Origin of the sequence: Kitasatospora sp. SolWspMP-SS2h (genome assembly GCF_003259315.1) — a bacterium.
Classification (GTDB): Bacteria; Actinomycetota; Actinomycetes; order Streptomycetales; family Streptomycetaceae; genus Kitasatospora; species Kitasatospora fiedleri.
Genome location: NZ_QLLT01000015.1, coordinates 1 through 56,785 on the forward strand (window position 1 = coordinate 1; position 56,785 = coordinate 56,785).

Here is a 56,785-nt window from a genome sequence, read left to right on the forward strand (position 1 = left end):
GTGACGCCTTCCTGGATGCGGGCGCCGGCGCCGTCGTTGAGCGAGACCAGGGGGGCGCCGGCCGCGATGGCCATGTCCATGATCTTGTGGATCTTCTGGGCGTGGGCTTCGCCGAGGGCGCCGCCGAAGATCCGGAAGTCGTGGGCGTAGGTGAAGACGGTGCGGCCGTGGACGGTGCCCCAGCCGACGATCACGCCGTCGGTGTGCGGTTTGCGGGCTTCCAGGCCGAAGCCCTGGGCGCGGTGCCGGCGCAGCGGCTCCACCTCGTGGAAGGAGCCCTCGTCCAGCAGCAGCTCGATCCGCTCGCGGGCGGTCAGCTTGCCCTTGGCGTGCTGGGCCTCGGTGGCCTTCTCGCTCGGGCCGCGGCGGACCTGCTCGCGCAGCTCGTGCAGTTCGGCGACCCGACTACGGGCATCGGCCGTGGCCTCGCCGCCGACCGGCGCATCGTGCAGGACCGTCATTTCGAACCACTCCAAGCTCGCGTGGGGCAGCGAACACCTCTACTGCTACGACAGTACGAGCCAGTGCGCCCGGCTTTCGGCGTCGAATCCGTACAAGGTCGGGAGCCGATCGCTGTACAGGCCCGACAGAAGGGGGCGCACGGGCCTCCCGCCGGACCGCCCGGGACGGGTACCGGGGCCGGTCCGGGGGCGGGGGTGGCCGGAGGGTCGAGGAGGGTCGAACCGGCAGGTCAGCGGGGGGATCGGGACCGCGCGAAGGCCGCCGGTCCGCCGCGCGCCGACAGGGGCGCACGGGGGCCGGCGGCCGGGTGCTCGGGCTCCGGATCAAGTCCGGATGGTAGGGATGCGCCAAAAGACGGGATCAGGGCCTGGGGCGGTCGCCGTCCTCGGGCCGGTCCTCGCCCCGGCGCAGCTCCTCCTCGCGGCGGCGCAGGTCCGCCTCCCACTGCCTGAGCATGTCCTCGTGCCGCTCGTTGCCCCGTCCCAGCGAGGCCAGGAACTCCGGGTCGTCGTCCGGGGCGAGCGGACGCCCGGCGCTCCCGTACGAGCGGGACCCGGCGGCCGGGCCGGACGGCCGGGACGCCCGGCGGCGGGCGCGGTCGCGGCCGGCCACCAGCCAGGCGATCGAGCCGACCAGCGGGAAGAGCAGCACGACGATCACCCACACCACCTTCGGCAGGTGGCGGACCTCGTCCTCGGGGGTGGTCAGGCAGTCGATGAACGCCCAGACCCACAGGGCCAGCAGCGCGACCACGGGCACGACTCTCAGCACAGCGCAGAACTCCGGAGCAGGTTCGGACAGGACCCTCGGCGGGCCCAGGGTAGCCCGTGCCCGATACTGACAGGTATGGCATACGACGATCTCCGTTCCTTCCTCCGGGCGCTGGAGCGGGAAGGCGACCTGAAACGGATCAAGGCCGAGGTCGACCCCCACCTGGAGGTCGGCGAGATCGTCGACCGGGTGCAGAAGGCCAAGGGCCCCGCGCTGCTCTTCGAGAACGTCAAGGGCTCGGCGATGCCGCTGGCCATGAACGTCTTCGGCACCGAGCGGCGGCTGTCCAAGGCGCTCGGCCTGAAGTCGCCCGACGACATCGCCGAGAAGATCGGCGGCCTGCTCAGGCCCGAGCTGCCGCAGGGCTTCACCGGCTTCCGGGAGGCGTTCGGCAAGCTCGCCTCGATGGCGCACGTCCCGCCGCGGAACGTGAAGTCCGCCGACGCGCCCGTCCACGAGGTGGTGCTCACCGGCGAGGACGTCGACCTGGAGGCGCTGCCCGCGCTGTTCACCTGGCCGCTGGACGGCGGCTCCTTCTTCAACCTCGGCCTCACCCACACCAAGGACCCGGACTCCGGCGTCCGCAACCTCGGCCTGTACCGGCTCCAGCGGCACGACCGGCGCACCATCGGCATGCACTGGCAGATCCACAAGGACAGCCGCAACCACGCCGCGGTGGCCGCCCGGCGCGGCGAGAAGCTGCCGGTGGCGATCGCCTTCGGCTGCCCGCCCGCGGTCACCTACGCCGCCACCGCGCCGCTGCCCGGCGACATCGACGAGTACCTGTTCGCCGGGTTCGTCGCGGGGGAGCGGGTCCGGATGGTCGACTGCAAGACCGTCCCGCTCCAGGTCCCGGCCGACGCCGAGGTGGTGCTGGAGGGCTGGCTGGAGCCCGGCGAGCTGCTCCCCGAGGGCCCGTTCGGCGACCACACCGGCTTCTACACCCCGCAGGAGCCGTTCCCGGCGCTGACCATCGACTGCGTGACGATGCGCCGCCGCCCGGTCCTGCAGTCCATCGTGGTCGGCCGGCCGCCCACCGAGGACGGGCCGCTCGGCAAGTTCACCGAGCGCTTCTTCCTGCCGCTGCTCAAGGTGATCATCCCGGACATCGTCGACTACGACCTGCCCGAGGCCGGCGGCTTCCACAACTGCGTGATCGTCTCGATCGACAAGAAGTACCCGAAGCACGCGCAGAAGGTCATGCACGCCATCTGGGGCGCCCACATGATGTCGCTCACCAAGCTGATCGTCGTGGTGGACGCCGACTGCGACGTCCACGACTACCAGGAGGTCGCCTGGCGGGCCCTGGGCAACGTCGACTACAGCCGGGACCTCTCGGTCGTCGAGGGCCCGGTCGACCACCTCGACCACGCCTCCTACCAGCAGTTCTGGGGCGGCAAGGCAGGCATCGACGCCACCCGCAAGCTCCCCGAGGAGGGCTACACCCGCGACGGCGGCTGGCCCGAGATGGTCGCCTCCGACCCGGAGACCGCCGCCCGGGTCACCCGCCGCTGGAAGGAGTACGGGCTGTGAGAACCGATAGCCTGCCGGACGTGACCGAGACGCAGGAAGCCCTTCCCCGTGCCCGCGGGGGTCAGCCGGAGTACGCACTGTGACCACCGCCGAAGTCTTCGAGGCCCCGCCGAGCCGGACCAGGGCCTTCCTGCGCCTGGTCGCCATCGAGCACTCGGTCTTCGCGCTGCCCTTCGCCTACATCGCCGCGCTGACCGCGATGTTCCTCGCCGACCGGTCGGTGCACTGGGGCGAACTGCTGCTGGTCACCGTCTGCATGGTCGGCCTGCGCACCTTCGCGATGGCCGCCAACCGGATCATCGACCGCGAGATCGACGCCCGGAACCCGCGCACCGCGGGCCGCGAACTCGTCACCGGCGCGGTCTCGCTGCGCACCGCGTACATCGGCTCGGCGATCGCCCTGGTGGTCTTCCTCGGCTCGGCCGCGCTGCTCAACCCGCTCTGCCTGCTGCTGGCGCCGGTCGCCGTCGTCCCGATGGTGGTCTACCCGTACGGCAAGCGGTTCACCGACTTCCCGCAGGCGATCCTGGGCCTGGCCCAGGCGATGGGCCCGATCGGCGCCTGGCTGGCCGTCACCGGCAGCTGGTCCTGGGAGGCGGCGGTGCTCGGCCTCGCGGTCGGCATCTGGATCGGCGGCTTCGACCTGATCTACGCCTGCCAGGACGTCGCGGCCGACCGCGGCACGGGCGTCCGCTCCGTCCCGGCCCGCTTCGGCGTCCCCGCCGCGATCACCGGCGCCCGGGTCTGCCACGCCCTCACCACCGCCCTGCTGGCCTGGTACGCGGTGCTGACCGACGCGGGCGCGTTCTTCTGGTGCGGACTCGCGGTGGTGGCCGGCGCGTTCGTCTACGAGCACACCATCGTCAAGCCGCACGACCTGTCCCGGCTGAACCGGGCGTTCTTCTCCACCAACGGCTTCGTGGGCATCTCGCTGTTCGTCTTCGCGCTGATCGACCTGGTCAGCCGCGGCCTGACGGTCTGACCGCCGTACCGGCAGGGGCGCGCGGAGGCACTCCGCGCGCCCCTGCCGTGCGTCCGGGCACATCCGCCGGCCGGGCCCCGGGGCGCGTCCCCGGGGCGGCGGGCACGCGCGTCCCCGCGACGCCCGCCCCCTGCTCCGCCCCACCCTCCCCGCCCGCTGCCTCCCCGGCGGCGGCCTCGACCGCTGCTGAGCCGGACGGAGCGGAGAACGGGGCACAGGGGTCCGGGGAGCGGCGGGTCCGGGTCGCCCCGAACTCCCTTGCGGGTACGCCCCCGTGCGGCAGCGCCCCGGTTCTCGTCACCGTGCCGGCCCGCCGCCTGACGGCCCGTCGGGGCCGCCCCCGTCCGCGCGGACGCCGCCTCCGCCGGACGAACCGCCGCCCGCCGCGCCGATGCGCCATGCTGGGGAGCGCAGGTCACCACGAGCGGAACGGGGAACACGATGATCGGCACACTGCAGTGCGTGGTGCTGGACTGCCACTACCCGGCGGGCCTGGCCCAGTTCTACGCCGCCCTGCTCGGCGGCGAGGCCGACCGGCCCGACCCGCGCTGGTCGCTGGACGAGGACTGGTCCACCGTGCACCTGCCCGACGGCCGGGTGCTGGCCTTCCAGCGGGTCGAGGACTACCGCCCGCCGATCTGGCCCGACCCCGCCCACCCGCAGCAGCTGCACCTCGACATCGAGGTCGACGACCTCGCCGCCGCCGAGGCCGGGGCGGTCGCCCTCGGCGCCGAGGCCAAGGACCGGCACGAGCGCTGGACGGTCTGCACCGACCCGGCCGGCCACCCGTTCTGCCTGGTCGCCCGCCACCCGTCCTGAGCCCGCCGCCCGTCCCGGGGCCGCCGGCCGCGCGGCCCCGGCACCCGCGCGGCCCCGGCACCCGCGCGGCCCCGGCACCCGCGCGGCCCCGGCACCCGCGCGGCCCCGGCACTGACCCAGGCCCCGCCCCGCGCGGGCCGTCACACCAGCGCGAGCGCGTCCCCGATCCGCAGCGGGCCCGGCCGCGACACCGTGGCCAGCGCGGCCAGCTCGGTGTCCCGCTCGTGCGCGATGGTCTTCAGGATCTCCGGCGCGTGCGGCAGCCCGGGCTGGGCCGCCCCGACCATCGCGCACCGCACGCTGGCCCGGACGAACACCAGCCCCGCCCCGCCCTCCACCCGGCCCTCCCGGCCGAACCACTTGTCCTCGCTGAACGGCGGCGTCCCCGGCGGGGTGCGCAGCAGCACGTTCGGCCGGAACCGGCGCTCGTCCACCACCGCCGAGGGCACCGCCCGCGCGACCCAGTCCAGGGTGGCGGTGGTCAGCACGCTCACCGGCAGCTCGTCGAAGTGCGACACCGTGTCCTCGCGGGCCAGCGCCACGTCCTCCTGCTCCAGGTAGGCGCGCAGGAAGGCGTCCGGGTCGGGCACCGCCATCCCCAGCGGGTCGAACAGCTCCGGGCCGTCGATCCGCGGGCCCAGCCGGGCGCGCAGCCGCAGCAGGCCGTCCATCCGCCGGAAGCGCCGGGTGTTCTTCCCCGACCCGAACTTCCCGGCCCCGTCGCGCACCGCGTACAGCCGGTCGCCGACCAGGCCGCGCTCCTCGACCTCGACGGAGTCGAGCAGTTCGCCGCCCGCGGACTTCACGGGGTAGCGCCACAGGCGCTCGACCACACCGACGATCTCAGACATGGCGGGAGCCTAGCGGGGCGCTCCCGGGATGGTCTAGACCAAGTCCCGGAAGCGGGTGCCCCGTTGGCGTCCCGCTCACCCGATCCGGGCCACCGCCCGCACCGGCGCCCCGTCCGCCGCCGTCAGCCGCAGCGGGAACAGCGACACCTCCACCGGCCGGCCGGCCTCCTGCGCCGCCAGCAGCGCCGACAGGTCCGTCAGGTTCTCCGCGATCACCCCGCCGCCCTCCGGCCCCAGCAGCACCCGGTGCGCCACCAGCGTCGCCTGCTCCGGCTCCGGGTCGTGCTCGTCCGCCAACTCGGCCAGCAGGCTCGCTATCTCCGGGTCCAGCGGCCCCGGGTCCGGCGTCGGGTCCACCGACAGCGCGTCGATCCCCACCGTCCGGACCCCCGCCGCGACGATGGCCTCCGCCGCCTCCCGGGCCAGGTACGGGTGCGCGAAGTACCGGTCCGTCCCCCAGTACCGCGGCCACCCCGTCGCCAGCAGCAGCACCGTCCCCGGCCCCGAGACCGCGAGCGCCGGCGCGAGGTGCTCCGCCGTCACCACCGCCCGGGCCGACAGCCCGCGCAGGTCCACCACCACCGCGGGCCCGGTGAACAGCTCCAGCGGCAGCCCGTCCAGGGTCGGCCACCGCACGTCCAGGTGGTAGGGCGCGTCCACGTGCGTCCCGGTCTGCGACCCCAGGTGCACCGCCAGCACGTTCACCCCCTCGTCCGCCACCGTCAACGCCGCCCGCAACTCGACGCCCGGGTCCCCCGGGTACACCGGCATCCCGGACACCACCGGATGCGTCAGGTCCACCAACTCCGCTGCCATGCGGCCATTCTGACCCGAAAACCCGCCGACCGGCGGCTCCCCGGGGGCGGCGGGCCCGCGCCGCCGCCGAGCCGGGACGGGAACCCCGGACCGCCGCGCGCCCCGGCCGCCCGGACCGCACGCCCCACAATGGGAACCATGAGCCCCACCCGCAAGCCCTGGGTCGTCGGCGTGTCCGGCGCCAGCGGCACCCCCTACGCCGCCTCGGTGATCCGCGCGCTGCTGGACGCCGGGGAGCCCGTCGACCTGATCGTCAGCCGGGCGGCGCGGCTGACCATCCTGGACGAGACCGGCGTCTCCTTCCGCGACGCGCACTGGCGCGCCGACCTGGCCGCCTGGCTCGGCACCGACGAGTCGCGGCTGCGCGACGTCCGGCACTGGCCGGCCGGGGACTTCGCCGCGGGCCCGTCCTCCGGCTCGTACCCCGCGAAGGGCATGCTGGTCGTCCCGGCCACCACCGGCGCCGCGGCCGGCATCGCGCTGGGCCTGTCCAAGGACCTGCTCCAGCGCACCGCGTCCGTCACGCTCAAGGAGCGCCGCCCGCTGGTGCTGTGCCTGCGCGAGACCCCGCTGACCGGCAGCACGCTGCGCCACCTGGTGGCGCTGGACGAGCAGGGCGCGGTCGTCCTCCCGGCGTCCCCCGGCTTCTACGCGGGGGGCTCGACGGCCCGCGAGCTGGTGGACTTCGTGGCCGGCCGGGTGCTGGACGCGGTGGCCGTCCCGCACACGCTGTACCGCCGCTGGTCGGGCGCCCTGGGCGAGGCCGCGAGCACCCCGGAGGACCGCCCCGGAACACGGCCGCGCCGGGGTGAGTGAGCGGGCACGTGACGGGAGAGTATGTTCTCTGGGATACCCGGGTTGAGCGGCGCGCAGCGCCTTGGATTCCGGATAATGATCTGTGGTTCTGGTGAGGTTCGGAAGGACGCGGCAGGCAATGGACTCTGTGGACAGACAGCTCATCCAGGCACTCCGGGAGAACGGCCGCGCCTCGTACGCCGAGCTGGGCCGCCTGGTGGGCCTGTCCGGCCCGAGCGTGACGGACCGGATCAACCGGCTGGAGCAGGCCGGCGTGATCACCGGCTACCGGGCGACGGTCAACCCGGCGACGCTCGGCTACGGGGTGACGGCCCTGATCGGCCTCCAGCTCACCGACGCCGCCGACCACGACGACGTCTCGCACCGGCTGAAGGACCTCCCGGAGGTCGAGGACTGCTGGTTCATCGCGGGCGACGACTCGTACATGCTCAAGGTCCGGGTGCCGGACGTGGAGGGCCTGGAGTCGGTGGTCAAGCGGCTGTCCGGCACCAAGGGGGTGGCGCGCACCCGGACCACGGTGGTGCTCTCCACCAAGTGGGAGAACCGGGTCAGCGAACTCCCGCTCCACCCCGCCGAGTAGGCTCCGCCCACCCGCCGTCAGCCGCCGAGGAGCCCCCGCCGTGACCCTGGTCGACCTGGAAGACCTGCGCGCCGCCCAACGCCGGATCGCCGGCACGGCGGTGCGCACCCCGCTGCTGCCCTGCCCGTGGGCGGCGGACGGCGGGCGGCGGCTCTGGCTGAAGCCGGAGAGCCTCCAGCCGACCGGGGCGTTCAAGATCCGCGGGGCGATGAACCGGCTGGCCGCGCTCACCGCCGAGGAGCGGGCCAGGGGCGTGGTCGCCCAGTCCAGCGGCAACCACGCCCAGGCGGTGGCGTACGCGGCCCGGCGGCTCGGCGTCAAGGCGGTGATCGTGATGCCCGACACCTCGCCCGCCGTGAAGATCGAGAACACCCGCGCGTTCGGCGCCGAAGTGGTGGTGGTGACCGCCGAGGAGCGCGACACCGTCCCGGCCGAGCTGGCCGCCGCGCACGGCTACGTCTGGGTGCCGCCCTACGACGACCCGTACGTCATCGCGGGCCAGGGCACGGTCGGCCTGGAGATCGCCGAGGACGCCCCGGACGAGCTGGACACCGTGTTGGTGCCGGTCTCCGGCGGCGGGCTGATCTCCGGGACGGCCGCCGCGCTCAAGCTGGCCTGCCCGGGCGTCCGGGTGGTCGGCGTGGAGCCGGAGCTGGCGGCGGACGCCCGGCAGAGCCTGCGCGAGGGCGTCCGCACCGCCTGGCCGGTCGCCGACACCTACCGCACCATCGCCGACGGCCTGCGCACCCCGTCCGTGGGCGTCCTGCCGTTCGAGCACCTCACCGCCTACGTGGACGACATCGTCACCGTCTCCGAGGACGAGATCCGCGCCACCGTCGCCCTGCTGGCCCGCCGCGGCCGGCTGGTCGCCGAGCCCTCCGGCGCGGTCGCCCCGGCCGCCTACTTCCACCGGGCCGGTGAACTGGGCGGACGGGTCTTCGCCGCGGTCGTCAGCGGTGGCAACCTCGACCCCGCCCTGCTGGCCGAACTGCTCGCCGCCTAGGCGTAGTCTCGGTCCCGGCAACGAATCGAAGTCCGGAGGAGGCGGAGCACCGCATGGACGCAGGGCTCAAGCGCGAGCTGGAGGCGAAGGTCTACGCCGGTGAGCGGCTGACCCGCGAGGACGGGATCGCGCTCTACGCGAGCGACGACCTGGCCTGGCTGGGCGGCCTGGCGCACCACGTGCGGACGCGGAAGAACGGCGACGTCGTCCACTTCAACGTCAACCGCCACCTGAACATGACCAACGTGTGCAGCGCCTCCTGCGCGTACTGCTCGTTCCAGCGCAAGCCGGGCGAGAAGGACGCGTACACGATGCGGATCGAGGAGGCCGTCCGGCTCGCCAAGGCGATGGAGTCGGAGTCGCTGACCGAGCTGCACATCGTCAACGGCCTGCACCCGACCCTGCCGTGGCGCTACTACCCGCGCTCCCTCAAGGAGCTGAAGGCCGCGCTGCCGAACGTCTCGCTGAAGGCGTTCACCGCCACCGAGATCCACTGGTTCGAGCGGATCAGCGGCCTGAGCGCGAGCGAGATCCTGGACGAGCTGATCGAGGCCGGCCTGGAGTCGCTGACCGGCGGCGGCGCGGAGATCTTCGACTGGGAGGTCCGCCAGCACATCGTCGACCACGACACCCACTGGGAGGACTGGTCGCGCATCCACCGCCTGGCGCACGAGAAGGGCCTCAAGACCCCGGCCACCATGCTCTACGGCCACATCGAGGAGCCCCGCCACCGGGTCGACCACGTGCTGCGGCTGCGCGAGCTGCAGGACGAGACCGGCGGCTTCCAGGTCTTCATCCCGCTGCGCTACCAGCACGACTTCCACGACTCCAAGGACGGCAAGGTCCGCAACCGCCTGATGGCGCGCACCGAGATGGCCACCGGCGCCGAGGCGCTGAAGACCTTCGCGGTGTCCCGCCTGCTGTTCGACAACGTCCCGCACGTCAAGGTGTTCTGGGTGATGCACGGCGTCACCACCGCCCAGCTGGCGCTCAGCCACGGCGCGGACGACATGGACGGCTCGGTGGTCGAGTACAAGATCACCCACGACGCGGACAACTTCGGCACCCCGAACAAGCTGGGCCGCGACGACCTGCTCCAGCTGATCCGGGACGCCGGCTTCCGCCCGGTCGAGCGCAACACCCGCTACGAGGTCATCCGCGAGTACGACGGGCCGGACCTCGCCCGCCGGGAGACCCCGCAGGCGATGCGCCTCTGACCCCCCGTTCGGACCACGCGCCCGGTGACCGGTCTCCGGCCACCGGGCGCGGGACGTTTCCGGGCGGCGCGCGGGGTGAAGACGCACCACCGGGGCAGTCGGGAAGCCGAAGAAACGTTTCCTGGGCGCGTATGCTCACAGGCTCATCACACGGCCCGGGTTCCACCTCGTCCCCGCGGTCTGGGAGGATCGTTCGCATGTCCGGTTCCCATCGCGTCCCCTCGCACCGCCGCCCGGCCGCCGCGCCGACCGGCCGGGACGAGGCCGAGCAGCCCCAGGGCCGAGCCGCCGCCCGCCGCAGCCGCCGCAAACCGAAGCAGCGCCGGGTCCGCAAGCTCACCGTCGGCACCGCGACCCTGCTGGCCCTCGCGGCCGGCTGGTTCAGCGTCGGCCCGGGCCGGGGCTTCCAGAGCGAGACCGCCAGCGCCGCCCCCGACCACGCGCCCGAGGTCGTCCCGATGCAGGCCGCCGACGCCGGGCAGCACACCGAGGCCCCCGCCGCGGACCGCTCCGACCGGGAGCGGATCACCGCCATCCCGGGCATCGGCGCCGACTGGATGGCCAAGGTCCCCGCCGAGACCCGCCAGCTGCTGGTCGCCAGCGGCCAGGGCAAGGACTCCTCGGACAACACCGTCACGCTGTGGACCCGCGGCGACGACGGCAGCTGGCAGGCCGGCCAGACCTGGCCCGCCCACAACGCCTACAAGGGCTGGACCGCCGACCACCGCTCCGGCGACCTGCGCAGCCCGATCGGCCTGTTCTCGCTCACCGACGCCGGCGGCCGCAAGGCCGACCCCGGCTCCAAGCTGCCCTACGACGAGAACAAGAACTTCGTGATGGCCGGGCGCGGCTTCAACGACGAACCGCTGGCCGGCTCCTTCGACTACGTGGTGGCGATCAACTACAACCGGGTGGAGGGCAAGTCCCCGCTCGACACCACCTACCCGGAGGGCGCGGCCAAGGGCGGCGGCATCTGGCTGCACCTCGACCACGGCGGCCCCACCCACGGCTGCGTCTCGCTGACCGAGGACCACATGGTCGAGCTGATCAGGACCCTGGACCCGGCGCTGCACCCGATGATCATGATGGGTGACGCCCAGTCGCTGGCCGCCTGACCACGGGCCGGTTGTGAGGGACCTACAGCTTCCGGCACCCGATCCTGTGTCAGGGCGTCACCTCCCGACTCGCCGGTAACCCGGTTGAGTGGCTGTATGACCGCCTCCCGCATCATGGCGCTGGGCCACCACCAGCCGCCGAAGGTCCTGAGCAACGACGATCTCTCGGCGCTGGTCGACACCGACGACGAGTGGATCCGCTCCCGGGTCGGCATCCGCACCCGGCACATCGCGGAGGACGAGACCCTGGTCGACCTCGCGGTGGGCGCCGCCGAGAAGGCGCTGGCCAACGCGGGCGTGACGGCCGACCGGATCGACCTGGTCGCCGTCGCCACCTGCACCGCCGTCGAGCGCAGCCCCAACACCGCCGCCGCCGTCGCCGCCCGGCTGGGCATCCCGGCCCCCGCCGCGTACGAGCTGAACACCGCCTGCTCGGGCTTCTCGTACGCGCTGGCCACCGCCGACCACGCGATCCGGGCCGGCGCCGCGACCCGGGCCCTGGTGGTCGGCGTGGAGCGGATGTCCGACATCATCGACTGGACCGACCGCACCACCTGCGTGATCTTCGGCGACGGCGCGGGCGCCGCGGTGCTGGAGGCCGTCCCGGACGAGCGGGCCGGGGTCGGCCCGGTGGTCTGGGGCTCCGAGCCGGAGAAGGGCGAGGCGGTGGCGATCAGCGGCTGGAAGCCGGTGATCAGCCAGCAGGGCCAGACGGTCTTCCGCTGGGCCACCACCCAGGTCGCCCCGCTGGCCCGCAAGGCGTGCGAGAAGGCCGGGATCGAGCCGTCCGAGCTGCGCGGCTTCGTCGCCCACCAGGCCAACCTGCGGATCATCGACGCCATCGCCGGCAAGCTCGGCCTGGCCGAGGACGCGGTGGTCGCCCGCGACGTGGTCGACTCCGGCAACACCTCCGCCGCCTCCATCCCGCTCGCCCTCTCCAAGCTGGTCGAGCGCGGCGAGCTGCACACCGGCGACCCGGTGCTGCTGTTCGGCTTCGGCGGCGGCCTGGCCTACGCCGGGCAGGTCGTGCGCTGCCCCTGAGCGGTGCGCCCCAGCTAGTGCGCCCGAGCAGTGCGCCCGAGCGGTGTGCGCCCGAGCGGTGCCCCTGAGCGGTGCGCCGCCTCCGGGCGGCGGTGCCGGGCCCGGCGGGGCGGACAGTACGGCGGTGCGGACAGCACGGAGGGGCGGCCGGGAGGAAATCCTCCCGGCCGCCCCTCGCGTCCGTTGCAGGACGGCGCTCCGCGGTACGTCGGCGAACCTCCCCCGAGGCACGGCCGCATCCGACAGACCCGGACAGGAACCGGGGCCGAGCGCCAGTGGGCTGGAGTCTTACTTCGGCGGCTTCTTTCCGGTGACTCCCAGGTACACCTGGAGCGCCAGGTTGGGCTTGAGGTCCTTGACCTTCACGCCCCACGAAGTGAACGCCTTGCCGTGCTCGGCCGCCGCGGCCAGCAACGACACCAGGGCGCCGGCGACCGCCGACGGTTCGACCGACTTGTCGGTCTTGCCCTGGTTGTTGCGCACCGCTTCGGCGAGCGGGGCCGCCACCGAGTTGAGAACCTTCATGCGGATCTTGAAGAACCGCTTGTCCCCTTCGGCAGCACCGAGCGTGACCACTCGGAGAATGGCGTCATTCTTGCGCCAGAAGGCGAGGAATCCGTCCACCAGTTCTTCGGAAGTGGTGAAGCCGGACTTTCCCGCCCAGGACTTTCCATCGACGAGCTCTTTGAGCCCGCCGCTGTCCTCGGCCATTTCCTCGGCGATCTCAAGGACGGCGCCCTCGACATCCGGGAAGTACTGGTAGAAGGTCGCGGGGGAGGTACCCGCCATACGGGCGACGTCGATGACCTTGACGTCCCGGTACGGCGACGTGCTGAGCATCTCGCGGAGGCAGTCGAGCAGCTTCTGCCGCGTCTCCTGTCCGCGCCGCCCGGCGACGCGACCGTCGACGGTGCGAACTTGTCCTGTCATGCCGTCAGCTTACAGCGGTGAGATCTTGGCGCTAATCGGTAGTGCGACTATTAGTCCGGGTGAGGGGGAAACCGTGCCATTTCTGCTTGAGTTGTTGCCCCCCCGTGTGCTGATGACCCCACAGCGTGACGACAAGTCAGCTGAGGGGGGTCCGCCGGGGCCGTGCGGGCGGGCCCGGGGCGGGCCGGCGGGCGGACCCGGAGCGGGCGGCTCCGGTACCCGGGGGCGTGTCCCGGGCGGGGGAGATTGGCTCCCGGGCGGCGGGCATTGGAGAATCGGGGGGCGCCGCCGCCGGGGGGCGTTGGCGGAAGGGGAGGTGGCTGAGGAGTGGACCAGCTGACGGCGCACGATCCGAGGCGGATCGGGCCCTTCGAAGTGCTGGCCCGGCTCGGCGCGGGCGGCATGGGCCTGGTGTACCTGGCCCGGTCGGCCTCGGGACGCCGGGTGGCCATCAAGACCGTCCGCACCGAGCTGGCCGAGGACAACCTGTTCCGGGTCCGCTTCGCCCGCGAGATCGCCGCCGCCAAGACGGTCGGCGGCTTCTACACCGCCGCCGTGGTGGACGCCGACGCCGACGCGGCCGTCCCGTGGCTGGCCACCGCGTACGTGCCCGCGCCCTCGCTGGAGGACCTGGTCACCGACTGCGGGCCGCTGCCCGCCGACGCGGTGCGCTGGCTGACCGCGGGCATCGCCGAGGCGCTCCAGTCCATCCACGCCGCGGGCCTGGTCCACCGGGACCTCAAGCCGTCCAACGTGCTGGTGGTCGAGGACGGGCCCCGGGTGATCGACTTCGGCATCGCCGCCGGGGTCTCCAGCACCCGGCTCACCATGACCAACGTCGCGGTCGGCACGCCCGCCTACATGTCGCCCGAGCAGGCCCGGGACAGCCGCAGCGTCACCGGCGCCAGCGACGTGTTCTCGCTCGGCTCGCTGGTGGTGTTCTGCGCCACCGGGCACCCGCCCTACCGCGGCTCCAACCCGGTCGAGACGGTGTTCCAGCTGCTGCGCGACCAGCCCGACCTGTCCGGGCTGCCGGTCGAGCTGGTCGACCTGGTCCGGGCCTGCATGCGGCCCACCCCCGAGCACCGGCCCACGCCCGCCCAGATCCAGGCCGAGCTGGCCCCGCACCTGTTCTCCCGGGCCGACGCCTCCGGCGAGGCGGGGGACTGGCTGCCGCCCGCCGCGCTCGACCTGATCGAGGCCAAGCGCAGCAGCAGACGTCCCGTCAGCGCCCAGCAGCCCCCGGCCCGGCCGCAGCCCCAGCTGGTGCTGCCGGCCCAGCCGGTCGGGCCGCCGCCGCTGCCGGACGCCCCGGCCCCGGTCGGCGCCGCCGGGCCGGCCTCCGAGGCCGAGGTGGTCACCGAGCGGGTGCGCCCGCACCGGCGGCCCCCGGTCGGCGACCCGGGCGGCGACGGCGAGGTCCGGCTGCCCGGCGCGCACGTGCCGATAGGGCCCGGGCCGCGGGCCGAACCGGCCGCGCCGGCGCCCGCCCCGGTCGGCACCGACTGGGTGCGCCGCAGCTCCGCGCCGTCCGCCGCCCCGCCGCAGCCCGCCGCGCGCTGGCGGCCCTGGCGGTTCCGGATGTCGAACGACGTGTGGGGCACCCCGGTGGTCGCCGACGGCGTCCTGTTCGCCTCCAGCTTCGAGGTGCACGCGCTGGACATCGGCTCCGGCGAGCGCCGCTGGAAGACCCGGGACGTGGCCTGGGCGCTGGCCGTCGACGCCGGCCGGGTGCACGCCGCCGACGGCCCGCACCTGTACACGGTGGACGCCGCCGACGGCGCCGAGCGCTGGCGGCATGCGCTGGACGGCTGGGTGTACGCGCTGGACGCCGCCGACGGCGTGCTGTGCTGCGGGGTGCGCGGCGGCGGCGTGCAGCTGCGCGCGGCGGCCACCGGCACCGAGCTGTGGCGGGCCGACGACGCCCAGCAGGAGTACGAGAACCCGCAGTCCGGCCCGGCGCTGGTCGGCGGCGCCGCCTACTACCAGGGCGGCGGCCGGCTGCACTGCGTCGACCCGCGCGGCGGCGGGGTGCGCTGGTCGGTGCCGCTGGGCGGCGAGGTGCCCTCCCGGCCGGTCGAGCAGGGCGGCGTGCTGTACGTGACGTCCGGTCAGCGGGTGCACGCGCTGGACGCCGCCACCGGCGCCGAGCACTGGCGCTTCGACGCGCCGGTCGCGCTGTTCACCCCGCCCGCGGTGGACGGCCGGGCGGTGTACGTCGCCGACTACCTCGGCACCCTGTACGCGCTGGACGCCGCCACCGGGCACGGCCGCTGGCGGGCCGCCACCGCCGCCCGGCAGGGCGCCGAGCCGGCCGTGGTCGCGGACGGGACGGTGCTGCTGGGCTCCGGCGACACCCTGTTCGCCTTCGAGGCGGCCGGCGGCCGGGAGCGCTGGCGCTACACCACCCGGGGCGACCTGGTCGGCTCCCCGGCGGTCGCCGAGGGCCTGGTGCACCTGGGCAGCCGCGACCACTCGCTGCACACCCTGGAGCTGGCCACCGGCCGGCTGCGCTGGGAGCTGGGCACCAAGGGCGAGCTGACCGGCTCCCCGGTCGCGGTCGGCGGCCGGGTCTTCGTCGGCTCCAAGGACCGCTGCGTGTACGCGCTGGACTCCTTCTACGGCACCGCCGTCCCGCAGTAGCGCGGCGAAACGGTACGGCCCCGGACCTCGCGGCGAGGTCCGGGGCCGATCCGCGCGGGCCCGGGGCTACGGGTGGCGGTGCTGCCAGCCGGCCCAGGCGGAGGCGACCATCTCGCGCACGTCGTACCGGGCGCTCCAGCCGAGCTCCCGCCGGATCAGGTCGGCGGCGGCCACCACCCGGGCCGGGTCGCCGGGGCGGCGCGGGGCGATCTCGGCGGCCGTGTCGATGCCGGTGACCTCGGCGATCTCGGCGAGCATCTCGCGCACCGAGACGCCCTCGCCGCGGCCGATGTTCAGGGTCAGGTTGACCCGCTCGTCCGGCCCGGCCGCGTTCAGCCGGCGGACCGCCGCCAGGTGGGCGGAGGCGATGTCCGAGACGTGGATGAAGTCCCGGACGCAGGTGCCGTCCGGGGTCGGGTAGTCGGCGCCGAAGACCAGCGGGGCCCGGCCGGCCGCCAGCCGCTCGAACACCATCGGGACCAGGTTGGTGACGCCCTCGTCGGACAGCTCCGGGGTGGCCGCGCCCGCCACGTTGAAGTAGCGCAGCGCCACGGTGGACATCCCGTAGGCGGTGGCGGAGGCGTTCAGCAGCCACTCGCCGATCAGCTTGGTCTCGCCGTACGGGTTGATCGGCGCGCACGGGGTGGACTCGGTGACCAGGTCGACGTCCGGCATGCCGTAGACGGCGGCGGAGGAGGAGAGCAGGATCCGGCGCACGCCGCCGGCCGCCGCGGCCTCCAGGACCAGGCGCAGGCCCTCGACGTTCTCCCGGTAGTAGTGCAGCGGCTCGCTGACCGACTCGCCGACCTGCTTCTTGGCGGCGATGTGCAGGATGCCGGTCACCCCGTGCTCGGCGATCACCTTGTCCAGCAGCGGCCGGTCCAGGGTGGAGCCCTCCACCAGGGGGACCCCGGCGGGCAGGCGGTCGGCCGAACCGCTGCTCAGGTCGTCCAGGACGACCACCGGCTCGCCCGCCCCGGCCAGTTCCTTGACTACGTGTCCGCCGATGTAACCGGCACCGCCGGTGATCAACCAGGTCATGGCCCGATCCTAGACGCGCCCTTTTCCCGGTGCCGTGGTGTGTCCGCACGGGCATTCGGACATATCGGTGAAATAGTGACAAAGCTCTGTCCAGCGACCGGAGGTGGCCGCCGTGCGCCCCAAGAAGGAACCGACCCGCCCGATCCCGGCCGGCCCCCGGCCGACCGGGCCCAAGCTGTGGCTCGGGCCCGTGGCGGCGCTCGCCTCGGCGGCGCTGCTGGTGACCGGCTGCTCCAGCTCCGGTTCCGGCTCCAGCTCCACCGCGGCGGCCAGCAGTTCCTCGTCCTCGTCGGCACCCGCCCCCTCCAGCAGCAACCAGCTGGAGCAGGACTACCAGCAGGTGATCTCCCAGGTGCTGCCCTCGGTGGTGCAGATCACCGCCGGGGACAGCCTCGGCTCCGGGATCGTCTTCGACGACAAGGGCGACATCGTCACCAACGCGCACGTGGTCGGCACCGCCACCACCTTCACCGTGACGCTGGCCAACAGCACCAAGCCGCTGGACGCCGCGCTGGTCGGCAGCTACCCGGACTCCGACCTCGCGGTGATCCGGCTCGACAACCCGCCCGGCGGCCTCAAGCCCGCCGCGTTCGCGGACAGCGCCAAGGTCGCGGTCGGGCAGATCACGCTGGCGATGGGCAGCCCGCTCGGCCTGTCCAGCAGCGTCACCCAGGGCATCGTCTCGGCGGTCGGGCGGACGGTCAGCGAGCCCAAGACCACCGATTCGCCGGGCGCCACCATCGGCAACATGGTGCAGACCTCGGCCGCGATCAACCCCGGCAACAGCGGCGGCGCGCTGGTCAACCTCTCCAGCCAGGTGATCGGGATCAACACGCTCACCGCCGTCGACCCGGAGCTGAACGGCTCGGCCGCGCCCGGCATCGGCTTCGCCATCCCCGCCGCCACCGTGACGAGCATCGCCGACCAGCTGATCAAGGACGGCAAGGTCAGCAACTCCGGCCGGGCCGCGCTCGGGGTGACCGTCCGCCCGTACTTCGACGCGAACTTCCAGCCGGCCGGCGCCGCGGTGGTCTCGGTGGTCGACGGCGGCCCGGCCGCCTCGGCCGGCCTCCAGGCGGGCGACGTGATCACCAAGGTCGGCGACACCGCGATCACCAGCCCCTCCGCGCTGACCACCGCGCTGGCCTCGCAGAGCCCCGGTGCCAAGGTCACCGTCGGCTACCAGCGGGACGGGCAGGACAAGACCGCGGAGGTCACCCTCGGGACGCTGTAGCCCGCCCGACAGACCCGGGCCCGGAGTGCCGTACCGCGCAAGGGAGGCGGCACTCCGGGCCCGTCCACGTCCGCCCCCGGCCCGGCCCGCCCGGCCGGGGCGGCGTCGTTCAGCCCCGGTGGCCGGCCCGGGTGTGCCAGGGCAGCTCGACCGTCACCGAGGTCGGGCCCTCCGCCGGGCTCTCCACCACGAACACGCCGTCCACCGACTCGGCGCGCTCGACCAGGCCGGCCAGCCCGCCGCCGGGGTGCACCCGGGCCCCGCCGCGGCCGTCGTCCCGCACCGTCAGCATCAGCCGGTCGTCCTGGCGCCAGACGTCCACCGAGGCGCTGCGGGCGCCGGAGTGCTTGGAGGCGTTGGTCAGCAGCTCGCTGACGGTGAAGTAGGCGATGCCCTCGACCGCGGAGTCCGGCCGCCCGCCGCCCAGCTCGACGTGCACCCGGACGCCGCCGGGCAGCGTGCAGCGGGCCGCGACCGAGGAGAGCGCCGCGTCCAGCCCGCGGTCGGTGAGCACCGCGGGGTGGATGCCGCGGGCCAGGTCGCGCAGCTCCCGCAGGGCCAGCTTGACCTCGCCGTGCGCCGCGTCGACCATCTGCCGGGCCGCCGCCGGGTCCTCCGCCAGCTTCTCCCTGGCCAGGCCCAGGTCCATCGCCAGCGCGACCAGCCGGGCCTGCGCGCCGTCGTGCAGGTCCCGTTCGATCCGGCGCAGGTCGGCCGCGGCGGTGTCGACCACCACGCCCCGGTCGTCCTCCAGCTCGCGGACCCGCTCGGCCAGCGCACCCGGCGCCAGCAGCACCTCCACCAGCCACCGGGAGACCGCGCCGATCGCCCGCATCGCCCAGGGCAGCACCGGCCAGCCGACCACCAGCAGCACCAGCGTCAGCGTGAAGCCGAGGATCCCCCAGATCAGCAGCACCACGCAGTACAGCGCCGAGCGCCAGCCCAGCCCGTCGGCCAGCGAGGCCGTCACCCGGCCGGCCGGCCCGGTCCGGCTCGGGCGCAGCGGCTCCGGCTCGGCGACCGAGCTGCCCAGATCGGCCCGCGCCCGGGCCCGGGCCAGCCGCCCGAACCAGCGGCAGCAGCCCAGCCCGAAGGCCAGCAGCGGCAGCCCGATCACCGTCACCGCCAGGCCCAGCCCGGCCGTCAGCAGCACCGCCGTCACGGCGAACCCGGCCACCCCGACCGGCAGGTTCAGCAGCGAATTCCGCACCTCCCGCCACAGCCGTGCCCCGTACAACGACGGGCGCTTCGCCTCGTCCTCCATGGTCGGCGCCCTCTCCTGGTGGTCTCGCCGTGCTTCGTCGATCACCAGCATCCCGTTCGGCGACCGCCCCCCGCCATGGTGCTGCACACCGTCTTCTTCCGGGGGTTATCCCCACCCCCCGACCTGCACCCAGGGCCCGGACCGGCCCCGGAGCGGTCTCGGAGCGGTCGCGGACGGAATTCCGCCGGTGTCCGCCGGAAGTCCACCGGACGTCTTGCAGGACGGGCAGGTGGCGGAGTAAACGAGCGGTACACATAGACTCCCGCGATAGCGATGGTTATGGACGGGCAAAGAAGAAGGGCGTGACCCATGGAGTGGCAGCCGCTCGCTGCCGACCCCGCTGCCGGCAGCGGCTACTTCGACGCCTACGCGGCGATCGGTCTGCTGGCGGTCATCGGCGTCCTCTTCGTCGTGGTGGCCTTCACCGCGAACCGCCTGCTGCGACCGGTGGTCGACACCCCCGAGAAGCTGCTCGCCTACGAGTGCGGGGTCGACCCGGTCGGCGAGGGCTGGGCGCACACCCAGATCCGGTACTACGTCTACGCCTTCCTCTACGTGATCTTCGCGGTCGACGCGATCTACCTGTTCCCGTGGGCCACGGTGTTCGCCGCCGCCGGCTTCGGGGCGGCCACGCTGGTGGAGATGTTCGTCTTCATCGGATTCCTCGCGGTCGGACTGCTCTACGCCTGGAAGAAGGGCGTTCTGGAATGGACGTGACGCACTCGCACGGGACGCCCGGCTCCGGCCCCGTCCCGCTCGGCCTCCCCGACCCGGCCCGCCCCGGTGCCGCCGTCGAGCAGCGCCGCCTCGGCCCGCTGGCCCGGCTCGCCCCGGACCCGGTCAAGGTGGTGCTCAACTGGGGCCGCCGCTACAGCCTCTGGTGCTTCAACTTCGGACTGGCCTGCTGCGCGATCGAGTTCATCGCCGCGTCGATGGCCAAGCACGACTTCATCCGGATGGGTGTCATCCCGTTCGCGCCCGGCCCCCGGCAGGCCGACCTGATGATCGTCTCGGGCACCGTCACCGACAAGATGGCCCCCGCCGTCAAGCGCCTGTACGAGCAGATGCCCGAACCGAAGTACGTCATCTCCTTCGGCGCCTGCGCCAACTCCGGCGGCCCGTACTGGGACTCGTACTCCGTCACCAAGGGCGTCGACCAGATCATCCCGGTCGACGTCTACGTGCCCGGCTGCCCGCCCCGGCCCGAGGCGCTGCTCCAGGGCATCCTCAAGCTCCAGGAGAAGATCGCCGCCGAGGACGTGCCGCAGCGCTACGCCGCGCCCGCCGCCGCGCTGGGCCGCCCGCTGCGCACCGCGCCCGGGGAGGAGGGGCAGTGACCGACACCCCGGACACCTCCGGGACGCCCGAGCAGGCACCCGAACCGGCACCGGAGCCGACCCCCGCCGAGCGCACCGCCGCGGCCGTCGGCCCCTGGGCGACCGCCGCCGAGGCGTACGACCTGCTCACCGTCGACGTGCCCGCCGAGCACTGGATCGAGGCGCTCACCGCCGCCCGCGACACCCTCGGACTGGCCTTCCTGGACTGGCTGAGCGCCGTCGACGACCTCGACCGGGGCTTCGCGGTCTGCGCGCACCTGGCCGCCGTCGGCGAGCCCGGCGGCGTGCGCCGGCTGCTGCTGCGCACCCGGGTGCCGCGCGAGAAGGCCGCGCTGCCCACCGCCGTCGGGGTGTACGCCGGTGCCGCCTGGCACGAGCGGGAGACCCTGGAGATGTTCGGCATCGAGTTCCCGGGCCACCCGCACCCCGTCACCCTGCTGCTGCCCGACGGCTTCGAGGGCCACCCGCTGCGCAAGGACTTCGTGCTGGCCGCCCGGGTCGCCAAGGACTGGCCCGGCGCCAAGGAGCCCGGCGAGTCCGCCGACCACGGCGGCCCGGCCCGGCGCAAGATGCAGCCCGCCGGCGTCCCCGACCCGAACGAGTGGGGCCCGCTCAAGGGCACCCTGCCGCCGGTCGCCGAACGCCCCGCCCGCGGCGCGCGGGCCGGCGCGGCCGCCGGCGTCGACCGCCCGCGCCGCACCCGCAGCGTCGAGACCGGCTCCGCGAGCCAGGCCGCCCCGGCCGCCGGCACCGCCCCCGAGACCCCGCCGGTCCGCGCCGACCGCCCGCGCCGCACCCGCAGCGTCGGCGAGGGCTCCGTCAGCCAGGCCACCCCCGCAACCCCGGCCGAACAGCCCGAGCCCCCGCGCCGCGCCGCCCGCACCCAGTCGTCCGACGCCCCGTGGCACGCGCCCGTCCCGGCCCACGACGAGCAGCCCGAGCCCGGGCGGGCGAAGCCGGAGCAGGCCGGGCTGGTGAAGCCCGAGCAGGCTGAGCAGCCCGGGTCGGCGAAGCCGGAACAGCCGCAGCCGGAGTCGGAATCCGGGCCTGAGCAGGTCGCGCAGCCCGGGTCGGCGGAGCCGGAACAGCCGCAGGCTGGGCAGGCCGAGTCGGTGGAGAGCGAGCAGGACGGGCAGGCCAGGTCGGCAGAGCCTGGGCTGGTGGAGCCGGAGCAGGCTGAGCAGGCCGGGTCGGCGGAGCCCGAGCAGGCCGAGCAGACCGAATCGGTGAAGAGCGAGCAGGCCGCGTCGGCAGAGCCGGAGCAGGTCGAGCATGCCGGGCTGGTGAAGCCGGAACAGCCGAGGCCCGAGCAGGTCGAGCAGGCCGGGCTGGTGAAGCCGGAACAGCCGAGGCCCGAGCAGGTCGAGCAGGCCGGGCTGGTGAAGCCCGAGCAGGCTGAGCGGCCCGGGTCGGCGCGGCCGGAACAGTCGCGGCCTGAGCACCCCGGGTCGGTGGAGAGCGAACAGGCCGGGCAGGCCGGGTCGGCAGGGCCCGGACGGGCGGGGCCGGAGCAGGCGCAGCCCGGGTCGGCGCAGCCGGAACAGCCGCAGCCCGAACAGTCGCCGCCCGAGTCGGCGGAGCCGGAGTCCGGGCCGGAGCAGGCCGGGCAATCCGGGCAGTCGCGGTCGGAGCGGCCGCAGTCCGAGCGTCCCACCGAGCAGGACGGAGACAGCGCGTGAACCTCCTCGACACGCTGCTGCGCTGTGTCGGCACGCTGGTGGCGTTCCTGGTGCTGCCGCTGGTGGTCGGCCAGGCCGAGCACAAGGTGATGGCGCACATGCAGGGCCGGCTCGGTCCGATGTACGCGGGCGGGTTCCACGGGTGGGCGCAACTGGTCGCGGACGGGGTGAAGTTCGCCCAGAAGGAGAACGTCGTCCCGTCCGGGGCCGACCGGCGGATCTTCCAACTGGCCCCGGCCGTCGCGCTGCTGCCGTACCTACTGGTGCTGCTGGTGATCCCGGTCGGGCCGGACGGGATGGTCGGCCAGGTGGTCGACGCGGGCATCTTCTTCGTGCTGGCCGTGATGGGCGTCGGCGTGCTGGGCTCGCTGATGGCGGGGTGGGCGTCGGCCAACAAGTTCTCGCTGCTGGGCGCGCTGCGCACGGCCGCGCAGTTGATGTCGTACGAGCTGCCGATGCTGCTGGCCGCCGCCTCGGTGGCGATGGCGGCGGGCACCGTCTCGCTGCCGGGCATCGTGGACGCCTTCCACTGGTGGTGGGTGCCGTGGCAGTTGATCGGCGCGTTCGTGTTCTTCACGGCCGGGCTGGCCGAGTTGCAGCGTCCGCCGTTCGACATGCCGGTGGCCGACTCGGAGATCATCTTCGGCGCGTACACCGAGTACACCGGCCTGCGCTTCGCGCTGTTCCTGCTCGCCGAGTACGCGGGCATCGTGGTGCTCTGCGGCCTGACCTCGGTGCTGTTCCTGGGCGGCTGGCACGGCCCGTTCTCGGACGGCCTCGGCTGGCTGTGGACGCTGGTGAAGACCTTCGCGCTGGCCTTCGTGGTGCTCTGGCTGCGGGTCACCTACCCGCGGCTGCGCGAGGACCAGCTGATGCGCTTCGCGTGGACGGTGCTGATCCCGCTGGCGCTGGCCCAGCTCGCCCTGACCGGCATCATCAAGGTGGCGATCTCGTAATGGGAATTCCCGGCTCCGGCCTGGCCAAGGGCCTGGCCGTCACCCTGCGCACGATGGTGCGGAAGACCGTCACCGCGCAGTACCCCGACGTGCAGCCCGACCTGCCGCCGCGCTCGCGCGGCGTGATCGCGCTGCTGGAGGAGAACTGCACGGTCTGCATGCTGTGCGCCCGCGAGTGCCCGGACTGGTGCATCTACATCGACTCCCACAAGGAGACGCTGCCCGCCGCCGACCCGAACGCCCGCGCCCGCACCCGCAACGTGCTGGACCGCTTCGCGATCGACTTCTCGCTCTGCATGTACTGCGGGATCTGCGTCGAGGTCTGCCCGTTCGACGCGCTGTTCTGGTCCCCGGAGTTCGAGTACGCGGAGACCGACATCCGCGAGCTCACCCACGAGCGCGAGCGGCTGCGCGAGTGGATGTGGACCGTCCCGCCGCCGCCCGCGCACGACGCCGCGGCGGAGGAGCCCAAGGAGATCGCCATGGCCCGCAAGGCCGCCGACAAGCTGGCCGCCGCCGCCGCGGCGGCGGCCTCCGCCGAGGAGGGTGGGGAGAGTTGAGCACCCTGCTGGCCGCGGCGGGCTCGCTGGAGCCCGCCGCGCGCTCGTACCTCTCGCCGACCGGGCAGGAGATCGTCTTCCTGCTGGTCGGTGTGCTCGTGCTCGGTGCCGCCGTGGTCTCGGTGACCACCCGCCAGTTGGTGCACGCCGCGCTCTGGCTGGTGGTCGCGCTGGGCGGGCTGGCGGTCGAGTTCCTGCTGCTGACGGCCGAGTTCGTGGCCTGGGTGCAGGTGCTGGTGTACCTGGGCTCGGTGATCGTGCTGGTGCTGTTCGGCCTGATGCTGACCCGTGCCCCGATCGGCCGCTCCCCGGACGCCGACTCCGGCAACCGCCCGGCCGCGCTCGCCGTCGGCCTGGCCTCCGCCGCGACCCTGGTCACCCTGGTGGTGGACGCGTTCCGCTCGTCCTGGATCGACCTGTCCGGCGCGGCCGGCACCACCCGGCTGACCGGTGAGTACCTGTTCTCGCACTGGGTGCTGCCGTTCGAGGCGCTCTCGGTGCTGCTGCTCGCCGCCCTGGTCGGCGCGATCGTGCTCTCCCGCACCGGGGACGGCCGGGCCCGGCCCCGGGCCGGGAAGCTGCGCGCCGGGCAGCCGCGCACCGGGCAGCCGCGCACCGCCCCGACCGAGCCGAAGGAGCGCTGACGTGCACCTCGCCTACCCCGCCGTCCTCGCCGTGCTGCTGTTCAGCGTCGGCGTGTACGGCGTGCTCGCCCGGCGCAACGTCGTCCTGGTGCTGATGTCGGTCGAGCTGATGCTCAACGCCGTCAACCTCAACCTGGTCGCCTTCGACGTCTGGCTGCGCGACACCCTGCACGCCGGCCAGGCGCTCACCCTGTTCACCATCACCATCGCCGCCGCCGAGATCGGCCTCGGCCTGGCGATCGTGCTGCTGGTCTACCGCACCCGCCGCACCGCGGCCGTCGACGGGGTCACCGCGCTCGGCGACCGCCACGAGGCGGACGACCCCGCCGGTGCCGAGAAGGAGCGGGCCGCCGCATGAACCTCGCGCTGCCGATCCTCGTCCCCGTGCTGCCCGCGCTCGGCGCCGCCGCCGGCCTCGCCACCGGCCGCCGGCACCCCGGCCTGGCCCGCCCGCTGGCGGTGCTGCCGGTCGCGGTGTCCGCCGTGCTCGCCCTGGTCACCGCCCTGCAACTGGGCACCGGCACCACCCTGGACGCCGGCACCCGGCTCGCCCCCACCGGCGGCCCCGAGATCTCGCTCGCCCTGCACCTGGACGGCTTCTCCTCGCTGATCTCGGTGCTGGTCGGCTTGGTCGCCACCTGCGTGCAGGTCTACTCCACGGCCTACCTCAAGGACGACCCGCGCTACCCCTCGTACGCGGCCCTGGTCTCGCTGTTCACCGCCGCGATGTTCCTGGTCGTCTACTCCGGCGACCTGATCGTGCTGCTGGTCGGCTGGGAGGTGATGGGCATCTGCTCGTACTTCCTGATCGGCCACCACTGGGAGACCGCCGACGCCCGCACCGCCTCGCTCAAGGCGTTCCTGGTCACCAAGCTCGGCGACGTGCCGTTCCTGTTCGGCCTGTTCCTGCTCGGCGCCGACGCCGGGACGTTCCGGATCACCGACGTGCTGCACACCGCCACCACCGGCGGACTCCAGCACCCCACCCTGATCGCCCTGCTGCTGCTCGGCGGCGTGGCCGGCAAGAGCGCCCAGTTCCCGCTGCACACCTGGCTGCCGGACGCGATGGCCGGCCCCACCCCGGTCTCCGCGCTGATCCACGCCGCCACCATGGTCGCGGCCGGCGTCTACCTGGTCGCCCGGCTGCTGCCGGTGTTCCTGCTGTCCTCCGCCGCGCTGCTGGTGCTCGCCGTGATGGCGGCCGTCACCATGGTCGGCTCCGCGCTGTGCGCGCTCGCCCAGGACGACCTCAAGCGGGTGCTCGCCTACTCGACGGTCGGCCAGCTCGGCTACATGACCGGCGCGCTGGCCGCCGGCGACCGGCAGGCCGCGGTGTTCCACCTGGTCGGCCACGGCGCGTTCAAGGCGCTGCTGTTCCTCACCGCCGGCGTGGTCATCCACGCCGCGCACACCAACTCGATCAGCGCCATGTCCCGGATCGAGGGCCTGCGCCACCGCGTCCCCGACGCCTACTGGACGATGGGCATCGCCCTGGTCGCCCTGGTCGGCCTGCCGCCGTTCACCGGCTTCTTCACCAAGGAGTCGGTGCTCACCGCCGCCGAGCACGCCGCCCACGGGGAGGCGCTCACCGGCACCCTCGGCCCCGCCTCGGCCGTCCCCGCCGCGGCCGGCTGGACGGTCCTGGCGGCCGGGCTGCTCACCGCGCTGCTCACCGCCGCCTACGCCGCCCGGCTCTGGCTGGTCGCCTTCCACGCCCGGCCGGTGGCCGCCCCCGCCGCCGCCCCGTACTCCCCGGAGATCGACGAGGCCGACCCGGCGCACGCCGAACCGGCCGCGATGCGCTGGCCGCTGTGGGTGCTGGCCCTCCCCACCATGGGCTTCGGCCTGCTCGGGCTGCGCACCGACTGGCTCCCCGCCCTGCTCGACGGCGAACCGCTGCGCCCCGCCACCGCGACCATGGTGCTCGGCACCGGCGCCGCGGTGGCCGGCCTGCTGATCGGCTACGCCGCCTGGCGCACCGCCGCCGCCCGGGCCGCCGCCGCCCCGCCCGTCCGGGTCCCCCCGCAGGCCGGCCCGCCCGCCGCCGAGACGCTCACCGCGCCCGCCGCGCCCCCGGCCGCCGCCGACCCCGGACGCCTGCTGCTCGGCCCGCTGTACGGGCCCGCCCAGCACGGCTTCGGCGTCGACCGGCTGTACAGCGCCCTGTTCGTCCGGCCCACCCGGGCCGCCGCCCGGCTGGTCCGCTTCCTGGACCGGGCCGTGGTGGAGACGTACGTGCGCGGCGCGGGCGCCGCCCCCGGCTGGCTCGGCCGCGCCGTCCGCCTCGCCCAGACCGGCAACGCCCAGGGCTACCTGAACGCGCTGCTGGCCGGGGCCGTACTGCTCGCCGTCCTGGTGGCGGTCGGCTCATGACCCGTCCTCACCTCCCCGTCCCGGCACGCCCTTGGAGCCCCCGATGAACGCGGTCCTCATCGCCCTCCTGGCGCTGCCGCTGCTCGGCGCCGCCCTGACGCTCGCCCCGATCGGCGACCGGCGGGCCCTGCGCCTCGGCACCGCCGTCACCGGCGGCACCCTGCTGCTGGCGGTCGCCCTCGCGGCCGGCTTCGACCACGGCGACCCGGGCCGGATGCAGGCCGTCACCGACGTGTCCTGGATCCCCGCCCTGGACGTGCGCCTGCACCTGGGCACCGACGGCATCTCGCTGCCGCTGCTGGTGCTCACCGCGCTGCTCACCTTCCTGTGCGCGCTGTACTCGCTGAAGCAGCTCCCCGCGGGCCCCGGCGGCCGGGCCTTCACCGGCCTGCTGCTCCTGCTGGAGACCGGCATGCTGGCCACCTTCGCGGTGCTCGACCTGGTGCTGTTCTTCCTGGCCTTCGAGATCGTCCTGATCCCGATGTACTTCCTGATCGCGCGCTGGGGCAGCGGACGGAAGGCCGCCGCCGCGAACCGGTTCATCCTGTACACCCTGCTCGGCTCCGCCGTGATGCTGCTCGGCTTCCTGCTGATCGGCGTCCAGGCCGGGACGTTCGACATGGTGCGGCTCGCCGCCGCGCACGGCGGCGGCCTCTCGCACACCACCCAGCTGATCGCCGCGCTGGCGATCCTGGTCGGCCTCGCCGTGAAGGCCCCGGCCTGGCCGCTGCACTCCTGGCTGCCCGACGCGCACACCGCCGCCCCCACCGCCGGCTCGGTGCTGCTGGCCGGCGTGATGCTCAAGATGGGCACCTACGGCCTGGTCCGCGTCCTGCTGCCGATCGTCCCGGACGGCACCGCGACCTTCGCCCCCTACCTGGGTGCGTTCGCCGCCGTCGGCATCGTCTACGGCTCGCTCGCCTGCCTGGCGCTCGCACGCAAGGGCGCCAAGGGCGACCTCAAGCGGCTGATCGCCTACTCCTCGGTCGGCCACATGGGCTTCGTGCTGCTCGGCATCGCCTCGCTCACCCCGGCCGGCCTGAACGGCGCGCTGTTCGCCAACATCGCGCACGGCCTGATCACCGGCCTGCTGTTCTTCGTGGTCGGCGCGGTCAAGGACCGCTACGGCACCGCCGACCTCGACACCCTCGCCGGGGCCACCGGCGCCGCCCTGTACGGCCGCGCCCCCCGGATCGGCGCGCTGCTCGCGTTCGCCGCCGTGGCCAGCCTCGGCCTGCCCGGACTGGCCGGGTTCTGGGGCGAACTGCTCGCCATGTACGGCGCGTTCGACCCGGCCGCCGGGCTCTCCCGGCCCGCGTTCCTCACCTACATGGTGCTGGCCGGCCTCGGAACCCTGCTCACCGCCGGCTACCTGCTGGTCGTGGTCAAGCGGGTCTGCGCGGGCGACCCGAAGCAGCCAGCCCCGGTCGCCGTCCTGCCCGACCTCCAGGGCCACGAGGCCGCCAGCTGGACGCCGCTCGCCGCGCTCACCCTGCTCGCGGGCCTGTGGCCGGCCCTGCTCCTCGGCCTCTCCGACCCGGCCGTCAAGCACCTCCTCGGAGGCGGCTGATGACCACCGCTCACGACCTGGGGCAGCCCCTCATGACTCCGCTCGCCGTCGCCGACCCGGGCGGCCTGATCCAGTCCGTCGACTGGGTGGCCGTCGCCCCGCCGCTGATCGCCGCGCTCGCCGCCCTCGCCGTGCTGGTCACCGACCTGTTCCTGCCGCCGGCCCGCAAGCGCCTGCTGGGGTGGCTGAGCGCGGCCGGACTGCTGGCCGCGCTGGCCGCGCTGATCCCGCTGGTCGGCGACGCCCGCTCGACGTTCTGCTTCGGGAGCGGCGGCTGCTCCTACACCGCCGACCACTTCGCGCTCGCCTTCCAGCTGCTGGCGCTGGGCGGCGCGCTGCTGACCGTGCTGCTCTCGCTGCACACCGTCGAGAAGGAGCGGCTGCCCGGCGGCGAGTACTGGTTCCTGCTGCTCTGCTCGGCCTGCGGCGCCGCCCTGCTGCCCGCCGCCCGGGACCTCGCCACCCTGGTGATCGCCCTGGAGGTGGCCACCCTGCCCGCGTTCGCCCTGGTCGCCCTGCGCCGGGACGGCCGGGGCGCGGAGAGCGCGCTCAAGTTCTTCCTCTCCTCGGTCACCGCGACCGCCGTGATGCTGCTCGGCGTCAGCTTCGTCTACGCCGCCGCCGGGACGCTCCAGCTCCAGGGCGTCGCCGACGGACTGGCGCACGCCCCCGGCCGGTTGAAGCCGCTCGCCGAGGCGGGCGCGGTGCTCACCCTGGTCGGCTTCGCGTTCAAGACCGCCGCCGTCCCGTTCCACTTCTGGGTGCCCGACACCTACGTCGGCGCCCCGCTCCCGGTGGCCGGCTACCTCTCGGTGGTCGGCAAGGCGGCCGGCCTGTCCGGCCTCGCCCTGGTCACCACGCTGGCCTTCCGCCCGTACGGCCACACCTGGGGCCTGGTGCTGGCGGTGCTCGCCGCGCTCACCATGACGGCCGGCAACGCCGCCGCGCTGCGCCAGCGCCCCGACGCCCCGCACGGGGCGGTCCGGCTGCTGGCCTGGTCCTCGGTCGGCCAGGCCGGGTACCTGCTGGTGCCGCTGGCCGCCGCCGGGTACGCCGGCTCGGCCGAGCCGCTGGGCGCGACCGTGGCGTACGCGCTGATCTACGGCCTGGTGAACCTGGGCGCGTTCGGCGCGGTCGCGCTGGTCGGCGGCTCCGGCCGGCTGGACGGCTTCCGCGGCCTGGCCGGGCGCAACCGCTGGGCGGCGCTCGCCCTGGCCTTCTTCCTGCTCTGCCTGGCGGGCCTGCCGCCCGGCGTGGTCGGCCTGTTCGGCAAGGTCGTGGTGTTCCGCGCGGCCGTGGACGCGGGCCTGGGCTGGCTGGCCGTGGTGATGGCGGTGAACGTGGTGGTCGCGCTCGCCTACTACCTGAAGTGGACCGCCCTGCTGTTCGCGCCGTCCGCCGGAGCGGCCGAGCCGCGCCGTTCCCCGGCCTCGCTCCGGGTCGCGCTGGGCCTGGCGGCCGGCGGAGCGGCGGTGCTCTCGGTGGCCCCGCAGCTGGTCCTCCAGGTGGTGTCGGGCAGCCTGTTCTGACCTGTGGTCGAATGCCGAGGGGAACGAACCGGCCAGTTCGGGGCGTTGATCCCGGCAGAGGGAAGCGGTTCCACGGCTTCCACCGGCACCACAGGAGGGCCCGCAGTGCACAGCCACCACAACGGATTGCGGACGGCCGTCCTGTTGGGCGGCCTGTCCGCGCTGATCCTGGTGATCGGCAGCTTCTTCGGCCGCACCGGTCTGCTGGTGGCCCTGCTGGTCGCGGTCGGCACCAACGCGTACGCGTACTGGAACAGCGACCGGCTGGCGCTGCGCGCGATGCGGGCCCGCCCGGTCAGCGAGATCGAGGCCCCGCAGCTGTACCGGATCGTCCGCGAGCTCTCCACCTCGGCCCGCCAGCCGATGCCCCGGCTGTACATCTCGCCGACGCCCGCGCCGAACGCCTTCGCCACCGGCCGCAACCCGCGCAACGCGGCGGTCTGCTGCACCGACGGCATCCTGCAACTGCTCGACGAGCGCGAGCTGCGCGGCGTCCTCGGCCACGAGCTGAGCCACGTCTACAACCGGGACATCCTGATCTCCTCGGTGGCCGGGGCGCTCGCCTCGGTGGTGATGTTCCTGGTCAACTTCGCCTGGCTGATCCCGGTCGGCCGCTCGGACGACGACGACGGCCCGGGCCTGGTCGGCATGCTGGCGATCATGATCCTGGGCCCGGTCGCGGCCGGCCTGATCCAACTGGCCGTCAGCCGCTCCCGCGAGTACCAGGCGGACGCCGACGGCGCCCGGATCACCGGCGACCCGCTCGCCCTGGCAGACGCCCTGCGCAAGCTGGACGCCGGCACCCAGCGGCTGCCGCTGCCGCCCGAGCCGCAGCTCCAGACCGCCGGCCACATGATGATCGCCAACCCGTTCCGTCCCGGCGAGCGCGGCGCGAAGCTGTTCTCCACCCACCCGCCGATGCGCGAGCGGATCGCCCGCCTGGAGCGGATGGCCGGGCGCTGACCGACCCGCCGCTCCCTGGCGCTCCCTGCCGCTCCTTGCTGCTCCCCGCCGTTCCTCCCGGGGCCGCTCCTCGCGTCGGCCGCGGGCACGCGCTGGCCCCTTCGGGCGACCGCCCGGCGAGCGTCCCGGTGCCGCCGCCGCCCCGCTGGTAGGGCTGGACGCACTGCCAGACCCGAGGCCGGAGGTGCGGTGCGGTGACCATGCTGCCGAGCGACGCAGAACTGGGCCGGAGCGGTCCGCCGCCGCCCCCGCCCCCGCACCGCCGCTTCGGCCGGGCCTCCCGCCCGCGCCGGGGCCGGGCGCTGGTGGGGTGGCTGACCACCACCGACCACAAGCAGATCGGCACCCTCTACCTGGCCACCTCGTTCGCCTTCTTCCTGCTCGGCGGGGTGCTGGCGCTGGTGATGCGGGCCGAGCTGGCCCGTCCGGGGACGCAGATCCTGTCGAACGAGCAGTTCAACCAGGCGTTCACCATGCACGGCACGATCATGCTGCTGATGTTCGCCACCCCGCTGTTCGCGGGCTTCGCGAACTGGTTCATGCCGCTGCACATCGGCGCCCCCGACGTGGCCTTCCCCCGGCTGAACGCCTTCGCCTACTGGCTGTACCTGTTCGGCTCGCTGATCGCGGTGGCCGGTTTCCTGACCCCGCAGGGCGCGGCCGACTTCGGCTGGTTCGCGTACGCGCCGCTGAACAGCGAGGTGCACTCGCCCGGGGTAGGCGCCGACCTGTGGATCATGGGCCTGGGCTTCTCCGGCTTCGGCACCATCCTCGGCTCGGTCAACTTCGTCACCACGATCGTCTGCCTGCGCGCCCCCGGCATGACGCTGTTCCGGATGTCGATCTTCACCTGGAACATCCTGCTGACCTCGATCCTGGTGCTGATGGCCTTCCCGGTGCTGGCCGGCGCGCTGCTCTGCCTGGAGGCGGACCGCAAGTTCGGCGCGCACGTCTTCGACCCGGCCAACGGCGGGCCGCTGCTCTGGCAGCACCTGTTCTGGTTCTTCGGGCACCCGGAGGTGTACATCATCGCGCTGCCGTTCTTCGGCATCGTGACCGAGATCCTCCCGGTGTTCTCCCGCAAACCGGTCTTCGGCTACTCCGGCCTGATCGCCGCGACCATCGCCATCGCGGGCCTGTCGATCACCGTCTGGGCGCACCACATGTTCGTCACCGGGCAGGTGCTGCTGCCGTTCTTCTCCTTCATGACCTTCCTGATCGCCGTCCCGACCGGCGTGAAGTTCTTCAACTGGGTCGGCACCATGTGGCGCGGTTCGCTCAGCTTCGAGACGCCGATGCTCTGGTCGATCGGCTTCCTGGTCACCTTCCTGTTCGGCGGCCTGACCGGCGTGCTGCTGGCCTCGCCGCCGATCGACTTCCACGTCTCCGACTCGTACTTCGTGGTCGCGCACTTCCACTACGTGGTGTTCGGGACGGTGGTCTTCGCGATGTTCGCGGGCTTCTACTTCTGGTGGCCGAAGATGACCGGCCGGATGCTGGACGAGCGCCTCGGGCGGATCCACTTCTGGACGCTGTTCGTCGGCTTCCACACCACCTTCCTGGTCCAGCACTGGCTGGGCGCCGAGGGCATGCCGCGCCGCTACGCCGACTACCTGGCCTCGGACGGCTTCACCACGCTCAACACCGTCTCCAGCGTCGGGTCCTTCCTGCTCGGCCTCTCCACGCTGCCGTTCCTCTACAACGTCTGGCGGACCGCCAAGTACGCGCCCAGGGTGGAGGTCGACGACCCGTGGGGCTACGGCCGCTCGCTGGAGTGGGCGACCTCCTGCCCGCCGCCCCGGCACAACTTCACCACCCTGCCGCGGGTCCGCTCCGAGTCCCCGGCGTTCGACCTGCACCACCCGGAGATCACCGAGTCCGACCGGCTGCAGAACGAACCGCGCTGACCTGCCGCCGCGAGGGCCGCGCCGGGGCCGCGTCGGCGTCTTACCGGTGTCGTACCGGTGTCGCACCGGCGGTCCGGCCCGGGTGCGGCGTCCGTTTCGCGGTGATATGAATCGTTTCGTCCCCGTGCCGTCCGACGCGCGGGGGCGTTCGGTCTGACCGTGCGCGGGATCGGAGCGTCATGGACAACTATCCGCTGCTCAACATCTTCTGGACGATGCTGGAGCTGTTCCTCTGGATCCTCTGGTTCTTCCTGCTGTTCAAGATCATCACGGACATCTTCCGCAGCCACGACATGGGCGGCGGCGCCAAGGCGGCCTGGACGATCCTGGTGATCCTGCTGCCCTTCCTGGGCGTGCTGCTCTACCTGATCGTCCGCGGCGGCTCCATGCACGAACGCGACCTCGCCCAGGCCAAACAGGCCGACGCCGCCTTCCAGGAGTACGTCCGCAAGGCGGCCGGCACCGGTGGCGGCCCGGCGCCCTCCGGGGGCTCCTCGGGCGGCCACGTGGCGGACCTGGCGCGGCTGGCCGACCTCAAGAACAGCGGCGCGCTGACCGAGGAGGAGTACCAGCGGGCCAAGGACAAGCTGCTCACCTGACCCCCGTCCGGCGCAGCGGCGCGCGGCCCGTCCCGACCCCGGGGCGGGCCGCGCGCCGTCCCCGGCCACCGCCCGCGCCGCCCCGCGACCCACCTCGTGGACCGCCCCTCGTCCCGCCTCGCGCTCCGCCCCGCGCTCCGCTCGTCACACCCCTGCCACAAGGCCGGTCCGCCACCTGCCCCTTCCGGCCCCGGTGTGCGAGCCTGGAGGCATGAAGCTGATCAACTTCCTGCTCAACGTGATCTGGCTGTTGTTCTGCGGCCTGTGGATGGCGATCGGCTACGCGGTCGCCGGGATCGTCTGCTTCGTCCTGATCGTCACGATCCCGTTCGGCGTCGCGTCCTTCCGCCTCGCGGGCTTCATGCTCTGGCCCTTCGGCCGCACCACCGTGGTCCGCGCCGACGCCGGGGCCCCCTCCTGCGTGGGCAACGTGATCTGGCTGGTGTTCGCGGGCTGGTGGCTGGCGCTCGGGCACATCGTCACCAGCATCCCGCTGTTCCTGTCGATCATCGGCATCCCGTTCGGCTGGGCCAACCTCAAGATGGTCCCGGTCTCGCTGACCCCGCTCGGCCGCGACATCGTCTCCACCGACCAGGGCTTCGGCGCCCGCTGACCGCGCTCCGCCGAGCGCGCCCCGCCGGTCGGGCCGCGCCGGCTCGGCCCCGCCGACCGGGCTCCGTCCGGTCGGAAAGGGTTCGCGTCCCGGTGCCCGGCGGGGTAGAACCGTCCGGTCGGAGCAGGGCGGCGGACGAGGAGCGGCACGTGGCGGACGGCGAGAACGCGCCGGGCGAGATCATGGCGGGCGGGGTCAACCGGATCGAGCGCCGGGGCGACCGGGTGCTGCGGCCGACCGGGCCGTGGTCACCGGCCGTGCACGGGCTGCTGGCGCACCTGCGGGCGGCCGGGTTCACGGCGGGGCCGCGGTTCCACGGCATCGCCGAGGACGGGCGGGAGGTCCTGGACTTCCTGCCCGGCGAGGTGCCGAACTACCCGGCCACCCCGGCCTCCGCCTCCCGCACCGCGCTGCTCGACGCCGCCCGGCTGCTGCGGCGGTACCACGACGCCACGGCGGGCTACCGCGCCGAGGGCTGGATGCTGCCCGCCCGGGAGCCGGTCGAGGTGGTCTGCCACGGCGACTACGCCCCGCACAACTGCGTGCTGGACGGCGAACGGGTGGTCGGCGTCATCGACTTCGACACCGCCCACCCCGGCCCCCGGCTGTGGGACGTCGCCCACGCGGTCTACCGCTGGGCGCCCACCACCGCGCCCGGCAACGCCGACGGCTTCGGCACCCCGGGCGAACAGGCCCGCCGGGTAAGGGAGTTCTGCGACGCGTACGGCCTCGGCCGGGCCGACCGGGCGGGCCTGGTGGACGCGGTCGAGGCCCGGCTGCACGCCCTGGTGGCGCACATGCGGGCCGAAGCCGCCGCCGGGAGCGCCGCGTTCGCCGCGCACCTGGCCGACGGGCACCACCTGATGTACCTCTCCGACGCCGCGTACGTGGTGCGCGAGCGCGCCCGCTTCGAGGACCTGCTCCTGGCGGAGTGACGGGGACCGGCCCGGCGGCCGGCCCGCCCGTTCACCCGCCCGTTCACCCGTCCGTTCGCCCGATCACCCGTCGGTCCGCTCCAGGTGCTCGCGCAGGGCCCGGAACTCGGCCGCGATCCCGTCCAGCGTGTAGTGCGCGTTCAGCCCGCTCGGGTTCGGCAGCAGCCACACCTCGGTGTCGCCGATCGGCTCCGGCTGCGGCCCGACCGCCGCCCGCGGCCGGCCGAACGCCGCCCGGTACGCCCCGATCCCGAGCACCGCCAGCGCGCGCGGGCGCAGCCGCCGCACCCGGACCTCCAGGTCCCGTCCGCCCGCCAGGTACTCCTCGGCGGTCAGCTCGGCCGCCTTCGCGGTGGTCCGGGCCACCACGTTGGTGATCCCCAGCCCGAGCCCGAGCAGCTCCTGCTGCTCGTCCGGCCGCAGCTGCCGGGGGGTGAAGCCGGAGCGGTGCAGGGCGGGCCAGAACCGGTTGCCCGGCCGGGCGAAGTGCCGGCCGGTGGCGCCCGACCACAGACCGGGGTTGATCCCGCAGAACAGCACCCGCAGGCCGGGCGCGGCCACGTCCTCGATGCTGGTGTCCTGGGCGGCGGCGAGCTGTTCGGGCGTGGGCTTGGCGCCGTTGGCCGGGCGCTGCGGCGGAGTACGGGTCACCCCGCCCACTCTGCCGTACCGGCGGGCGCGCGCACCTCGCCGAGCGCCCGCGAACGGTTTTCGGAACCGACCTCCGGGAAGGGCGTTCCGGCAGGTCGGGGCCGATGCGGCCGAGGTTCGGCATATCGGATGGATAGTCAGTTCGATTGTTTTCCTGACCTGATGACTTCTCTGGCGGAGAATGGGGCGGTGTCATACGAACTGAACGCGCTGGTCGCCACCGCGGAACTGATCGCGGTGGTCGCGGCCGAAGTCCCGCTCGCGCGCAGCGCGCCCCTGCCGCACGGCCTCGCGCTGGTGCCGATGACCGACGAACTCCACGACGCCCTCCAACACCCTTCCAACGCACCGGACTTCGGCTTCAAGCGGTTCCCCTCAGGATTCGCCCTGCGGATCGCCGGCTGGTCCAAGTCCGCCCCGATCGCCTACGCCGAGATCGACGAGGAGCACCCCGCCGGACGCCGCGCCGCGCTCTGGTACGACGGCCGGATCACCCTCGGCCCGCTCGCCCCCGCCGACGGCGCCCCGCTCGACCGCGTCCTGCGCGCCCTCGGCGCCACCGACACCACCGCCCCGGCGATCACCGCGGCCCTCGACACCCACCGCCGCCGCCCCGCCGAGGACTGACCCGGCCCCGCCCGACGCCTCCTGCGCGCACCGCGAACGCCAGGAGGGCGCACCGTCCCCGGTACGCCCTCCCTGGTGGCCCGTCCCGCCGCTCGGCAGGTTCAGCGGTAGTTGACGAACTGGATCGCGAACTCCAGGTCCTTGCCCTTGAGCAGCGTCTGCACGGTCTGCAGGTCGTCCCGCGACTTCGAGCTGACCCGCAGCTCGTCGCCCTGGACCTGCGCCTTGACGCCCTTCGGGCCCTCGTCGCGGATGATCTTCGCCACCTTCTTGGCGTCCTCGGTGGTGATGCCTTCCTTCACGTCGGCGAAAATCTTGTACTCCTTGCCGGACAGCTGCGGCTCCGCCGCGTCCAGCGCCTTCAGCGACAGCCCGCGCTTGACGAACTTGGTCTGCAGCACGTCCAGGATCGCCCGGACCCGCTCCTCGCCGTTGGCCTTCATCTCGATCTTCTCGCCGGACCGCTTGATCTCGGCGCCCACGTTCTTGAAGTCGAACCGGGTGGCGATCTCGCGGGAGGTCTGGTTGATCGCGTTGTCGACCTCCTGCCACTCGACCTTCGAGACGATGTCGAAACTGGAGTCGGCCATGGGTGTTGGTCTCCTTGCACTACAGGCTGCACGGTCACGCCACCCGCCACCGGCGGGCGACGCCCCAGCCTATCCAGCGCCCCGCGCCCCCGCCCGCACCAGCCGCGCGCCGACCTTGATCGCGACGTGACGGAACCGAGTGGCGGACCACCCCCCACCATCGGGTATCGTTTACGACGTCGAACGGGGCACCACCCCGCAAGACACCATCCCTGGCTGGTTGCCCGAGCGGCCAAAGGGAGCAGACTGTAAATCTGTCGCGCAAGCTACGCAGGTTCGAACCCTGCACCAGCCACCGGATAGTGGAGAAGCCCCCGGGCTGCGGAGACGCAGCCCGGGGGCTTCTTCGTTGTCCAGGGGGCCCGGCGCTCGCTGTCCGGGGTCCGGGCGGGAGGCCCGGCGGGTCAGCCCGGGTGGTTCTGGCGGGGGAGGGCGAGGGTGACGGTGTCGGCGAACTCGCGGACGGCGCTGGTGCGGGAGACGATGCGGCCGCAGTGGACGACCAGGCGGGAGTGGCCGGCGGTGAGGGCGCCGGCCAGGTCGTCGCCGCGGACGGCGAGGAGTTCGGCGGGGAAGCCGGCCTCGACCCGGACGGGGGGGAGGCCGAGGGTGGTGCGGGCCTGGGCGGAGACGGCGTCGTAGGCGGCTTCGGGGGAGAGGGCGCCGCTCGCGGTGAGGAGGCGGGCGGCGTCCAGCGGGTCGGCCCGGCCGACCGGGTTGGAGGTGTCGCGCAGGGCTCCGGCACCGGCCGTGAGGGCGACCCGGGCCTGGGACAACTCCCGGACCAGCGACGGGCGCAGGCCGGTCGGCGGGTCGTCGAGGCCGGTGCAGCCGCCGTTCTGCGGCAGGCAGACCACCCGGACGCCGGCGCCGGCCAGCAGGCCCGCGCCGCCGGGCGGCAGCGCGCTGCACGGGCCGAGCGTGACCCGGGGCAGGTGGGGGGCCAGCGCGGCGACCAGTCGGGCGAGTTGGGCCGGGTCGGCGGCGGCGGTGTGCAGGTCGACCGGGCAGTCCGCCTCGGCCGCGGCCTCCAGCAGGACCCGGGCGTAGCCGACCGGGTCCGGGTCGAGGTCGGGGCAGCCGCCCGCCGCGTCCGCGCCGAGCTTGAGGGCGTCCCGGAGCAGGGCCCGCCCGTCCGCCCCGGCCCGGCCGGTGAGCAGCCGGGGCATCGCCACCGCCTGGAGCTCGGCCAGCCCGCGCAGCGACTGGCGCGCGGTCAGCACGGCCTCCAGCCGGCGCAGCCCGTGCCCGCCGCCGATCCGGACGTGGGTGCGCTGGGCGGTGGCCCCGTAGCCGAGCGAGGTGAGCGCGGACTCGGTGGTCCGGCGGACCAGGTCGGCCGGGCCGTCCCCGGCCGGTTCGGGCGGCCCGGCGTGGAACGCGCTGTCGTAGTGTCCGTGCGGCTCGGCGGGGGCGGGCAGCAGCAGGTAGCCGGACAGGTCGATCCGGGCGCCGGTGGTGACCGTCGGCTGCCCGGGCATCGCGGGCAGCGGTCCGAGGCCGCCGGTCGCGCCGACCTCCTGGATCCGGTCCCCGCTGATCCGGACGTCCACCACTCGCCCGTCCGGCAGCCGGGCCCCGGCGAGTAGCAGGACCGGCCCGTGCCCGAGCGGGTTGGCGGACGGGGGCGGCTGGGGTTCCTCGCCCTGTTCGCTCATCGGCCCGCTCCTCCAGTCCCGTTGACCGCCCGGCGGCCTCGGGGGCCCGGTGCGGGGCGGCCGACCCGCGGCGCACCCGTGCGGCCGCGAGGGGCCACGTGAGAGATCACTGACGGTCGAGCCTAGGCCGGACCCGGCGGGGACCGGTGGATGCGGGCCGCCCTGACGTGTCGGGACGTGTCGGGGCGGGCCGGGCGGGTCCCGGTTGCGGCGGAGGTCGAACGGGTGTCGGGTGACGGCCCGTCAGTGCGGGCCCGCCGACCTGCGGAGATCCACCGCGGATACGGATTTCACCTCTGGCCCGGAACCGTGTAATCTCTTCCTCGTTCGCCCCTATAGCTCAGTCGGTAGAGCGTCTCCATGGTAAGGAGAAGGTCTGCGGTTCGATTCCGCATGGGGGCTCTGGTGAGAAGCTCCCCGCTCCGGCGGGGTTCCGATCATCAAAGCGGTGTAGCTCAGTTGGTAGAGCAAGCGGCTCATAATCGCTGTGTCACCGGTTCAAGTCCGGTCACCGCTACTCCGCGTAGTCGATCGGGGGGTCACTCCCGATCGGCTACTCTTGTCTGTGTTCTTATTCGTTGTCCCAGGAAGGCACTCCCGTGGCTGCCACCGACGTCCGCCCGAAGATCACGCTGGCCTGCGTGGAGTGCAAGGAGCGGAACTACATCACCAAGAAGAACCGGCGCAACGACCCGGACCGTCTTGAGATGAAGAAGCACTGCCCGCGTTGCAACTCTCACACGGCGCACCGCGAGACCCGCTGACTTTGCCTCGACTCCAGGCCGCACCCCACCACGGGGAGCGGCCTGGAGTCATTTCTGCATGCCCGGCACGTCCCGCGTGCCCGGCGTGCCCCGCACCTCCCGCGTGCCCCGCACGCCCCGCATGAACCGGCCGGACGCCGGGCCGGCCGTACGACCAGAGGAGTTGCCCATGCCGCTCGACCCCTCGTTCATCGGGCGGACCTACCCGCCCACCGAACCGTACGAGGTGGGCCGCGAGAAGATCCGCGAGTTCGCCGCCGCGATCGGTGACGCCAACCCGGCGTACACCGACGCGGAGGCCGCCAAGTCGCTCGGCCACCCGGACGTGATCGCCCCGCCGACCTTCCCCTTCATGCTGACCTTCCGGGCCGCGGCGCAGGTGGTCAACGACCCCGAACTCGGCCTCGACTACAGCCGGGTCGTGCACGGCGACCAGAAGTTCGCCTACACCCGCCCGGTGCGGGCCGGCGACCGGCTCTCGGTCACCGTGACCATCGACGCGATCAAGTCGCTGGCGGGCAACGACGTGCTGACCGTCCGCGGCGAGGTGGACGACGCCAGCGGCGAGCACGTGGTGACGTCGACCATGACGCTGGTGGCGCGCGCCGCCGACGAAGCCGGGGAGGAGTGACCGTGGCGGTCCGCTTTGACGAGGTCCAGGTCGGCACCGAACTGCCGGCGCGGTCGTTCCCGGTCACCCGGGCGACGCTGGTGCAGTACGCCGGCGCCTCCGGGGACTTCAACCCGATCCACTGGAACGAGAAGTTCGCCCTGGAGGTCGGCCTCCCGGACGTGATCGCGCACGGCATGTTCACCATGGCCGAGGCCGCCCGGGTGGTCACCGACTGGGTCGGCGACCCGGCCGCCGTCGTCGAGTACGGCGTCCGGTTCACCAAGCCCGTGATCGTCCCCGATGACGGCGTCGGCGCCACCGTCGAGGTCACCGCGAAGGTGGCCGCGCTGCTGGAGGACAACCGGGTCCGGGTCGACCTGGTCGCGACCAGCGCGGGTCAGAAGGTGCTCGGCATGGCCCGCGCGGTCGTCCGGCTGGGCTGAGGCGCTCCCGGCAGGGCCTCCGGCGGGCCCTGCCGGTCGGTCCGCGCCCGCCCGCCCGCTTGCCAAAGTTATTGGCCAATCACTAATCTGTGGGGGTGGCCAGGAACAGCGTCCGGATGTCCGCCGAGGAGCGGCGCGAGAGCGTCGTCCGGGCGGCCATGGTGGAGTTCGCCCGGGGCGGGTACCGGGGGACGTCCACCGAGGCGATCGCCCGCCGGGTGGGCGTCTCGCAGCCGTACCTGTTCCGGCTCTTCCCCAACAAGCAGGCGATCTTCGAGGCCGCGGCCGAGCACTGCATCGAGCAGACCTGGGGGATCTTCGACCGGGCGTCGGAGGGCCTGACGGGGGAGGCGGCGTGCGACGCGATGGGCGAGGCGTACCTGAACCTGGTCGAGGACCGGGAGCAGGTCATGATGCAGATGCAGATCTACGTCTCGGTGTTCGCGGCGGAGTCGGCCGGTGAGGAGGGCGTCGGCGAGACGGCCCGCGCGGGCTGGCTCCGGCTGTTCGAGCGGATCCGGGAGCGGATCGGCGACCGGGCGCTGGCCACCGAGTTCATGGCGCACGGGATGCTGATCAACACCCTGGTGGCCCTCGGGTACCCGGGGGAGCACCCGATCTGGTCGGGGTTCGAGGAGATCGGCGAGCAGCAGGCCGGGAAACGGGCCGGGAAGCGGGACTGAGGCGCTCCGTCCGGACGGCGGCGCGCCCTTTTTTCGGCCCACAAAAGTTATTGATCAATCACAACCTTTGGGGGAACCGCACGTGAACAGGCAAGCCGTCTGGACCCTGGTGGTCGTCAGCGTGGCGAGTTTCATGGCCGGACTCGACAACCTGGTGGTCACCACCGCACTCCCCGCGATCCGCACCGACCTGGGCGGCGCCCTCGCCGACCTGGAGTGGACGGTCAGCGCGTACACCCTGACCTTCGCCGTCCTGCTGATGCTCGGCGCGGCCCTCGGCGACCGCTTCGGCCGCCGCCGGATGTTCTTCGCCGGGCTCGCCGTTTTCACCCTCGGCTCGGCCTCCGCCGCGCTCGCCCCGACCATGGGCGCGCTGATCGCGGCCCGCGCCGTCCAGGGCGCCGGCGCGGCGGTCATGGTGCCGCTCACCCTGACCCTGCTGACCGTCGCGGTGCCCGCCGCCAGACGCGGAACGGCCTTCGGCATCTGGTCCGGCGTCGCCGGGCTGGCCGTCGCCACCGGGCCGCTGATCGGCGGCAGCCTCACCGAGCACTTCTCCTGGCAGTGGATCTTCTGGGTGAACGTCCCGGTCGGCCTGGTGCTGCTGCCGCTGGCCCGCGCCGTGCTCGGCGAGAGCCGCAGCGCGGACCGCCGCCTCGACCTGCCCGGCACCGCGCTGGTCAGCGCCGGACTGTTCGGCCTCGTCCTCGGCCTGGTCCGCGGCAACCCCGACGGCTGGACCGACCCGCTGGTCCTCGCCGCGCTGGCCGCCGGCACCCTGCTGCTGGCCGCCTTCGTCGGGTACGAGATCCGCCGGGCCCCGCAGCCGATGCTCCCGATGCGGCTGTTCCGCAGCCGGGCGTTCAGCGCCGTCAACGCCGCCAGCCTGCTGATGTACCTCGGCATGTTCGGCTCGATCTTCCTGATCAGCCAGTACTTCCAGGGCGTCAACGGCTACACCGCCGAACAGGCCGGCGTCCGGATGCTCCCGTGGACGGCCATGCCGCTGCTGGTCGCCCCGGTCGCCGGACTCCTCACCGACCGGATCGGCGGCCGCCCCCTCGTCGTCACCGGACTCGTCCTCCAGGCCCTCGGCCTGCTCGGCATCGCCCTGCTCGCCCGGCACTCCGCCGGGTACGGGCAGCAGGTGCCGGTCCTGATGGTCTGCGGCGTCGGGATGTCCCTGTACTTCGCCCCCACCGCCAACCTGGTGATGGCCGGCGTCCGCCCCGCCGAACAGGGCATCGCCTCCGGCGCGAACAACGCCGTGCGCGAGGTCGGCGGCGCGCTCGGGGTGGCCGTGCTGTCCGCGGTGTTCTCCGCCCGGGGCGGCTACGGCAGCACCGCGGCCTTCACCGACGGGCTCACCGCCGCGCTGCTGGTCGGCGCCGCCGCGGTCGGGGCCGGCGCGGTCGCCGCGGCGCTCATCCCGCGGCGGCGGGACGGACGGACGGTGAGGACCGCCGCCGGGGAGCGGCCCGCGGCCGTCCCGGTCGGCCGGTCCTGAACCGGCGTCCCCGAGCCCCCGAACCCCGCAACGCACCGCACCGCACCGACGAGGAAGGAACCACCGTGATCGCCCTGACCCTCCCCTGGACGCCGGGGCCCGCCGCGCAGCACCCGCCGGAGCGGCCCGTGGTGATGGCCGCCGAACTCCGGGTCCGCGGCCTGCGGCACGTCCCCGGTTTCCTGCGGCAGTCCCTGAAGGTCCGCGACCAGGCCCGCCGGGCCCCCGGCGCGCTCGGCGTCGGCCTGCGCGCCGCGCCCCTGCGCCGCACCTTCTGGGTGCTCTCCAGCTGGAGCGACCCCGAGGCGCTTGCCACGTTCGTCCGCTCCGGGACCCACCGGCGGGCGATGGCCGCGCTGCGCCCCGCGATGGCCCGCTCCGCGTTCGCCACCTGGAAGGCGGAGACCGCGGCCGAGCCGGGGTGGACCGAGGCCGAGCGGCGGCTGGCGGCGGACGGCTGACCCCCGGACCCCGGCCGGCCCGGCCGGTCCGGGAGGGGCCGGGCGGGGGCGGGGCTTGGCTTACGCTGGGGCGGTGATCGAGGAGATGGATGCGCCGCTGGCCCCGTTGACGACGCTGCGGCTGGGCGGACCGGCGCGGCGGTTGGTGACGGCCCGGACGGACGCCGAGGTGGTGGCCGCCGTGCGCGCGGCCGACCGGGCCGGGGAGCCGCTGCTGGTGCTCGGCGGCGGCTCGAACCTGGTGATCGGGGACGCCGGCTTCCCCGGGACGGTGCTGCGGATCGCCACCGAGGGCTTCGCGCTGGACGGGACGCTGCTGGAGCTGGCCGCCGGCGAGGTCTGGTCGGACGCGGTGGCCCGCACCGTCGCCGCCGGACTGGCCGGGATCGAGTTCCTGGCCGGCATCCCGGGCTCGGCCGGGGCCACCCCAGTGCAGAACGTCGGGGCGTACGGGCAGGAGGTCGCCGAGACCGTCACCGAGGTGGACGCCTACGACCGCCTGCTCGGCGAGACCGTCACGCTGGCCAACGCCGACTGCGCCTTCTCGTACCGGCACAGCCGCTTCAAGGCGGACCCGGACCGGTACGTGGTGCTGCGGGTGCGCTTCCGGCTCGCGGACGAGGGCGGGCTGTCCTCGCCGGTGAAATACGCCGAGGTGGCCCGCTCGATGGGCGTCGAGCCGGGGCAGCGGGTGAAGCTGGGCGACGCCCACGCCGAGGTGCTGCGGCTGCGCAGGGGCAAGGGCATGGTGCTGGACGCCGCCGACCACGACACCTGGTCGGCGGGCTCGTTCTTCACCAACCCGATCCTGACGGACCGTCAGTTCGAGGCGTTCACCGCCCGGTTGGGCGACCTGCGGGCGCCGAGCTACCCGGCCGGGGAGGGCCGCGTCAAGACCTCCGCGGCCTGGCTGATCGACCACGCGGGCTTCCGCAAGGGCCACGGCGGCGGCCCGGCCACCCTCTCCACCAAGCACACCCTGGCCCTGACCAACCGGGGCTCGGCGACCACCGAGGACCTGCTCGCGCTGGCCCGCGAGGTGCGGGACGGCGTGCGCGCGGCGTTCGGCGTGGAGCTGGTGAACGAGCCGGTGATGGTCGGCGTCAGCCTCTGAGCCCGCGGGCGGGCGGGCCCCAGGCCCGGCCCGGCCGGTCCTGCCGGGCCTAGGCGGGCTCCGCCGCCAGCCAGGCGTCGACCTCGCCCAGCAGTTCCTTCACCACGTGTTCGGGGGCCTGCGAGGAGCGGATCGACTGGCGGGCGAGTTCGGCCAGCTCGGCGTCGCTGAAGGCGTGCGACTCGCGGGCCAGGGTGTACTGGTCGGCGAGCCGGGAGCCGAACAGCAGCGGGTCGTCCGCGCCGAGGGCGAGCGGCACGCCGGCCTCGAAGAGCGTCCGCAGCGGGACCTGCTCGGGGCTGTCGTAGACGCCCAGGGCGACGTTGGAGGCGGGGCAGACCTCGCAGGTGACCTGGCGGTCGGCGAGGCGCTGGAGCAGCCGCGGGTCCTCGGCGGCGCGCACGCCGTGGCCGATCCGGGTGGCGCCCAGGTCGTCCAGGCAGTCGCGGACGGACCCGGGCCCGGCGAGCTCGCCGCCGTGCGGGGCGGCGATCAGGCCGCCGCCCCGGGCGATGGCGAAGGCCCGGTCGAAGTCCCGGGCCAGGCCCCGGCGCTCGTCGTTGGACAGGCCGAAGCCGACGACCCCCCGGTCGGCGTACCGGACGGCGAGCCGGGCCAGCGTCCGGGCGTCCATCGGGGACTTCATCCGGTTGGCGGCGACCAGCACCCGGATGCCGACGCCGGTGGCCTCGGACGCCTCCCGGACGGCGTCCAGGACCAGCTCCAGGGTCGGGATCAGGCCGCCGAGCAGCGGCGCGTACGAGGTCGGGTCGACCTGGATCTCCAGCCAGCGGGAGCCGTCGGCGCGCTCGTCCTCGGCGGTCTCCCGGACCAGCCGGCGGATGTCGGACGCGTCGCGCAGGCAGGAGCGCGCGGTGTCGTAGAGCCGCTGGAACCGGAACCAGCCGCGCTCGTCGGTGGCCCGGAGTTTGGGCGGATGCTCGGAGCTGAGCGCCTCGGGCAGCCGGATGCCGTGCTTGTCGGCGAGTTCGAGCAGCGTCGCGGGGCGCATCGAACCGGTGAAGTGCAGGTGCAGATGGGCCTTCGGCAGGCTCCGGACATCACGCAGGCGATCCATTCACCGATCCTGCCGCAAAACCCCCCGGAACAGGAACCGCCCCCCGCACATCGCCCGAAGGGGTGAGGCGCGGGGGGCGGCCGTGACGGCGGGTCAGTCGCGGGCCTCGGCGAGCAGCTTCTGCAGCCGGCTGACGCCCTCGACCAGGTCGGCGTCGCCCAGCGCGTAGGACAGCCGCAGGTAGCCCGGGGTGCCGAAGGCCTCGCCGGGGACGACCGCGACCTCGGCCTCGTCCAGGATCAGCGCGGCCAGCTCGGCGGAGCTCTGCGGGCGCTTGCCGCGGATCTCCCTGCCCAGCAGGTCCTTGACCGACGGGTACACGTAGAACGCGCCCTCCGGCTCGGGGCAGAGCACGCCGTCGATCTCGTTCAGCATCGCCACGATGGTGCGGCGGCGGCGGTCGAACGCGGTCTTCATCTCGTCCACCGCGGCCAGGTCGCCGGAGACGGCGGCCAGCGCCGCGCGCTGCGCCACGTTGGAGACGTTCGAGGTGGCGTGCGACTGCAGGTTGGCGGCCGCGCTGACGACGTCCTTGGGGCCGATCAGCCAGCCCACCCGCCAGCCGGTCATCGCGTAGGTCTTGGCCACGCCGTTGACCACGACGCACTTGTCGGCCAGCTCGGGCAGCAGGGCCGGCAGCGAGGTGAAGGCCGCGTCGCCGTACACCAGGTGCTCGTAGATCTCGTCGGTGAGCACCCACAGGCTGTGCTCCAGCGCCCAGCGGCCGATCGCCTCGGCCTCGGCCTCGGTGTACACCGCGCCGGTCGGGTTGGACGGCGAGACGAACAGCACCACCTTGGTCCGCGCGGTGCGGGCGGCCTCCAGCTGCTCCACCGAGACCTTGTAGCCGGTGGTCTCGTCCGAGACGACCTCGACGGGGGTGCCGCCGGCCAGCTTCACGGCCTCCGGGTAGGTGGTCCAGTACGGGGCCGGGATGATCACCTCGTCGCCCGGGTCGAGGATCGCGGCGAAGGCGTTGTAGATCGCCTGCTTGCCGCCGTTGGTCACCAGCACCTGCGAGGCGTCCACCTGGTAGCCGGAGTCGCGCAGCGTCTTGGCGGCGATCGCGGCCTTCAGCTCCGGCAGGCCGCCGGCCGGGGTGTAGCGGTGGTTCGCCGGGTCCTGGCAGGCGGCGACCGCGGCGTCCACGATGTAGCCGGGGGTCGGGAAGTCGGGCTCGCCGGCGCCGAAGCCGATCACCGGGCGCCCGGCGGCCTTGAGGGCCTTGGCCTTGGCGTCGACGGCGAGGGTGGCGGACTCGGCGATGGCGCCGACCCGGGCGGAGACCCGGCGGTTCGCGGGGGGGACGTTCTCGGGGGTGGGTGCGCTCATGCCTGAATGCTCCCAGACCGCACGGGCGCCGGTCATCGCGGTTCCGGCGGGCGCTCCGGGGCGTTCCAGCACCCGCGCCGCCGACCCGGACGATCTCGGGCGGAAGGCGATCGAAGCCGGAGGATCTCGGGCGGACGGCGTCGAAAGTCGGCGAATGTGGATCTCGGTGAATGAGGTTCGACCAATCGGCGAAGAACCCGTACACTCACTGCTCGATGGCTTCCGAAGTGCGGTTCCTTCGGCCGGGTACACCACACGGCCGACGGGATGCGGTAGGTTGGGGGCCGCAGCGGAACCGCGAGGCTCCGTAGGGCACTAGCTCAATTGGTAGAGCACCGGTCTCCAAAACCGGCGGTTGGGGGTTCGAGTCCCTCGTGCCCTGCTGCTTGATCCGTGACAAGCCCGTTCGCTCCGCAGAGCGAGCGGGCTTGATGCGGAGAGGGCCCCACCCAAGCACAGCTTTCGCCGGATCGCCCGTGCACCAGGCACGGACCTCCGCAGGACCCGGATTCAGGTGAGGACGAGTGACGGAGACCACGGGCTCCACCGCAACGCCTGAGAGCGGCAACCCCGAGGGGACCGAAGGCACCGCGGACGAGACCACCGCCGAGGGCGGCAAGCTCTCCCGCCGCGAGCGGCGGCGGGAGAACAAGTCCGCCGACGGCGAGGGCGGCAAGAAGTCCGGCAAGCGGGCCAAGAAGGGCCTGTTCGCCCGGGCGGCCATCTTCTACCGCCAGATCATCGCCGAGCTCCGCAAGGTGGTCTGGCCCTCCCGCAGCCAGCTGATCCAGTACACCACCGTCGTGGTGACCTTCGTGATCGTGCTGATGCTGGTCGTCGCCGGCCTCGACTGGGTCTTCGCCAAGGGTGCCTTCTGGGTCTTCGGCTGACGCCCGATCCGGCCGGACTCCGCAGGGGCCCGCAGGCCCCGCACCGCATACCTCACCCCGACCCGGGCCGAACCCTTCGGCCCGGGTCGAGCTGTCGGCGCGAAGGACAGCGGGCGACTACCGTTGAGTCGGTACTGTTGAGGTATCCGTTCCACAACCAGGAAAGAAGCAGCGACCGTGTCTGAGTCCCCCCTGTACGACGCCGACGAGACCGTTCGCGAGGCGGACGTCGCCGCCGAGCTGGACGCGGCCGAGGCTGCCGACGCCGAGGCCGCCGAGGAAATCGTGGCCGAGGCGGACGCCGAGGAGGACGAGGTCGAGGCCGCCGACGAGCTGGAGGCGGGCGAGCCGGCCGAGGCCGCCGCCGTGCACGAGGTGGACGAGACCGAGGCCGCGGCCGAGGAGGAGCCCGCCGAGGCGGAGGCCGAGGAGGCCGCGGAGGAGCCCGCCGAGGAGGTCGAGAGCGACCCGGTCGCCGAGTTCCGCGAGCAGCTGCGCCGCGCCCCCGGCGAGTGGTACGTCATCCACACCTACGCCGGCTACGAGAACCGGGTGAAGCAGAACCTGGAGCAGCGCTCCGTCTCGCTGAACGTCGAGGACTACATCTTCGAGTCCCAGGTTCCGCAGGAGGAGGTCGTCCAGATCAAGAACGGCGACCGCAAGACCATCCGGCAGAACAAGCTCCCCGGCTACGTGCTGGTCCGGATGGACCTCACCCCGGAGTCCTGGGGCGTCGTGCGCAACACCCCCGGTGTCACCGGCTTCGTCGGCAACGCCTACGACCCGTACCCGCTGACCCTGGACGAGGTCGTCAAGATGCTCGCCCCCGACGTGGAGCGCGCCGCCGCCAAGGAGGCCGGCAAGGCCTCGCCGGTGCGCCCGGTCGAGGTGCAGGTGCTGGACTTCGAGGTCGGCGACTCGGTCACCGTCACCGACGGTCCGTTCGCCACCCTGCAGGCGACCATCAACGAGATCAACCCCGACTCGAAGAAGGTCAAGGGCCTGGTGGAGATCTTCGGCCGGGAGACCCCGGTCGAGCTCTCCTTCGACCAGATCCAGAAGAACTGACCCACAGGTCTCCGGTGCCGGGGCGGGGCGAGAGCCTCCGCCCCGGCACCGTTTTGGTCCAGCACCGCCTCAGCGGTTAGCCTGGTCCGATGTGTGTCCTGGCGGCCGGGTTTCGCCCCGGGGCCGGGCACATCAGCAATCACCTCTCGGAAGGACCCGGAGAGACATGCCTCCCAAGAAGAAGAAGGTCACGGGGCTTATCAAGCTCCAGATCAACGCCGGTGCGGCCAACCCGGCCCCGCCGGTCGGCCCCGCGCTGGGTCAGCACGGCGTCAACATCATGGAGTTCTGCAAGGCGTACAACGCGGCCACCGAGTCGCAGCGCGGCATGATCGTGCCGGTGGAGATCACGGTCTACGACGACCGCTCCTTCACCTTCGTCACGAAGACCCCGCCGGCCGCCCGCCTGATCCTCAAGGCCGCGGGCGTCGACAAGGGCTCCAAGGAGCCGCACAAGACCAAGGTCGCCAAGCTGACCTCGGCCCAGGTGCGCGAGATCGCCACCACCAAGCTGCCCGACCTGAACGCCAACGACCTGGACGCCGCGGAGAAGATCATCGCCGGCACCGCCCGGTCGATGGGCATCACCGTCGAGGGCTGACCAGCCCGTACGTCCTTCCGTGGTAGGGCCCAGCGCGGCCCGTCGGTACCACGACTCCATTAACCACAGGAGCAGCAGTGAAGCGCAGCAAGGCCCTCAAGGCCGCGGACGCCCAGGTCGACCGCGCCCGGATCTACGCCCCGCTCGAGGCCGTCCGCCTCGCCAAGGCGACCTCCACCTCGAAGTTCGACGGCACCGTCGAGGTCGCCATGCGTCTGGGCGTCGACCCGCGCAAGGCCGACCAGATGGTCCGCAGCACCGTCATCCTCCCGCACGGCACCGGTAAGACCGCCCGGGTCCTGGTCTTCGCGAACGGTGAGCGTGCCGAGGCCGCGCGTGCCGCGGGTGCCGACATCGTCGGCTCCGACGAGCTGATCGACGAGGTCGCCAAGGGTCGTCTGGACTTCGACGCCGTCGTCGCCACCCCGGACCTGATGGGCAAGGTCGGCCGCCTGGGCCGCGTGCTCGGTCCCCGTGGCCTGATGCCGAACCCGAAGACCGGCACCGTGACCCCGGACGTCGCCAAGGCCGTCAACGAGATCAAGGGCGGCAAGATCGAGTTCCGCGTCGACAAGCACTCGAACCTCCACCTGATCATCGGCAAGACCTCGTTCTCCGACGAGCAGCTGGTCGAGAACTACGCCGCCGCGCTCGACGAGGTCCTCCGGGCCAAGCCGTCCGCCGCCAAGGGCCGCTACCTGAAGAAGATCGCCTTCTCCAGCACGATCGGCCCCGGCATCCAGGTCGACCCGAACCGCACCCGCAACCTCCTCGTCGAGGAGGACCCGGCGGCGGTCTGACCCACGGTCAGCCCCCGCGCGGAGCACGCCTGACCGGGCCCGCACCCCCTCGGGGGTGCGGGCCCGGTGGTCTGTGCGGACGTGTGCGCGGCCGTCGGAGCGGTTCGGTAGAGTCCGGAGGTCATCACCAGGATGAGAATCCGATTAGAGGGGGACCTCCGTGCGCGCACTGCGTACCCTTGCCGTGGCCTGTCTGGCCCTCGGCGCCCTGACCGCCTGCAGCAGCTCCGGCTCGACCGGTGCGGCCGGCGCGGCCGGTTCGAGCAGCCCGGCCGGCTCGACCGCCCCGGCGGGCGGCACCGGCAGCACGGGCGCCTCCGCCCCGGCGGCGGACGGCGCCGGCCAGGGCGGGGCCAAGCTCGCGCCCAAGGAGGCCCTGCTCGCCTCGGCCGCGGTCATGGACAAGGCGGGCAGCGCCAAGCTGACCGTCAAGGGCGGCGAGACCGACGGCACCGCCGACTACGTCTGGACCTCCCCGTCCTCCTTCCTGCTCACCAGCAAGACCGAGGGCAAGGACGTCAACGTCCTGTTCACCAACGACCAGATGTACATCGGCGCCACCCCCGAGATGGCCGCCGTGGCGCAGGGCAAGAAGTGGATGGTCATCAGCACCAAGGACGCCGCCGGCGCCGACAGCGCCGAGGCCGGCTCCTTCGCCGCGATGATGCAGCTGATGAACCCGTCGGTGCAGCTGAGCGCCGCCGCGCCCACCGCCACCCTGGTCGGCACCGAGACCGTGGCCGGCCAGAGCGCCACGCACTACCGCAGCGAGCTCAAGGTGGACGACCAGGTCGCCAAGATGCAGCTCGACCCGGCGCTCAAGTCCCAGGTGCTCGCCGAGCTCAAGAAGAAGGGCGGCACCGCCACCGTCGACCTGTGGATCAACGCCAAGGGCGAGCTGGTCCAGCAGTCCAGCGTCGACCCGACGGCCGAGACCGGCGGCGCGACCAACGTGGTCACCTACGCCCAGCTGGGCTCGGTCAAGGCCACCCCGGCCCCGGCCGCCTCCGAGGTGTTCTCCCTCTCCGACCTGCTCCAGCAGTAGCGGCACCCGCGTCCGGGCACCGGGGGTGGCTCCGGGGCCCGGGCGGGGCGCATGGCATCGTGGGGGGACGGACGGGCACGAGGGCGGGAGGAGGACCTGATGGCGGCACCGGCGCGCGGGGCCGCGCTCCTGCTGGCGGCCGTCCTGCTGGCCGGCACGGCCGCGGCCTGCACCGGCGCGGGCCGGGCCGCGGAGCCGCCCGCCTCCTCGTCCAGCGCCGTCCCGTCCACCGGCCAGCCCAGCCCGACCGACCGCTCCCCGCACGGGGTGCTGCTCTCCGCCCAGCTGGTGCTGCACGACGCCCGGCGGGCCGGGTACACGGCGGTGCTCGGCGGCCAGGAGGCCCGGGGCGCGCTGTTCTGGGCCCCCAAGACGGTGCTGAAGTACCAGGCCGACGGCGAGGACCGGACGCTGATGGTGCTGGACACCTCCGCCTACCTGGGCGGCGACGCGGAGAGCGCGGCGCGGCTCGGCGGCCCGCACTGGCAGAAGTTCTCCAACGGCCGCATCCCGTACGGCGACCTGATCGACCGGCTCAGCCCGGTGGTCGCGGTGGCCGCCGCGGCCGCCGCGGACGACCCGCTGCTGGTCGGCGAGGAGAAGCTGCTCGACACCACCGTCCGGCACTACCGGGTCACCCTCGGCGCCGCCCGGTACGCCGCCGCGCAGACCCAGCTCGACCCGGCCCGGCGGCAGGCGCTGGAGACCGCCCTGGGCCCCGGCGACGTGGTGCTCGACCTCTGGCTCGACGACGGCGACCAGCTGGTCCGGCTGCGCCGGGCCGCCGCCGCGGTGGACACCGTCGACTACAGCGAGTTCGGCAGCTCCGCGCTCTCGGTCCAGGCCCCCGCCGAGGCCGACACCGCGCCCGGCACCGGCGCCAGCCCGCCGGCCTTCCCGTAGGGCGGTCCGGCTTCCCCGGGGGCGATTTGGTCAAACCCGTTCCGTCCGGTTAGGCTGGCCGAGCCAAAGACCGCTGGTTGTCGCCGCGCCCCGCGAGGGGAACGGCACCGAAGGATCCGCACTCGCTGCGGATCGCCCGCGCAGGTTGTGGAGCCTGGTGAGGACTTCCGGACTGATCCGGTCCGTCGAGGTCACTACGAGCCCCGTGCGCCTGCGCGCCGGGGCTTCTTCGTTTTCCCGGGGTCCGCGGCGATGGATGGTCGACTTCTCGAAGGTCGGCCCGACTTCGACATCACGGAAGGAGGCGTAAGCCCATGGCCAGGCCCGACAAGGCTGCCGACGTCGCCGAGATCACGGACAAGTTCCGTGCCTCCAGCGCCGCCGTTCTGACCGAGTACCGCGGTCTCACGGTGAAGCAGCTGAAGACGCTGCGTCGCTCGCTCGGCGGCAACGCCGATTACGCCGTGGTGAAGAACACGCTGACCAAGATCGCGGCCAACGAGGCCGGGATCTCCGAGCTCGACGACCTGTTCGCCGGTCCGACGGCTGTCGCCTTCGTCACCGGTGACCCGGTGGAGTCGGCGAAGGCTCTGCGTGACTTCGCCAAGGAGAACCCTGCTCTCATCATCAAGGGCGGTGTCCTTGACGGTAAGGCGCTGTCCGCCGATGAGATCAAGAAGCTCGCGGACCTCGAGTCCCGCGAGGTGCTGCTCGCCAAGCTGGCGGGCGCCCTGAAGGCCAAGCCCTCCCAGGCTGCCGCGGTCTTCCAGGCGCTCCCGTCCAAGCTCGTTCGCACCGTGGAAGCGCTGCGCGAGAAGGTCGAGCAGGGCGGTGCCGGTACTCCGGCTCCCGCCGAGGACGCGGAGTAACCACTCCCGTCCCAGCGGGCCCGTAAGCACGCCCGCCAACCCGTACATCCGGCACCTGCCGATTTAGTGGAAGGACGCCAATCATGGCGAAGCTCAGCACCGAGGACCTGCTCGAGCAGTTCGAGGGCATGACCCTGATCGAGCTCTCCGAGTTCGTGAAGGCCTTCGAGGAGAAGTTCGACGTCACCGCCGCCGCCCCGGTCGCCGTTGCCGCCGCCGGTGGCGCTGCCCCGGCCGCCGAGGCTGCCGAGGAGCAGGACGAGTTCGACGTCATCCTCGACGGTGCCGGCGACAAGAAGATCCAGGTCATCAAGGAGGTGCGCGCCCTCACCTCCCTCGGCCTGAAGGAGGCCAAGGACCTCGTCGACACCGCCGGTGCGAAGGTCCTGGAGAAGGTCGCCAAGGACGTCGCGGAGAAGGCCAAGGCCCAGCTCGAGGGCGCCGGCGCCAAGGTCACCGTCAAGTGACTTCCTCCTCTCTCTGAGAGGTGCTCCACAGGCCGGGTCGGCCACCCTCCGGGGTGGCCGACCCGGCCTGCTCGCGTTCCGGGCCGGGCCGGCCGGGGTTGCTCCCGATGGCCCAAGCCGGACTCGGCCGCTGTCGGGGCCCGGGGGTAGGGTGATCGCTGTCACCGGCCCTCCCGCTGCGGGCGGCGTGTAACGCGCGGCGAGGTCCGGACGATGGGCAGTACGAGGTCCACACCCTGGTGCGGGCCTTGACGAACAGCACGAGGCGCGCGATTCTCAAGGCGCGTGCCCAAGCGGAACCGCCTCCGATGCATATTCGGCGGCGGCACTGGGAAGGTTCCCGGTGACGCAGACGTGGGTGCGACGGCCCGGCCGGTGAGGGATCACTGCCCGGGTTGTCGGTTGTACGGGAGGAGCGTCCGATTCGGTCTCCGAATCAGGGCTTGCTAGCAGTGTCGCCTTTGGCTACACTGTCCCTTTGCGCTGCCTGTTAGCTGCTCCGTGACTCGTCGCCCGGAGTGGTCCCTGTCCTGACCTGGGGTTTTCCGCCTCGGCAAGGCCCGGCCGGTATGCGCGTAGTGAGCTCCGAGCCCTCGGAAGGACCCCCCTCTTGGCCGCGCCGCGCAACGCCTCGAACAATTCCGCATCCACCGCCCCGCTCCGCGTCTCGTTCGCGAAGATCAAGGAGCCCCTCGAGGTCCCGAACCTCCTGGCCCTGCAGACCGAGAGCTTTGACTGGCTGCTCGGGAACGCGGCCTGGAAGTCCCGGGTCGAGGCTGCCCTGGAGAGTGGTCAGGACGTCCCCACCAAGTCCGGTCTGGAGGAGATCTTCGAAGAGATCTCCCCGATCGAGGACTTCAGCGGGTCGATGTCCCTGACCTTCCGGGACCACCGTTTCGAGCCGCCGAAGAACTCCATCGACGAGTGCAAGGACCGCGACTTCACCTTCGCGGCCCCGCTCTTCGTCACCGCGGAGTTCACCAACAACGAGACCGGTGAGATCAAGTCCCAGACCGTGTTCATGGGCGACTTCCCGCTCATGACCAACAAGGGCACGTTCATCATCAACGGCACCGAGCGTGTCGTCGTGTCCCAGCTGGTGCGTTCCCCCGGCGTCTACTTCGACTCCACCCTGGACAAGGTCTCCGACAAGGACATCTTCTCCGCCAAGATCATCCCCTCCCGCGGTGCCTGGCTGGAGATGGAGATCGACAAGCGCGACATGGTCGGTGTCCGCATCGACCGCAAGCGCAAGCAGTCGGTCACCGTCCTCCTCAAGGCCCTCGGCTGGACCACCGAGATGATCCTGGAGGAGTTCGGCGAGTACGAGTCGATGCGCGCCACCCTGGAGAAGGACCACACCCAGGGCCAGGACGACGCGCTGCTCGACATCTACCGCAAGCTGCGCCCGGGCGAGCCGCCGACCCGCGAGGCCGCGCAGACGCTGCTGGAGAACCTGTACTTCAACCCGAAGCGCTACGACCTGGCCAAGGTCGGCCGCTACAAGGTGAACCGGAAGCTGGGCAACGCCGAGTCGCTCGACTCCGGCGTGCTCACCGAGCCGGACATCATCAACACCATCAAGTACCTGGTGAAGCTGCACGCCGGCGAGACCGAGTGGCGCGATGACGAGGGCCGCGACATCGTCATCGAGGTCGACGACATCGACCACTTCGGCAACCGCCGCCTGCGCAACGTCGGCGAGCTGATCCAGAACCAGGTCCGCACCGGTCTCGCCCGCATGGAGCGGGTGGTCCGCGAGCGGATGACCACCCAGGACGTCGAGGCGATCACGCCGCAGACCCTGATCAACATCCGGCCGGTCGTCGCCTCCATCAAGGAGTTCTTCGGCACCAGCCAGCTGTCGCAGTTCATGGACCAGACGAACCCGCTGTCGGGCCTGACCCACAAGCGCCGGCTGTCCGCGCTCGGCCCCGGTGGCCTGTCCCGCGAGCGGGCCGGCTTCGAGGTCCGTGACGTGCACCCCTCGCACTACGGCCGCATGTGTCCGATCGAGACCCCCGAAGGCCCGAACATCGGTCTGATCGGCTCGCTCGCCTCCTACGGCCGGGTCAACGCGTTCGGCTTCATCGAGACCCCGTACCGCAAGGTCGTCGACGGCGTGGTCACCGAGTCGGTGGACTACCTGACCGCCGACGAGGAGGACCGCTACGTCATCGCGCAGGCCAACGCCCCGCTCACCGCGGAGCTGACCTTCGCCGAGCCCCGCGTCCTGGTCCGCCGCCGCGGCGGCGAGATCGACTACATCCCCGGCACCGAGATCGACTACATGGACGTCTCGCCGCGCCAGATGGTGTCGGTCGCGACCGCCATGATCCCCTTCCTCGAGCACGACGACGCCAACCGCGCGCTGATGGGCTCGAACATGATGCGCCAGGCCGTCCCGCTGCTGCGCAGCGAGGCGCCGCTGGTCGGCACCGGCATGGAGTACCGCTGCGCCGTCGACGCCGCGGACGTCATCACCGCCGACAAGGCCGGCGTGGTGCAGGAGGTCTCGGCCGACTACGTCACCGTCGCCAACGACGACGGCACGTACAACACCTACCGGGCCGCCAAGTTCACCCGCTCCAACCAGGGCACCGCCTTCAACCAGAAGGTCCTGGTGGACGAGGGCGCCCGGGTCGAGGCCGGCCAGGTGCTGGCCGACGGCCCGTGCACCGACGAGGGCGAGATGGCCCTCGGCAAGAACCTCCTGGTGGCGTTCATGTCCTGGGAGGGCCACAACTACGAGGACGCGATCATCCTGTCGCAGCGCCTCGTCCAGGACGACGTCCTCTCCTCGATCCACATCGAGGAGCACGAGGTCGACGCCCGCGACACCAAGCTGGGCCCCGAGGAGATCACCCGGGACATCCCGAACGTCTCCGAGGAGGTCCTCGCCGACCTCGACGAGCGCGGCATCATCCGGATCGGCGCCGACGTCGTCACCGGTGACATCCTGGTCGGCAAGGTCACCCCGAAGGGCGAGACCGAGCTGACCCCGGAGGAGCGCCTGCTCCGCGCGATCTTCGGCGAGAAGGCCCGCGAGGTCCGCGACACCTCGCTGAAGGTGCCGCACGGCGAGTCCGGCAAGGTCATCGGCGTCCGCGTCTTCGACCGCGAGGAGGGGGACGAGCTCCCCCCCGGCGTGAACCAGCTGGTCCGCGTCTACGTCGCCCAGAAGCGCAAGATCACCAACGGTGACAAGCTGGCCGGCCGCCACGGCAACAAGGGCGTCATCTCCAAGATCCTGCCGGTCGAGGACATGCCGTTCCTGGAGGACGGCACCCCGGTCGACATCATCCTGAACCCGCTGGGCGTCCCGTCCCGGATGAACCCGGGACAGGTCCTGGAGATCCACCTCGGCTGGCTCGCCATGCAGGGCTGGGACGTCTCCGGCCTCGCCGACGAGTGGGCCCAGCGCCTCCAGGCGATCGGCGCCGACACGGTCGAGGGCGGCACCAACCTCGCCACCCCCGTCTTCGACGGCGCCCGCGAGGACGAGATCACCGGCCTGCTGGACAACACCACCCTCACCCGTGACGGTGAGCGCCTGGTGAACTCCACCGGCAAGGCCCGGCTGTTCGACGGCCGCTCCGGCGAGCCGTTCCCGATGCCGGTCTCGGTCGGCTACATGTACATCCTCAAGCTGCACCACCTGGTCGACGACAAGCTGCACGCCCGTTCGACCGGTCCGTACTCGATGATCACCCAGCAGCCGCTCGGTGGTAAGGCGCAGTTCGGTGGTCAGCGCTTCGGTGAGATGGAGGTGTGGGCCCTCGAGGCGTACGGCGCGGCCTACGCGCTGCAGGAGCTGCTCACCATCAAGTCCGACGAC

At 73.1% G+C, this 56,785-nt stretch carries 55 protein-coding genes and 4 tRNA genes (1 of these 59 cut by a window edge); 47 read left to right on the forward strand and 12 right to left on the reverse strand.

Annotated features, from left to right (window positions below):
* Both K353_RS19365 and K353_RS19370 read right to left on the reverse strand, forming a co-directional pair.
* Positions 1-461: carboxyl transferase domain-containing protein (locus K353_RS19365; RefSeq protein WP_305000317.1), on the reverse strand; the 461-nt coding region annotated here is incomplete at its 3' end.
* A 361-nt stretch (positions 462-822) separates the two neighbouring features.
* Positions 823-1,233: a PLD nuclease N-terminal domain-containing protein gene (locus tag K353_RS19370; RefSeq protein ID WP_111554865.1), complete on the reverse strand. Its 411-nt coding sequence runs from the start codon at positions 1,231-1,233 to the stop codon at positions 823-825.
* Between the two features lie 75 nt (positions 1,234-1,308).
* Between K353_RS19370 and K353_RS19375 the strand changes: the two genes are divergently transcribed.
* The 3 genes from K353_RS19375 (at position 1,309) to K353_RS19385 (ending at position 4,567) form a co-directional block, all read left to right on the forward strand.
* Positions 1,309-2,766 (forward strand): menaquinone biosynthesis decarboxylase, encoded by a 1,458-nt coding sequence (locus tag K353_RS19375; RefSeq protein WP_111554866.1) that lies wholly within the window; start codon positions 1,309-1,311, stop codon positions 2,764-2,766.
* A 79-nt stretch (positions 2,767-2,845) separates the two neighbouring features.
* Positions 2,846-3,748 (forward strand): menaquinone biosynthesis prenyltransferase MqnP, encoded by a 903-nt coding sequence (mqnP, locus tag K353_RS19380; protein WP_111554867.1) that lies wholly within the window; start codon positions 2,846-2,848, stop codon positions 3,746-3,748.
* A 441-nt stretch (positions 3,749-4,189) separates the two neighbouring features.
* The gene (locus K353_RS19385; RefSeq protein ID WP_100837748.1) at positions 4,190-4,567 is read left to right on the forward strand and encodes a VOC family protein; all 378 of its coding nucleotides are present in this window, start codon (positions 4,190-4,192) and stop codon (positions 4,565-4,567) included.
* Positions 4,568-4,707: 140 nt separating this feature from the next.
* Here K353_RS19385 and K353_RS19390 read toward each other — a convergent pair whose 3' ends face one another.
* Complete coding sequence (locus K353_RS19390) at positions 4,708-5,418, reverse strand: MOSC domain-containing protein (RefSeq protein ID WP_111554868.1); 711 nt, start codon at positions 5,416-5,418, stop codon at positions 4,708-4,710.
* 75 nt (positions 5,419-5,493) lie between these two features.
* Positions 5,494-6,234, reverse strand: coding sequence for a cyclase family protein (locus K353_RS19395; RefSeq protein ID WP_100837750.1), 741 nt, complete (start codon positions 6,232-6,234; stop codon positions 5,494-5,496).
* Between the two features lie 138 nt (positions 6,235-6,372).
* On the opposite strand from K353_RS19395, the gene K353_RS19400 reads away from it, so the two are divergent.
* From K353_RS19400 to K353_RS19425, 6 genes are all read left to right on the forward strand, one after another.
* The gene (locus K353_RS19400; RefSeq protein ID WP_199528173.1) at positions 6,373-7,050 is read left to right on the forward strand and encodes a UbiX family flavin prenyltransferase; all 678 of its coding nucleotides are present in this window, start codon (positions 6,373-6,375) and stop codon (positions 7,048-7,050) included.
* A 118-nt stretch (positions 7,051-7,168) separates the two neighbouring features.
* On the forward strand, positions 7,169-7,630 hold the full coding sequence (locus K353_RS19405) for an Lrp/AsnC family transcriptional regulator (RefSeq protein WP_033250846.1): 462 nt from the start codon (positions 7,169-7,171) through the stop codon (positions 7,628-7,630).
* Positions 7,631-7,670: 40 nt separating this feature from the next.
* The gene (locus K353_RS19410) at positions 7,671-8,633 is read left to right on the forward strand and encodes a threonine/serine dehydratase (protein WP_111554870.1); all 963 of its coding nucleotides are present in this window, start codon (positions 7,671-7,673) and stop codon (positions 8,631-8,633) included.
* 53 nt (positions 8,634-8,686) lie between these two features.
* Entirely contained in the window at positions 8,687-9,850 is a 1,164-nt protein-coding gene (gene mqnE, locus K353_RS19415) for an aminofutalosine synthase MqnE (RefSeq protein ID WP_111554871.1), read from the forward strand.
* Positions 9,851-10,047: 197 nt separating this feature from the next.
* The gene (locus K353_RS19420) at positions 10,048-10,965 is read left to right on the forward strand and encodes a L,D-transpeptidase family protein (protein ID WP_111554872.1); all 918 of its coding nucleotides are present in this window, start codon (positions 10,048-10,050) and stop codon (positions 10,963-10,965) included.
* Positions 10,966-11,061: 96 nt separating this feature from the next.
* Positions 11,062-12,006 carry a beta-ketoacyl-ACP synthase III gene (locus tag K353_RS19425; protein ID WP_100837755.1) on the forward strand — a complete coding sequence of 315 codons (945 nt, stop codon included), beginning with the start codon at positions 11,062-11,064 and terminating at the stop codon, positions 12,004-12,006.
* 288 nt (positions 12,007-12,294) lie between these two features.
* Here K353_RS19425 and K353_RS19430 read toward each other — a convergent pair whose 3' ends face one another.
* Entirely contained in the window at positions 12,295-12,936 is a 642-nt protein-coding gene (locus tag K353_RS19430; RefSeq protein WP_100837756.1) for a TetR family transcriptional regulator, read from the reverse strand.
* Positions 12,937-13,263: 327 nt separating this feature from the next.
* Here K353_RS19430 and K353_RS19435 point away from each other — a divergent pair, with 327 nt between their 5' ends.
* Positions 13,264-15,579 carry a serine/threonine-protein kinase gene (locus tag K353_RS19435; protein WP_111554873.1) on the forward strand — a complete coding sequence of 772 codons (2,316 nt, stop codon included), beginning with the start codon at positions 13,264-13,266 and terminating at the stop codon, positions 15,577-15,579.
* A gap of 66 nt (positions 15,580-15,645) precedes the next feature.
* On the opposite strand, the gene galE is transcribed toward K353_RS19435, so the two are convergent.
* Positions 15,646-16,620, reverse strand: a complete 975-nt coding sequence (gene galE, locus K353_RS19440) for a UDP-glucose 4-epimerase GalE (protein ID WP_100837758.1) — start codon at positions 16,618-16,620, stop codon at positions 15,646-15,648.
* A 142-nt stretch (positions 16,621-16,762) separates the two neighbouring features.
* Here galE and K353_RS19445 point away from each other — a divergent pair, with 142 nt between their 5' ends.
* The gene (locus tag K353_RS19445) at positions 16,763-17,854 is read left to right on the forward strand and encodes a trypsin-like peptidase domain-containing protein (protein WP_199528180.1); all 1,092 of its coding nucleotides are present in this window, start codon (positions 16,763-16,765) and stop codon (positions 17,852-17,854) included.
* Between the two features lie 109 nt (positions 17,855-17,963).
* Here the strand turns inward: K353_RS19445 and K353_RS19450 are convergent, their stop codons facing one another.
* Positions 17,964-19,118, reverse strand: coding sequence for a sensor histidine kinase (locus K353_RS19450; RefSeq protein WP_233533687.1), 1,155 nt, complete (start codon positions 19,116-19,118; stop codon positions 17,964-17,966).
* A gap of 309 nt (positions 19,119-19,427) precedes the next feature.
* Between K353_RS19450 and K353_RS35765 the strand changes: the two genes are divergently transcribed.
* From K353_RS35765 to K353_RS19525, 15 genes are all read left to right on the forward strand, one after another.
* Positions 19,428-19,835 carry an NADH-quinone oxidoreductase subunit A gene (locus K353_RS35765; RefSeq protein WP_111554876.1) on the forward strand — a complete coding sequence of 136 codons (408 nt, stop codon included), beginning with the start codon at positions 19,428-19,430 and terminating at the stop codon, positions 19,833-19,835.
* Complete coding sequence (locus K353_RS19460) at positions 19,826-20,455, forward strand: NADH-quinone oxidoreductase subunit B (RefSeq protein ID WP_111554877.1); 630 nt, start codon at positions 19,826-19,828, stop codon at positions 20,453-20,455. The genes K353_RS35765 and K353_RS19460 overlap by 10 nt, the downstream gene beginning before the upstream one ends.
* Positions 20,452-22,134 (forward strand): NADH-quinone oxidoreductase subunit C, encoded by a 1,683-nt coding sequence (locus K353_RS19465; protein WP_111554878.1) that lies wholly within the window; start codon positions 20,452-20,454, stop codon positions 22,132-22,134. The genes K353_RS19460 and K353_RS19465 overlap by 4 nt, the downstream gene beginning before the upstream one ends.
* Positions 22,131-23,090, forward strand: a complete 960-nt coding sequence (locus tag K353_RS19470) for a complex I subunit 1 family protein (RefSeq protein ID WP_111554879.1) — start codon at positions 22,131-22,133, stop codon at positions 23,088-23,090. Before K353_RS19465 ends, K353_RS19470 begins: the two co-directional genes overlap by 4 nt.
* Positions 23,090-23,650 carry an NADH-quinone oxidoreductase subunit I gene (locus K353_RS19475; RefSeq protein WP_100837765.1) on the forward strand — a complete coding sequence of 187 codons (561 nt, stop codon included), beginning with the start codon at positions 23,090-23,092 and terminating at the stop codon, positions 23,648-23,650. Before K353_RS19470 ends, K353_RS19475 begins: the two co-directional genes overlap by 1 nt.
* Positions 23,647-24,294: an NADH-quinone oxidoreductase subunit J gene (locus K353_RS19480; protein WP_233533688.1), complete on the forward strand. Its 648-nt coding sequence runs from the start codon at positions 23,647-23,649 to the stop codon at positions 24,292-24,294. Before K353_RS19475 ends, K353_RS19480 begins: the two co-directional genes overlap by 4 nt.
* Position 24,295: 1 nt before the next feature.
* Positions 24,296-24,652, forward strand: a complete 357-nt coding sequence (nuoK, locus tag K353_RS19485) for an NADH-quinone oxidoreductase subunit NuoK (protein ID WP_111554880.1) — start codon at positions 24,296-24,298, stop codon at positions 24,650-24,652.
* Positions 24,649-26,667 carry an NADH-quinone oxidoreductase subunit L gene (locus K353_RS19490; protein WP_111554881.1) on the forward strand — a complete coding sequence of 673 codons (2,019 nt, stop codon included), beginning with the start codon at positions 24,649-24,651 and terminating at the stop codon, positions 26,665-26,667. The genes nuoK and K353_RS19490 overlap by 4 nt, the downstream gene beginning before the upstream one ends.
* Positions 26,668-26,710: 43 nt before the next feature.
* Complete coding sequence (locus tag K353_RS19495; protein ID WP_111554882.1) at positions 26,711-28,237, forward strand: NuoM family protein; 1,527 nt, start codon at positions 26,711-26,713, stop codon at positions 28,235-28,237.
* 32 nt (positions 28,238-28,269) lie between these two features.
* The gene (locus K353_RS19500; RefSeq protein WP_111554986.1) at positions 28,270-29,766 is read left to right on the forward strand and encodes an NADH-quinone oxidoreductase subunit N; all 1,497 of its coding nucleotides are present in this window, start codon (positions 28,270-28,272) and stop codon (positions 29,764-29,766) included.
* A gap of 105 nt (positions 29,767-29,871) precedes the next feature.
* Positions 29,872-30,729, forward strand: a complete 858-nt coding sequence (gene htpX, locus K353_RS19505; protein WP_111554883.1) for a zinc metalloprotease HtpX — start codon at positions 29,872-29,874, stop codon at positions 30,727-30,729.
* 200 nt (positions 30,730-30,929) lie between these two features.
* Positions 30,930-32,636, forward strand: coding sequence for a cytochrome c oxidase subunit I (gene ctaD, locus K353_RS19510; protein WP_111554987.1), 1,707 nt, complete (start codon positions 30,930-30,932; stop codon positions 32,634-32,636).
* Between the two features lie 179 nt (positions 32,637-32,815).
* A complete protein-coding gene (locus K353_RS19515; protein ID WP_111554884.1) occupies positions 32,816-33,235 on the forward strand; it encodes an SHOCT domain-containing protein in 420 nt (139 codons plus the stop codon).
* A 211-nt stretch (positions 33,236-33,446) separates the two neighbouring features.
* A complete protein-coding gene (locus tag K353_RS19520) occupies positions 33,447-33,848 on the forward strand; it encodes a YccF domain-containing protein (RefSeq protein ID WP_111554885.1) in 402 nt (133 codons plus the stop codon).
* Positions 33,849-33,997: 149 nt separating this feature from the next.
* A complete protein-coding gene (locus K353_RS19525) occupies positions 33,998-34,783 on the forward strand; it encodes a phosphotransferase enzyme family protein (RefSeq protein ID WP_233533689.1) in 786 nt (261 codons plus the stop codon).
* A 63-nt stretch (positions 34,784-34,846) separates the two neighbouring features.
* Here K353_RS19525 and mug read toward each other — a convergent pair whose 3' ends face one another.
* On the reverse strand, positions 34,847-35,434 hold the full coding sequence (gene mug / locus K353_RS19530; protein ID WP_111554989.1) for a G/U mismatch-specific DNA glycosylase: 588 nt from the start codon (positions 35,432-35,434) through the stop codon (positions 34,847-34,849).
* Between the two features lie 189 nt (positions 35,435-35,623).
* Between mug and K353_RS19535 the strand changes: the two genes are divergently transcribed.
* Entirely contained in the window at positions 35,624-36,061 is a 438-nt protein-coding gene (locus tag K353_RS19535; protein WP_111554886.1) for a hypothetical protein, read from the forward strand.
* Between the two features lie 101 nt (positions 36,062-36,162).
* Here the strand turns inward: K353_RS19535 and K353_RS19540 are convergent, their stop codons facing one another.
* On the reverse strand, positions 36,163-36,651 hold the full coding sequence (locus K353_RS19540; RefSeq protein ID WP_100837775.1) for a YajQ family cyclic di-GMP-binding protein: 489 nt from the start codon (positions 36,649-36,651) through the stop codon (positions 36,163-36,165).
* Positions 36,652-36,865: 214 nt separating this feature from the next.
* Between K353_RS19540 and K353_RS19545 the strand changes: the two genes are divergently transcribed.
* Positions 36,866-36,946, forward strand: a tRNA-Tyr gene (locus tag K353_RS19545).
* Positions 36,947-37,055: 109 nt separating this feature from the next.
* Here K353_RS19545 and K353_RS19550 read toward each other — a convergent pair.
* Positions 37,056-38,309: a hydrolase gene (locus K353_RS19550; protein WP_111554887.1), complete on the reverse strand. Its 1,254-nt coding sequence runs from the start codon at positions 38,307-38,309 to the stop codon at positions 37,056-37,058.
* A gap of 329 nt (positions 38,310-38,638) precedes the next feature.
* Here K353_RS19550 and K353_RS19555 point away from each other — a divergent pair.
* The 9 genes from K353_RS19555 (at position 38,639) to K353_RS19595 (ending at position 43,894) form a co-directional block, all read left to right on the forward strand.
* Positions 38,639-38,711, forward strand: a tRNA-Thr gene (locus K353_RS19555).
* A 42-nt stretch (positions 38,712-38,753) separates the two neighbouring features.
* Positions 38,754-38,826 (forward strand) — tRNA-Met (locus K353_RS19560).
* Between the two features lie 82 nt (positions 38,827-38,908).
* The gene (gene rpmG / locus K353_RS19565) at positions 38,909-39,073 is read left to right on the forward strand and encodes a 50S ribosomal protein L33 (RefSeq protein WP_006604855.1); all 165 of its coding nucleotides are present in this window, start codon (positions 38,909-38,911) and stop codon (positions 39,071-39,073) included.
* Between the two features lie 169 nt (positions 39,074-39,242).
* Positions 39,243-39,704 (forward strand): MaoC family dehydratase N-terminal domain-containing protein, encoded by a 462-nt coding sequence (locus K353_RS19570; protein ID WP_111554888.1) that lies wholly within the window; start codon positions 39,243-39,245, stop codon positions 39,702-39,704.
* Positions 39,701-40,129: a MaoC family dehydratase gene (locus tag K353_RS19575; RefSeq protein ID WP_111554889.1), complete on the forward strand. Its 429-nt coding sequence runs from the start codon at positions 39,701-39,703 to the stop codon at positions 40,127-40,129. The genes K353_RS19570 and K353_RS19575 overlap by 4 nt, the downstream gene beginning before the upstream one ends.
* A 116-nt stretch (positions 40,130-40,245) precedes the next feature.
* Positions 40,246-40,812: a TetR/AcrR family transcriptional regulator gene (locus K353_RS19580; RefSeq protein ID WP_111554890.1), complete on the forward strand. Its 567-nt coding sequence runs from the start codon at positions 40,246-40,248 to the stop codon at positions 40,810-40,812.
* An 82-nt stretch (positions 40,813-40,894) separates the two neighbouring features.
* Positions 40,895-42,319 carry a DHA2 family efflux MFS transporter permease subunit gene (locus K353_RS19585; protein ID WP_111554891.1) on the forward strand — a complete coding sequence of 475 codons (1,425 nt, stop codon included), beginning with the start codon at positions 40,895-40,897 and terminating at the stop codon, positions 42,317-42,319.
* Positions 42,320-42,384: 65 nt separating this feature from the next.
* On the forward strand, positions 42,385-42,780 hold the full coding sequence (locus K353_RS19590; RefSeq protein ID WP_233533690.1) for a DUF3291 domain-containing protein: 396 nt from the start codon (positions 42,385-42,387) through the stop codon (positions 42,778-42,780).
* A 76-nt stretch (positions 42,781-42,856) separates the two neighbouring features.
* Positions 42,857-43,894: a UDP-N-acetylmuramate dehydrogenase gene (locus tag K353_RS19595; RefSeq protein WP_111554991.1), complete on the forward strand. Its 1,038-nt coding sequence runs from the start codon at positions 42,857-42,859 to the stop codon at positions 43,892-43,894.
* Between the two features lie 49 nt (positions 43,895-43,943).
* Here K353_RS19595 and K353_RS19605 read toward each other — a convergent pair whose 3' ends face one another.
* The gene (locus K353_RS19605) at positions 43,944-44,972 is read right to left on the reverse strand and encodes an adenosine deaminase (RefSeq protein ID WP_111554892.1); all 1,029 of its coding nucleotides are present in this window, start codon (positions 44,970-44,972) and stop codon (positions 43,944-43,946) included.
* 93 nt (positions 44,973-45,065) lie between these two features.
* Complete coding sequence (locus K353_RS19610) at positions 45,066-46,304, reverse strand: pyridoxal phosphate-dependent aminotransferase (RefSeq protein WP_111554893.1); 1,239 nt, start codon at positions 46,302-46,304, stop codon at positions 45,066-45,068.
* A gap of 309 nt (positions 46,305-46,613) precedes the next feature.
* Between K353_RS19610 and K353_RS19615 the strand changes: the two genes are divergently transcribed.
* From K353_RS19615 to rpoB, 10 genes are all read left to right on the forward strand, one after another.
* A tRNA-Trp gene (locus K353_RS19615) sits at positions 46,614-46,686 on the forward strand.
* A 142-nt stretch (positions 46,687-46,828) separates the two neighbouring features.
* The gene (gene secE / locus K353_RS37230; RefSeq protein ID WP_111554894.1) at positions 46,829-47,194 is read left to right on the forward strand and encodes a preprotein translocase subunit SecE; all 366 of its coding nucleotides are present in this window, start codon (positions 46,829-46,831) and stop codon (positions 47,192-47,194) included.
* A 177-nt stretch (positions 47,195-47,371) separates the two neighbouring features.
* Complete coding sequence (nusG, locus tag K353_RS19625) at positions 47,372-48,262, forward strand: transcription termination/antitermination protein NusG (protein ID WP_111554895.1); 891 nt, start codon at positions 47,372-47,374, stop codon at positions 48,260-48,262.
* Between the two features lie 166 nt (positions 48,263-48,428).
* Positions 48,429-48,863: a 50S ribosomal protein L11 gene (rplK, locus tag K353_RS19630; RefSeq protein WP_100837798.1), complete on the forward strand. Its 435-nt coding sequence runs from the start codon at positions 48,429-48,431 to the stop codon at positions 48,861-48,863.
* Between the two features lie 77 nt (positions 48,864-48,940).
* Positions 48,941-49,663 carry a 50S ribosomal protein L1 gene (gene rplA, locus K353_RS19635; protein ID WP_100837799.1) on the forward strand — a complete coding sequence of 241 codons (723 nt, stop codon included), beginning with the start codon at positions 48,941-48,943 and terminating at the stop codon, positions 49,661-49,663.
* 184 nt (positions 49,664-49,847) lie between these two features.
* A complete protein-coding gene (locus tag K353_RS19640; RefSeq protein WP_111554896.1) occupies positions 49,848-50,708 on the forward strand; it encodes a hypothetical protein in 861 nt (286 codons plus the stop codon).
* A gap of 99 nt (positions 50,709-50,807) precedes the next feature.
* The gene (locus tag K353_RS19645) at positions 50,808-51,611 is read left to right on the forward strand and encodes a hypothetical protein (RefSeq protein WP_111554897.1); all 804 of its coding nucleotides are present in this window, start codon (positions 50,808-50,810) and stop codon (positions 51,609-51,611) included.
* Positions 51,612-51,925: 314 nt separating this feature from the next.
* Complete coding sequence (rplJ, locus tag K353_RS19650; protein ID WP_014136320.1) at positions 51,926-52,480, forward strand: 50S ribosomal protein L10; 555 nt, start codon at positions 51,926-51,928, stop codon at positions 52,478-52,480.
* Between the two features lie 83 nt (positions 52,481-52,563).
* On the forward strand, positions 52,564-52,947 hold the full coding sequence (gene rplL, locus K353_RS19655) for a 50S ribosomal protein L7/L12 (protein WP_111554898.1): 384 nt from the start codon (positions 52,564-52,566) through the stop codon (positions 52,945-52,947).
* 610 nt (positions 52,948-53,557) lie between these two features.
* Positions 53,558-56,785, forward strand: partial view of a DNA-directed RNA polymerase subunit beta gene (gene rpoB / locus K353_RS19660; RefSeq protein WP_100837803.1) — the 5' portion only. Its footprint extends 246 nt past the window's final position; only the first 3,228 of its 3,474 coding nucleotides appear in the window; the start codon lies at positions 53,558-53,560; its stop codon lies beyond the right edge, outside the window.

Coding starts and splice junctions, on each gene's coding strand:
- K353_RS19500 (WP_111554986.1), top strand. CDS start 28,270: ATGACTCCGCTCGCCGTCGCCGACCCGGGCGGCCTGATCCAGTCCGTC.
- K353_RS19475 (WP_100837765.1), top strand. CDS start 23,090: ATGGGAATTCCCGGCTCCGGCCTGGCCAAGGGCCTGGCCGTCACCCTG.
- K353_RS19375 (WP_111554866.1), top strand. CDS start 1,309: ATGGCATACGACGATCTCCGTTCCTTCCTCCGGGCGCTGGAGCGGGAA.
- K353_RS19430 (WP_100837756.1), bottom strand. CDS start 12,936: ATGACAGGACAAGTTCGCACCGTCGACGGTCGCGTCGCCGGGCGGCGC.
- galE (WP_100837758.1), bottom strand. CDS start 16,620: ATGACCTGGTTGATCACCGGCGGTGCCGGTTACATCGGCGGACACGTA.
- K353_RS19540 (WP_100837775.1), bottom strand. CDS start 36,651: ATGGCCGACTCCAGTTTCGACATCGTCTCGAAGGTCGAGTGGCAGGAG.
- K353_RS19495 (WP_111554882.1), top strand. CDS start 26,711: ATGAACGCGGTCCTCATCGCCCTCCTGGCGCTGCCGCTGCTCGGCGCC.
- K353_RS19605 (WP_111554892.1), bottom strand. CDS start 44,972: ATGGATCGCCTGCGTGATGTCCGGAGCCTGCCGAAGGCCCATCTGCAC.
- K353_RS19645 (WP_111554897.1), top strand. CDS start 50,808: ATGGCGGCACCGGCGCGCGGGGCCGCGCTCCTGCTGGCGGCCGTCCTG.
- K353_RS19550 (WP_111554887.1), bottom strand. CDS start 38,309: ATGAGCGAACAGGGCGAGGAACCCCAGCCGCCCCCGTCCGCCAACCCG.
- K353_RS19405 (WP_033250846.1), top strand. CDS start 7,169: ATGGACTCTGTGGACAGACAGCTCATCCAGGCACTCCGGGAGAACGGC.
- K353_RS19395 (WP_100837750.1), bottom strand. CDS start 6,234: ATGGCAGCGGAGTTGGTGGACCTGACGCATCCGGTGGTGTCCGGGATG.
- K353_RS19425 (WP_100837755.1), top strand. CDS start 11,062: ATGACCGCCTCCCGCATCATGGCGCTGGGCCACCACCAGCCGCCGAAG.
- K353_RS19390 (WP_111554868.1), bottom strand. CDS start 5,418: ATGTCTGAGATCGTCGGTGTGGTCGAGCGCCTGTGGCGCTACCCCGTG.
- K353_RS19520 (WP_111554885.1), top strand. CDS start 33,447: ATGAAGCTGATCAACTTCCTGCTCAACGTGATCTGGCTGTTGTTCTGC.
- rplL (WP_111554898.1), top strand. CDS start 52,564: ATGGCGAAGCTCAGCACCGAGGACCTGCTCGAGCAGTTCGAGGGCATG.
- K353_RS19610 (WP_111554893.1), bottom strand. CDS start 46,304: ATGAGCGCACCCACCCCCGAGAACGTCCCCCCCGCGAACCGCCGGGTC.
- K353_RS19460 (WP_111554877.1), top strand. CDS start 19,826: ATGGACGTGACGCACTCGCACGGGACGCCCGGCTCCGGCCCCGTCCCG.
- K353_RS19450 (WP_233533687.1), bottom strand. CDS start 19,118: ATGGAGGACGAGGCGAAGCGCCCGTCGTTGTACGGGGCACGGCTGTGG.
- K353_RS19570 (WP_111554888.1), top strand. CDS start 39,243: ATGCCGCTCGACCCCTCGTTCATCGGGCGGACCTACCCGCCCACCGAA.
- K353_RS35765 (WP_111554876.1), top strand. CDS start 19,428: ATGGAGTGGCAGCCGCTCGCTGCCGACCCCGCTGCCGGCAGCGGCTAC.
- K353_RS19515 (WP_111554884.1), top strand. CDS start 32,816: ATGGACAACTATCCGCTGCTCAACATCTTCTGGACGATGCTGGAGCTG.
- K353_RS19385 (WP_100837748.1), top strand. CDS start 4,190: ATGATCGGCACACTGCAGTGCGTGGTGCTGGACTGCCACTACCCGGCG.
- mqnE (WP_111554871.1), top strand. CDS start 8,687: ATGGACGCAGGGCTCAAGCGCGAGCTGGAGGCGAAGGTCTACGCCGGT.
- rplJ (WP_014136320.1), top strand. CDS start 51,926: ATGGCCAGGCCCGACAAGGCTGCCGACGTCGCCGAGATCACGGACAAG.
- K353_RS19420 (WP_111554872.1), top strand. CDS start 10,048: ATGTCCGGTTCCCATCGCGTCCCCTCGCACCGCCGCCCGGCCGCCGCG.
- K353_RS19490 (WP_111554881.1), top strand. CDS start 24,649: ATGAACCTCGCGCTGCCGATCCTCGTCCCCGTGCTGCCCGCGCTCGGC.
- K353_RS19400 (WP_199528173.1), top strand. CDS start 6,373: ATGAGCCCCACCCGCAAGCCCTGGGTCGTCGGCGTGTCCGGCGCCAGC.
- ctaD (WP_111554987.1), top strand. CDS start 30,930: ATGCTGCCGAGCGACGCAGAACTGGGCCGGAGCGGTCCGCCGCCGCCC.
- K353_RS19580 (WP_111554890.1), top strand. CDS start 40,246: ATGTCCGCCGAGGAGCGGCGCGAGAGCGTCGTCCGGGCGGCCATGGTG.
- rplK (WP_100837798.1), top strand. CDS start 48,429: ATGCCTCCCAAGAAGAAGAAGGTCACGGGGCTTATCAAGCTCCAGATC.